Raw genomic sequence first — 56580 nt, 5'->3', positions numbered from 1 at the left:
GGGTGCAGCCAACGTGGTGCTTTACCGGGGCAGCCGCTGCGCTGCCCTAGCCTTGAATAGGGGTTACTTAGGCATCGCTGGATGCGCCCTGTCTCCCACCGATCACCGTCTCGCCTCTAACAACGCTCACGATCAGCTTTCTCGAACACTGCAGCGTCTTTTGAATATCCGAGTAGGACAAACCGCCTTCAATCATCTTGGCAATGCGAGCACGCTTCTCCATGTCAGGCTTGCGTCCTCGGTACTTACCCTTCTCCTTAGCTCGGTCAATACCCACCCGCTGCCTACGGCGGCGATCATCGTAATCTTTGCGTGCGACCGCAGCCAGCATATCCAACAGCATGGCATTGACGGCACGCAGTATGGAGTCAGTAAATTCTGGGTTAGCTTTCTGCTGTAGTGCCATATAAGACGTCGGGATCTCCTTCGACACCACAGAGAGCTGTTTCTCTGCCAGCTTGGCCTTTAGCGTGTCCCAATCTCTCGGCTCCAAGCGCGCCAACCGGTCGATCTGTTCAACCAATATGACATCACCCGGCTGAGAGTCTCGAATGAGCTTCATTAACTCGGGACGACGCAAGGTCGCACCAGATTCATTCTCAGCATACCAAGCAGCGATCGTCTGGTTATGTTCACTGGCAAATTCTTCCAGCTCAGCGCGGGCACGCTCAGCATCTTGTTCTTTTGTCGAAGCACGTAGATAGGCTCGAATAAACATGTAAACCGCCTTGGGCAATATAGATGGTTTCTTAATTAGCCGGTAATTTAAATGGTTTCCCAATAGGTTTCAAAGGCTTTCTAGACTAAAGAGGGTGGTTCCTTTGAGGTATACTCTAATTTACATGTGCAGGAAAAAGCTGGCTTCTATAATCACACCCTTGTTGCTGCGGGTTTAAGGATTGAACCGCTCGATCAATTGGTCAAGCTTATCCCACGGCAAACGGCTACCAGCCTGCCGCATCAGATCACGTGCAGCCTCAGCCTGCTGAACCGTGATGAGGCGGTGATCCAGCATCTGCTCAAGTAGCCATATTGTCCCCCGCTTTTCGACTTGCTCTTGATCCGCTGCTTTGCGCAGCCGCTTGTCGCCAGTTACCAGTGGGCACGCCTCTTGCCTAGCCAGCGCCAAGGCCAAGCAGTCGTTGGCGCTAGGCCCGCCATAGCGCCGGACCAATTGCTGGGCATACGTCATGCTATCGGACGTTAACTCCCTGAGCTGCAACCCGAGCTCCAACAAGTGTCCGTGGTGCAGCTCAAGCTCATCTATGAAAAGAATATCGGGAACGGTGAGAACATAAGGCAGCCGAAATAGCTCAACGGTTAGCCCACCCTCTTCAAGATCAATAAGCACGTTCGCATCACTGATTAACAGCAGCTGCATCAACGCCCCCTAGCTTCCGTTCCTTCCGCAGTGCAGCTGTTGCCATTCCCATCAACTCAGCGGCTTTAGATTCCCCGATATAGTCTTCCGCTAACGCACGGTAAACTAGCTGCCGGTATAGGTAGGTGACTTCGGGCGGGTATGGGTCCCCGGGCTCTTTGGTTCGCCATCCCTGCTTGGAAAACTGCCGAAAAACCCTATCCTTCAGCGCATCGCTGATAATCGCACATTGGCTTGCGCGCATCAGAGCACCCATCATGCTGATACCGAACTCATGCTTAAGCATGTAAAGCTCGCGCATTTCCAATCGACTACGGTTCAGCCCTAGAAGATCAACAATTGCTTTCGAAGGAAGGAGGAACGCACCCGCGAACCGGTTGCATGCCTTCTCTTCGTCGATCGCATCATCCAGTCGTCCCTCCAGCAACAGATGTCCAAGCTCGTGCGCCAAGGTGAAACGTTGACGGTCTCCCGGCCAGTTTTCTGATACAACAATCACAGGATTGCCGTTCACTGAGGCCGCTAGACCATCAAACTTATCCGACGCGTCGACAGCGGTCATGATCACCAACACGCCCATTGATTCCAGCACGTCGATCATGTCGGGGATAGGGTTTAAGCCAAGTGCCCAAGCACTACGCACGGTGTCAGCCAACTGATCTAGCTGCGATAGATCAGTTACCACGTTAGGCAAGCCTTGCGGCACTACAAAAGGGCGCACCGGGCTTTTCGGGTAAAGCGATAGCAAGGCAATCCAACGCTCAGCCTGATCAAGCACATCGCCTTCAATCTGCCGCAACAGCCGTTTAGGGGTTGTGGAACGTTTCCGGTACTCAACACCGGTAAGCTCCACCTCGATTGAGCGGAGAAAATACTCAGTCCGCACCCCAAGCGCCTTGGCTATCTTCACAAGGTGGCCGGAAGGCGGCATGGCACCGTCAATATCTTTTTCGTACTTATTGATAGTGGTGTGCGATACCCCAACTTGGTCTGCCAAGTCACGGAGCGACAACCCTGCCGCTCTACGCGCTCGGTGTAACCGCTTACCAATCATGACGAGCACCTATAGGTTTACAAATGACATATAAAACACCTTAATTGTAAACCTAGATAATCCCTCTGTCATCGCACGGCTCGGAAAACGATTCCAATTACGCCAACCAGAGGCACCGGAGCCGAGCCTTTTGCCCTACAGCACAGTTATTTTCATTACTCCCGGAGGGCTTCCTTTGCGGTCTGCATGCGCAACCCTTCCAGATTCTGCAAACCTATTCCTCTCTCGTACAGGCTCGTCCATAGTTCGTTTTTACCTTTAAGAGCTCCGTCGAGACCGTGTAAGTTTTTCTGCTGGAACTAGTTTGAACTTGCATACCTTAGGTTTCATTCAACACGGCGCAGCCAGCGCTTCCACGCAAATGATGCGCAGCCTGCTCTCGTGCAGGCATCTTTGGCCATAAGCACAACCCGCAAGACACATGCTGGTAGATAGTCGACCAAAACAATAATAGGGGGTACCCCTTCTCCGTCCTTGATAACCCCGCGTAGCGATGAAAACAGCTATCACCCCCACTACTGCAATCCGTTATGGCTACGTTGACGGTCGGTGCAACATTCGTCTGTAACTGCAATCGACGCTTACCTGAACCATCACCTTCGTTGTACAACGGCGGGGCATTGAGATTACGTTGTACAACGGCTTTGCCCGCCATGCAGAATGCTATCTATTCTGGTGGCAGGCGGCTCTCTGTGCTGCCTAGGCGGACCTCGGATGCCATCCGACGCGACTATGTGCCGTTTACGACTACGCGGCTCAGCTTTATGCGGCACATCATGTGCCTCTCTGTCTCTCGTGTTGCTGACACACTGAGTCGGCAACTTCGCTATATCAGCGGGCGCACTAACAGCCTCGCCTTCCTGTTGACTATGGCCCTGCGCGTTAACGCCACTTGCTTTAACGTGTGCTATAGATCCAATGTGCCGACGCTCTTCGGCATCCTGTTTTGAAGATGGCTGGCAGTTCCCAACGGTATCCGCTTTCGCTTTCAAGTGGCTGCTGCCAAAGTCTTTAGCCTTTTTTTCCCGCGCCCCTTTGCCACGTTCCTTAGCGCTGTATGAGATACGCTTGAGGCAGACCCCATATAGCTCCTCGTCGTTCCTCTTTACTCGGCCGCTTTGGCTGCATAGGGAAATTTTCAACCCCAGCCTATCCGCCGCTGGCTTCAGATATTCCTGCAAAATGTACTTGGGGTGCTGCACCTGCTTGCCATCCAACATGAGCGCGACATGGTAGTGCTGTGCGGCGGCGTGCTCCTGCTCACGCGCCCAGACAAAGCCTACACGGCTGAACTGGTAGCGTTTTTTGGATTGACGCGATGCATGCTTAGCGGGTTTGGACTCAAGCCGTTTCCGCAGCGACCGTGTGAGCTGCGATATCGGCGTGTTGTCAGCGGTGTAGGTGGGTAGCTGAACGATGAAGTACATCACGAAAACATCACCGTGATAGCTGAGCATCGCGTCGAGCTGCCGCTTGGCTGCTTGCACGATCTCCAAGTAGCACCCAGAGCCGTTCGCAACGTTTAGCGGAACTGTGACGTCGTCGATCGTAACCTGATGCTTTCTCACGGTGGTTTTCATGTGGCGTTCCCCTAGCTGTACGCGAGCTCTGCAGCCCGTGTACTGTGGGAGACTCTTTTATATACCCCTGCTCGGATTCTCTGGATACTGACCCTGTACCGCTCAACCACGCGGCTTATAGCCGATACATTATCAACTTTCACGGGCACATTACCGAAAGCTTTCTCATCGTTACGTCCTGATGCACAGGAATCGTTCCGGTCGATTGTGAACGGTAAATCCTTAGACGTGCGACGCTCAATGGCGCTTCTAAGCACACGGTTCTGGCCCGGTACAGCGCTAACCTTCTCTCCAAACAACAGGCCACGGACTTGGCCGTAGAGGTGACACCCCATTTCCGTCGCTGCTTTCAGCGCCCCGTTCAAGCGGTGTCTGCTGTGCTGTCTTACGAGGCCGCGCACTTGAATGCAGCGCCGGAACGCTCGCTCAGCAATCGGCTCAGATATTATGGCTTGCCTGCACCACCTGACTGCATCGGCACCTATGTCGTAAAAAGTGTTGATGATCAAACTAGCAAGGGTATCCAAGTGCTCCTTGCTAGGCCTGTGGGTCATATCGGTCACATAGCCACAGCGTTCGAACGTTAAGGCGTGGCGGGCTACAGGCGCACCATTGCTGCATATAACGAGGCTAGAATTGGACAGCTCAAGCTGCACCGTCTGGCCAGCTAGGCGATGGGGAACCGAGTACAAGGCATCACGAAACTGCACGTGGTTATCGTATGAGTGAACCTTGGCCTGTTTCAGTGGTGTGAACCGAGCCTTTGGCATCGGCTTTAGGTGCTGGGCATCGAGTTGCAGGAACGCATTAGCGGTGAACTCACCGCTATGCTCAAGGCAATTATTGCCGTTCCAGATGTTGTTGAGCTGAATTAGCGTCTCTTCGGCATCACCTAGGATCACCTGCGCATCAATATGATCACGCCAGCCCGATACCCAGTTAAGGCATTTTTGACGCACGTTTTCGCCTGTCGGCGTGCGAACGAGTGGTGGTTTCTTGCGCACTGTCACGTCAACATCATAATGCCCACAGAAAGCATCGTACGTCTGACGCACACCGACAGGACTGGTTATGTCGAGCTGGGCAGGAACTCCGCCGAAATAGGCAAAAGCTGCTACAAGGCACTTGAGCCAGCCCAGCTCGCAGCCCGACGGATACAGAGCAAAGTAGCTGTACTCGGATACGGGCAGGCTGGCTACCAGAATGTCGTATGTTTCATACTGCCCGTTGCCAACGGACAAGCGTAGCTGAGTGCTTACCGAGCCTACGACGCACAATGCTCCAGCTGGCAATCGCCGCAAGTCCTTCTTAGGCAGCGACTTCATCCACTTGGTGTACTGCTGGGCACCCCACGAGTAGCGTGGCACATCCCCTAATTCTAACCAGCTCGAAATGCCGAACGCCTGCTGCCGAGTTAGCCCGCCACGCACCGCATCATGGAGAAGGTCACTGTTGAAACGGGGCGTGTCGCGCTGGGCTTCGGTTTGTCCGTACAGCAGGGTTTCCAGTTGTTGGTCTGTCAGCTCATCGCCAATTTCTTTGGCGGCCAAGTGAGAGGCCAATAGGCATCGGCGTATCTTTGTTACGCTGCCAGCCGACGCAGGAAAAGGTCTTCGCGCTGGGCTTTCATTGCAGCACAGAATGTCCAGTACGGTTCTTACCACGGTCATGGGCAAACGAGGTTTGGGCATCGGACAGTAACTCCCACTTTATGAGCATAAGCTCATATTGAGTCCAGCCCCACCGTCTGACAGGTACTCTTGTGGACGAGCGATGCATAGCGGGCTATGGAGGCAACCGCCCCCAGTAAGCTCCTCTCAAATCTCATCTCACAGCGGCACAACCACCTCGATTGTGCTAAGCTCCCGGCCAACGATGTGGGCCATAAAGTGGGTTCTAAGTGGTACACATTTGTAAAAAACCAAGTGCACCACTAGGCACAAGCCATTGAATTTTAAGGTGTTTAGCGAGTCGGGATTGAGATCCTGCTATTCCGACCAAGAACACCATTAAAAACGGCCACTTAGCTAACACAGCAGGTGGCCGTTTTTGTTGTGCCTGGCGCTGGGTGACATATAGATAGCACGCGCCGCTCATTACCATTAAAAGCACCACTCAAAAAAAACATAGCCTGCTAATAGATATGCTACGCTTGGCGTTTTTACTCTCTCCCCCTTCTTTTGATATGGAAAAAGACCATTCGCCAGTTAACGCATATTAAGGCTGTACTCCTTTTCGCCAGCACCATGACCGTGATGTCGGGGGCGATTATTGCGCCTGCGCTACCGGGCATTAGCCGCCATTTTCCTGACCAGCCCCAGGTAGTGATCCAGCTGATTCTGACCCTGCCTGCGCTGATGATTACGCTGTTCAGCCCGCTGATGGGTTATCTGGCTGACCGGTTTGGGCGCAAGAAACTGCTGTTGATGATGCTGGGCATCTACGGTTTTGCGGGCGTTGCAGGCTTTTTCATCGATCGCGTGGATCTACTATTAAGCTCCCGTGCGCTCATGGGGATTGCGGTAGCTGGCATTCTCAGCATCAGCACCACGCTGGTCGGCGATTATTTCGATAGCACCGAACGTGCCCGCTTTTTAGGTCTGCAAAGCAGTTGCATGGCCTTGGGCGGGGTTGTTTTTATAAACCTTGGTGGGATACTTTCCGACTGGAGTTGGCGCGGCCCGTTTCTCCTCTACCTAACCGGGGTGCTTTTACTGCCCTATGCCTGGGCGATTCTTCAAGAACCCAAAGCAAGCAGTAGCGTAAGCGCTGACGCACACGATGCGCCGGTGAAGGTGGACTACGGGCGCACGGGTCTTGCCTACCTGATCGCCATGATCAGCATGGCGATGTTTTATATGTTTCCCGCCCAACTGCCCTATTTACTCTCTCAGCAGGGCCAGATCAGTGGCATGGCGATCGGTATCGCGCTTTCAATGGCAGCCCTAACGGCCAGCATCGTGGCGTTTTGCTACGGCTACTACAAACCGTTTCTTTCGGTGATGACGATCTATGTCTTGGGATTCTTGCTGGCGGCCGCTGGCTTTTTGATCGTTGGGTTCACCCAGAGTTACGCGATGGCCATTGTGGGCGCGGCGATTTCCGGTTTAGGCCTGGGCGCCTTCATGCCCAATACCACCACCTGGCTGATGCGGATCACTCCTCAACGAGTGCGGGGCCGCGTATTTGGTGGCTTTACCTCAACCTTCTTTTTTGGCCAGTTTATCTCTCCGTTGATCGTCGCCCCGGCGTTGATATGGCTGGAATCGCTACGCAATGTGTTTACCGGCATGGCGGTCGTTTGCTGCCTGCTGGCCGTTGTCTTGATTATTCTGGGTAAAACGACGCTAAAGGCAGACAGCAAGCTTTAGCAAGCGGCACGTCTGATCAAGCAGGCGGGTGAATCAACCCCACCACGCTAACTAAAATCAGCACCGCGCCCAACACACGAAAAAACAGCCCAGTATCCGCTTTGAGCATATAGCGGTGGGCTTTCTCGCCCACCAAATGGCCGATAAAGGCACACGGCAGCAACCACAGCTGGTGGATTAACTGCAGATCCACCCCCGCGATTAAGAACGAGACCATCTTGATCACCACCAGGATAAACCACAGCACAAACATGGTATCGCGCAGTTGCTCTTTGGCCACGTGAGTGGCGAACACCGCCACAATCAACGGCGCGCCAATCAGCGATGTACCACTGACATAGCCCCCAAGCGCTAGCAGAACGTAGTCCACGTACTTATTCTTGCTCTTGAACGGCTTGTTCAGCACATAGCCAATGGCATAGATGATCACAATGCCGAAAATGATGCTGGTCATGACCTGCGCGGGTAGCGTTAACAGCCCCACCACCCCAATCAGCTTGGGGATAATCATGATTTTCAAGGCTTTGGTTAAATACCCCCAGTCAATATTACTCTCTGGCGATGTGGTGCCCACGCCCGCTTCCTGCAACTGACGATGCCCGCGCCAGGCGATCCAACTGGAAAAAATCAGTAGGTGGATGGCAATAATCGGCAAGAACACCAGGGGCTCGTTAACGACCAAAAGTAGGAAAGGCAGCGCCAACACGGCCCCGCCAAAGCCCAGGCTCGTGCGCACAAAACCGCTCCAGGCAAAAATCAAACCGATTAGCGCATACTGGTACCAGAGTAGATCTGTCATGACTCGCAAAGGGTCCTAATTAGGAGTTGGGATTTCCCAGCGACCACCAGCGTGGCAGCAGCGCGCGCACGCTGGCCTGGGCAAAACGATCATCCATTAATACCACAACCCCTTGATCTTCTGGACTACGAATAACGCGACCGGCGGCCTGCACTACCTTGATCATGCCAGGAATCCGGTAGGTGTAGTCGTCACCCTGGCCAAAGCGAGCGGTTAGTCGTGCTTTAAGCGCTTCGTTAAAGTCGTTAAACGGCGGTAGCCCCAGGGTGGCGATAAAAGCGCCGATTAATCGGTCGCCGGGCAGGTCGATGCCTTCTGCAAAGGCACCGCCCAACACTGCAAAGCCAATACCTTCTCCGCCGGGAGCAAAGCGGGCCAGAAACGCCTCGCGCTGCGCTTCTGGCATCCCGCGGGTTTGGCTGAACACAGGCACTTCCGGGTGCGCCTCGCGAAACCGCGCCAGCGCTGCCTCCAGGTAGGCAAAGCTGCTGAAAAACGCTAAATAGTGGCCGGGCTTACGCTGATACTGCTGCGCCATGGTCGCGACGATAGGATCGATAGAGGCGTCCCGATCCCGAAAACGCGTGGAGATATCCGTGCGTATACGCACCTCTAACTGACACGCGGTAAAGGGCGACGCCACTTCCCGCCGTACCGTGTTTTCCGGCAGGCCGAGGAGATCCCGGTAGTAGTGAGCAGGGTTTAACGTTGCTGAAAACAGCACGCTCGAATGGGCCGTTTTAAACCGTGTGGCCAGAAAATCGGCGGGTATCAGATTGCGTAACCCAAGCACTGCACGACCGCGCCCGTAGCGGGTAAGATCACACAGCGAGTGTTCGCCAAAGCGCTCCGCCAGGCGGCAGAATGCCAGCGCTTCAAATAACAACTCCTGTAGTTCCAAGCTGGCACCTTCGGGGTGCTCACCCAGGTGATCCGTGATGGCAGCGCCCACCTGTTGGGCGGCGGTGACTAACTTGTCAGGCAGTGCCGTAAGCAGCCGATAGGCTGGTTTCCTGGGTTCGCCCTCCTCTTCCAGCCCTGCTTCTTTCATCACCGCCTGCCACTGACGGGCCAAACGACCCAAGGGCCGGGAGAGTGCTTTGGGCGCAGCACGGCGCGCTCGGTTGAAGCGCTGCTGATCGAGCTCGGCGCTGTACATGCCGCGAGCGCGCTCAACCAGATTATGCGCTTCATCGACTAATACCCCCGTTCGCCAATCGTTGGCTTGGGCTAGGCCGTGCAGAAGGGCGTGACTGTCGAACCAGTGATTGACGTCGCCAACGATCACATCCGTCCAGCGCGCCAACTCCTGGCCCAGGTAATACGGACATACATCGTGGGCCAATGCCACTTCGCGCAACGCGTCGCGATCCAGCCACCCTTGATCCACCGCCGTTTGGCGAGCCACAGGCAGGCGATCGTAAAAGCCGGCGGCCAATGGGCACGACTCGCCGTGGCAGGCGCGATCAGGGTATTCGCAGGCCTTCTCCCGCGCTACCAGTTCCAGCACCCGCAGAGGAAGTGTTTCATCACTCGTGCGCAGTGTCACCAGGGCATCCAGCGCCAAACGGCGGCCGGGGGTCTTCATGGTGAGGAAGGCGATCCGATCGAGCTGCTGGCGGGGCATGGCCGAAAGCATGGGGAATAGCGTGCCCATGGTTTTACCAATACCGGTGGGCGCCTGGGCGAGCAGGCAGCGCCCGGTGCTCGCGGCTTTATAAACATCCTCGGCGAGTTCGCGCTGGCCGGGGCGAAACGCGGCATGGGGAAAGCGTAGGGTTTGCAGGCCGCTATCGCGATCCTGGCGGTGAACGGCCTCCTGTTCTGCCCAGGCAAGAAAGCGTTGGCACTGCGCGAAAAAGAATGTCTGGAGTTCGTCGGCAGTGGCTTCCTGGCTGATCAGGGTCTCTTTGCCGCTGGCAATATCCAGATACACCAACGTCAAGGTAATCTGTTCCAGGCCACGCTCGGCACACAACAGCGCGCCGTAGACTTTCACCTGGGCCCAGTGGAGGGCACGCTGATTATCCGCCATGCGCTCCAGACTGCCACGGTGGGTCTTGACCTCTTCCAAGCGGTTAGCCACCGGGTCAAAACCATCGGCGCGGCCGGTGACGAGTAGCCCTTCAAAGGCGCCGGTCAGCGGCAATTCGGCGATATAGTCTGCCCCGCGTCGGCTAGCAACAAGCGTGTGCCCTTCGATGCCTTCTCGCGCGCTGGGGGCCGGGGTAAAACGGTGATCGAGATCACCCTCCCGGGCAGTGAAGTCGCACAGCGCTCGCACCGCCACGCGATACTTCGCGCTCATAACGCAGGCTCATCGCTGACGACCCAGCGTACGTAACATACCGCGACGGGCATCCCTTGGCGGTGAAAGAACTTAAGCCAGCGGCGTTGGTTATCCTGTAGCCGATCGCCGGGGCCTTTGACCTCAATCATCCGATAGCGCGGCTCGCCAACGGGCGCATCGGGCATAAATTGAATTAAATCCGGCAGTCCGGCCCGGTTGGCTTTCAAATCCCCCAGCAGCCGCTCAAAGCAAACGCGTAGGTGTGCGGCGGGAATGCACGTCAACGCCAGCTCGACCAGCGGTTCATCGACAATCGCCCAGTGCACAAAAGGAGACGCCAGGCCGTGTTTCTCCCGCCAGGTCGATCGAATCACTTCGCGATAACTGCCGTCTTCCAGGTGCGCGAGGCAGGCATCGAAGGCGTCCCGTCGCCGCGTCACAAAATCGTCGCGGTATAAATCCGCCGGGCCATTGTGGAAAGGATGGAAGAAGGCCCCTGGCAATGGGGCGAAAATCGCTGGCCAGCAGAGCAAACCAAACAGCCCGGTTATCAGCGCGTTTTCTACGTAGTAGACCGGCGCCCCAGGCTCGCTGAGTGCCTCAACCACGGCGCGTTCGACCCACTGCGGCCCAGGCAATGATAAGTCCCAGCGCTCATGGGCGGGTTCGGGGTCGCTCGGCTCAGCAGGCAATTTGAGCCGCCGCCGCAAGCGGGGCAGAATCCGCGCCAGCGCCTGGTGCTCGGTTTCGTTGGGGCGGCTATTAAGCGCTTGGGTCGCCAGCTCAAAGGCCGTGGGGTGTTCGCCCTGGCGCTCCAACACACGTAACTGCCGAATGCGCGCCTCGCTACTGGCGGATTCGCTATACAGCGTCAGCGCTAGCGCTGCGTCTCCGCTACGCTCTGCCTCACGGCCCAACTGAAGCAACAGCCTTGCGCGCCGTGTGGCCAGCCAGCGGTTATCCGCAGGCGGGGGCATTTCAGGGAATAGATCGGCGGGCAGCTCGCCGTCGTCCAGACGTTGGCGCAGACGATGGAGCGCTAAGTAAGTGTCCACTTCCTGGCGCGACTGGAACGCGCGTGACTTCGGGGTAAAAGGCACCAACTCGAAACGCTGAAGGCCAAGCTCGGTCAACACAAACTCGGCCCAGTCCTGGCGTAGGTTGCCAAAGAACATCAACCGCAGTCGGTCGCAGGTTTCCATGACCGTTAGCCGCAGAACTGGATCGTTTGCCTCAGGCCACCACTGGCATAACCGCTTGGGCTCATTAAGCTGACTCGCCAGCGTGTCGTAGAGCACGGTTTTAGCGCTAGAGGCACTCAGCCCGGCTGCGCGTAACTCCGCTGCCAATGCCTGGCGCAGCTCAACCAAACGTAGCTGGCTAAATAGCTCATCGACGCTAAGCGCCGGGTCACTATCGGCCCAGCCGAGCGCTACCAAGGGCGCCATGGCGCTGACACTGTCGCCCACCTCGGCATAGCTTAATTTGCTGAGCCGAAACAGCTCGCCCTTGCGCATCACCATGCGCACCAGCAGCGCTTGGGAGGCCTGGGGCAAGCGTTCAAACCGTTCAAGAAAAGCGAGCTCGTCTGTCGCGAGCAGGTCAGCGTGGCGCTGGCCCACCCACGCCAATACAAAGCGAAAGTTCGCTAAATAATAGAAGGGGTCATCAAGGGAGGCGGTAACCGGCGAGTCAGAGGCACTGTTCATGCATCCATTATATCAGCGCGACGGTTTCGCCGTCATGAAGATTAAACAGCACTATGTCAGTTGGCCGTCTGCAAACTCTGACTACTCAAGCTTAATAACTCGTTAATATCATTCCTTCGGCACAAGGTCAGCCGTGTTCTGCTGGTACTGGCGTGGCGTCATGCCCTTTAGCTCACGAAAGTGACGGTTGAAATTGGAGAGGTTGTTGTAACCAACCTCGAAGCATATATCGGAGATGGACTGCCTACCTTCAAGCAATAGGCGGCAAGCGTGCCCGATGCGGATCCGCCTAAGGAAGGCAACGAAGGTGTCGCCAGTAGCGTGCTTAAAAAACCGCGAAAAGGTGGAAGGCGTCATGCCGTTATTCTCGGCCAGTGTCGACATGCGCAGCTCTTCATAGAAGTGGTCGTGAATATAGCGCAGTACTGCATCGACCTGTTCGGTGGAGGCGCCCTTGGCATCTAGACCGTACCCACGACCGGCCAGGGTATGGTACTCGCACTGCGAAAGGCTGCGCAGAATGGTCAACATGGTCAGTAGCCTACCGGCATTGTCCTGCTCGCCCATCCTGACCAGCAACTCGGCACAGCTTGCCGCTTCTTCCCCCTTGAACTCCACTCCCAAGGCCGAGTCCTCGATGAGCGTCGACAGGCAATTGAGCTCCGGGCAAAGCGCCATCATGTGCTCCAGCCACTCGCCCTTGAACTGGAGGACGACGTCACGCCCCTTAATCACTGGTTGCGCGTCATTGAACTCGCTAAACCAGGCGTGCGGAATATTCGGCCCCACCAGTACTAAATTACCGGGTCCGAAGCGGCCAATATAATCCCCTACGAAATAATGCCCTGCCGAATAACGGATGAGATGTAACTCGTATTCGGGATGGTAATTCCAGCGGGCAATAGGGGCGGGGAAATCATGGCAGTGCCAGTAGAAACTGAATTTCGGATCCTGACTGATGCACTCGAAAACAGGCGCCCCAAGAGGCGTATCGTTGAGATGCGAAGTAATCATAGTTTATCAGTGCCTCTTTCAGCTTTCAGCGATGCCTGGATAAGACGCTCATGCCTGATCTCTTACTATCCTGAATTAAAGTGAGCCGTTGGCCTTTTATACTTTGGTCACAAAAAGTCTTTCATCTTTCCAAAAGCACTACCCAAGCATTATGGAAAGTGCCATTTAAAACAGACCATTACCTACCACGCTGAGAAAGTCTGCAAAAAAGTATCATTACCAAGAAAATTATAGCCTAGCGGTTTTTTCCACATGGCGCGTAGATTTGTTTTAAGCCTGAAGCGAGGTTAACTAGACCAAAAAGGCCGGTTCTCGCCCCTTTTAAATACAATTAGAGAATAGCGTCATGAAAGCAAAAGCTCTGGTGCTGGAGAAGAAGCGCGAACTGTCGTTACGAGAGATCGAGCTTCCCGATCAGCTCGGCCCGGATGACGTTCGCGTGCGCATCCATACCGTCGGCATCTGCGGTAGCGACGTGCATTACTATACCCACGGCCAAATCGGCCCCTTTGTTGTCCGCGAACCAATGGTACTCGGCCATGAAGCATCCGGTGTAGTGACTGACGTCGGCCATAACGTAAGCCATCTTCATGTGGGCGAGCGGGTGTGCATGGAACCCGGCATCCCCGATCCCACCTCGCGCGCCGCCAAGCTGGGCGTCTACAACGTCGACCCAAGCGTCCGGTTTTGGGCCACGCCACCCGTGCACGGTTGTCTGACGCCCGAAGTCATCCACCCAGCAGCATTCACCTTCGCACTTCCCGATTCAGTGTCCTTTGCCGAAGGCGCCATGATTGAGCCGTTCGCGATCGGCATGCAAGCGGTCGTTAAGGCGCGCATGCAACCGGGTGACGTCTGCGTCGTGACCGGCGCAGGTCCGATCGGCCTGATGGTCGCCCTGGCTGCGCTTGCGGGCGGCGCCAGCGAGGTGTTGGTCTCCGATTTGGTTGAGGAAAAGCTAGCGATCGCGGCCCGCTACAATGGCATCACGCCGGTCAACGTTTCGCGAGAATCCCTGCGAGAAGCCGTCGACAAACGTTGTGGCCACAACTGGGGCGCCGATGTGGTGTTCGAGGCCAGCGGCAGCCCTAAAGTCTACGACGACGTTCTGGCCTGCGCCCGGCCTGCCGGTGCGATTGTGCTGGTCGGCATGCCCGTCGAGCCGGTCACCTTCGACATCGTTTCGGCGCAAGCCAAGGAGCTGCGCATCGAGACGGTGTTCCGCTACGCCAATGTCTACGACCGGGCGATCGACCTGATCGCTTCGGGCAAGGTAGACCTCAATCCACTGATTACGGAGACCTTTGATTTCGAACACAGTATCGATGCGTTCGAGCGTGCTGCAAGCGCACGAGCCAATGATGTCAAGCTACAGATCACGCTTGATACCTAACCCCGCCAGACCTGAACCAAAGAGAGGAAAACAACAATGACCCAGTTCAAGCGTCGCGACATATTAAAAGGAATGGGTGGACTCGCCGGCTTATCGTTGATGGGCGCAGGCCCACTGCGCACGGCCCTGGCCCAAGGCATGGCCAGCGATGAGGCCTGGAAGCAGGCCAGTGGCACCACCATCCAATTCATCTCCGAGAACACGCCGCCGACCACCGCCATCGCCGCCAACCTGGCGTCTTTCCAGGAACTCACCGGCATCACCGTCAACATCACCGAAATGCAGTTGGGTGCCCTGGTACAGAAAGTTGCGCTGGACTTCGGCGCTGGGCGCAGCGCCTTCGATGTAATCTATGCCGATCCTTACCAGGTACTCGCGCCATATCACCGCGGCCTGGTCGATCTCAACACCTTCATCAACGACGACAAACAGCCGGTTGTGCCTAAGGGCATCGAGGACTTCATCCCCACGCAACTGGCTGCCGCGGGCCGTTTCAAAGACAGGGAAAGTTTGTATACCCTGCCCTACGATTGCCCGACGATGATTTGGATCTACCGGCGTGACCTGTTCGAAAAGTACCACGACCAGATGCAGCAGGATCTCGGCTTCGACCCAACCCCCTCGGACAGCACCACCTGGGAGCAGTACTACCAGATCGCCGAGTGGTTCAGTAAAGGCAACGCCAGCGAGGTTCAGTACGGCACCGGTCATCAGGCTCAGCAGTACGATTCGCTGATGTGCGACTTTTCCAACGTGCTGTTCGCCTATGGCGGCGATTACTTTGCCAACGGCCAGCAGGTCGGCCTACTCGGCAACGACTCCCCTGGCGCCTGCCAACTGACCAGCGAGCCCGCGCTAGAAGCCGCGCGCTTCTACCAGAAGTTGCTCAAGGTCGCCCACCCCGGCAGCACCAGTTGGGATTGGACCGGCGTCGCCAACGCCTTCCAGAACGGCGAGTTCGCGATGATGCCAGAGTGGCATGAGTTCGCCGGCTCGCTAGAAAGCTCTCAGCTACAAGGCAAAATCGGCTACGCCCCGCTGCCTAGGGGGCCAGCGCGCAGCGCCAACCTGTGGGGCGGCACCGGGATCGGCATCAACGCCAACGCCTCGGCCGAAAAGCAGAAAGCAGCCTGGCTATTCCTGGTCTGGGCGACCTCACCACAGACCCAACTGATGGGGCTGAAGAGCGAGGTCGGCGGGGGCACGCCGACGCGCCAATCGGTTTACGCCATGCCCGAGGTCAAGGCCGCCAGCAACCCGCCCACCGACATGCCCAACATGCTCACGGCGGACACCATGCTGACCGCCTGGCAGGACGGGCACATCGGTTTAAGGCCTAAGATCGCCCAATGGAACGAGGTAGACACGGTCATCTTCACCGAGCTTTCCAAGATGTTGGCGGGGCAGATGTCCCCCGAGGAAACCATGCAGAGCGCCAAGCAGCGCATCGATCGCATCGTTGGGGCGTAACCCATGGCGCTGACGACCGGAAAACCCTCGGCGCGGCGACAGGGATTCGAGCTGGCGATGATGTCGCCAGCGCTTTTTCTGCTCGCCCTGATCACCCTGGTCCCGTTCTTCTCGATCATCTGGATGAGCTTCAATGATGTCAGCCTGATGGGCGGTCTGGCCTTCGAGTTCTCGGGCCTCGACAACTGGCAGCGGGTGTTCACGGATCCGGACATCCGCTCCAGTTGGCTGATCAGCCTGATCTACTTCCTGGCCACGGTGGGCCTGGAGATGGCCATCGGCACCGTGATGGCGCTGCTGGTTTATAGCCTAACGCGGGGCAGCAACATCATCATCTCGCTGCTGTTGATCCCGATGTTCATCGCCCCGGTGATCGTCGGGCTACTGGGGCGTTTCATGCTCGACCCCAGCCATGGCCTGTATGCCTGGCTACTCAATGAAAGCGGTCTGTTCGACGGCAACATCCTGGGTAGTGTCGGTTCCGCGATGGTCGCGGTCATCCTCATGGACGTCTGGGAATGGACGCCGCTGGTCGCGCTGATTGTCCTGGCGGGGCTTGCTTCAGTACCTGAAGACACCCTGGAAGCGGCCGAGATGGACGGTGCCAAGTACGGCCAGAAACTGCTCTACATCATCCTACCGTCGATCTCCAACATCCTACTGGTGGCGCTGCTGATCCGCGCCATGGACGCGATTCGCTTCTTCGCGATCATATTCATCACCACCAACGGCGGGCCCGCAGATTCCACCAAGATCATCCCCATTAGGCTCTACGACATCGCCTTCCGGTTCTTTGATTTGGGCTATGCCGCCGCTGTGGGCATCACCATGCTGGTGTTCTCGATCATGGTCGCTACGGCGTTCACGAAACTGCTCAAACGCCAGGAGACTAGTTCATGAAAACCTCCAAACGCTGGCTGCCCCTCACGTTCAAAATCGCTCTGCTAACGTTCCTGCTGTTATGGACGCTGATACCGATCACCTGGATGGTGCTGTCTTCTTTCAAGCCAAACGACATCATCACCGCCGGTACGCCACGTGTCTTCTTTACCCCAACCCTGGAGCATTACACCTCCCTGTTCAGCAGCGGCAACAGCCTCTGGCCTTACCTGCTCAACAGCCTGTTCATCGCCGGGGTCTCGACGCTGATCGCCGTGGTGCTCGGCTGCATGGCCGGCTTCGGGCTGTCGCGGATAAGAATCAAGGGCAAGCAGCACCTGGCCTTCTGGATCATCAGCACCCGTATGGCGCCGATCGCCGCGGTCATCGTGCCGCTGTACCTGCTGTTCCGTTACCTCTACCTACTCGACACCCACGCCGGCCTGATCGTCGCCTACCTGAGTTTCAACCTGCCCTTCGCCATCTGGTTGATGACCGCGTTCTTCGACGACCTGCCTCTCGACCTGGAGGAGGCAGCGATGATCGACGGTGCCACCAAGCTCCAGGCGTTCCGCTACGTCGTGCTGCCACTGATGACCCCCGGGCTGGTGACCACCGCTATCCTGTGCTTCATCTTCGCCTGGAACGATTACGCCTTCGCCCAAACGTTTTCCGGGCCCAGCACGCAGACCATTCCCATTGCCGCGGCGCAGTTGCTGACCCAGACCGGAATCGACTGGGGCAAGCTGCTGGCGATCGGCACCATCGTGGTCTGCCCAATGGCGATTGCCGGGCTGCTGGTCAAGCGCTGGCTGGTCCAAGGACTGACCCTAGGCGCGGTGAAATGACTAGCCCTATGACAACGGATCTACGGTAACGGACCCGACAATAACAGCTCTACAATAAACAGGGAGAAAACCATGAACGTGATGTCACAGTTCGATCTGACTGGCAAGGTCGCCGTCGTCACCGGCGGCAACGGCGGGCTCGGCGAGGCATTCGCCCATGCGCTGGCCGAGGCCGGTGCCCAGGTCGCCATCGCAGCCCGTGGGCACGCGCGCAGCCTGGAAGTGGTCAAGGCCTTACAGGACACCGGGCACCGCGCCATGGCGGTGGAAGTCGACATTACCCAACCCGAAGCGGCTGACACCCTGCTCGACGAAGTCGAGGCCACCCTCGGCCCGGTCGATATCTTCATCAACAACGCCGGCGCCTGCCAGCACGCGCCAGCGCTGGATGTCACCCCGGAAGGATGGCAGGACATCTTCAATATCAACGTCCACGGACTCTGGTACTGCGCCCAGGCCGCCGGACGGCGGATGCAGTCGCGCGGCGGCGTGATCATCAACATTGGCTCGATCTCGGCGATGATCGTCAACCGCCCACAGATGCAGCCCGCCTACAACGCCTCCAAGGCCGCGGTGCATCAATTGACCAAGTCGCTAGCCGCGGAATGGGCCCCCTACGGCATTCGCGTCAACGCGCTGGCTCCCGGCTACGTCAAGACCAGCATGGCGCCGGTCGACGACCCCAAGTTCAAGCCACGCTGGATCGACGACGCACCCATGCAGCGCGCCGCCACTCCCGAAGAGCTCGGCCCCACCATCGTCTACATGGCCAGTAATGCATCGAGTTTCATGACCGGCTCCATCGTCGTGGTGGATGGCGGCTACACCCTCTGGTAACCACAATTCGAGTAACCGCCCGACCCGCAAGGAACCCGACATGGCAACGCTAAAACTCAACAACATCGTCAAAGACTTCGGCGGCACCCAAGTCATCAAGGGGGTCGATCTAGAGGTCAAAGACCGCGAATTCGTGGTCTTCGTCGGGCCCTCGGGCTGCGGCAAGTCGACCTTGATGCGCATGATCGCCGGGCTCGAGAGCGCCACCAGCGGCGACATCTCGATCGACGGTGAGCGCATCAATGACGTTGGCCCGGCAGACCGCGGCCTAGCAATGGTCTTCCAGAGCTACGCGCTTTACCCGCATATGACTGTCGAGGACAACATGGGCTTTAGCCTGCGTCTGGCCAAGGTGTCCAAAGCAGAGCGCCGGGAGAAGGTTCTCGCCGCCGCCCGCATCCTGCAGCTCGAAGAGCTTCTCGACCGCAAGCCCCGCGCTCTGTCCGGCGGCCAGCGCCAGCGCGTGGCTATCGGCCGGGCAATCGTACGCAACCCGAGCATCTTCCTATTCGACGAGCCGCTATCAAATCTCGACGCAGCGCTGCGTGTACAGATGCGCATTGAACTGGCGCGGTTGCACGAGGAACTAGACGCGACAATGATCTACGTTACCCACGACCAGATTGAGGCTATGACCATGGCCGACAAAATCGTCGTGCTGCAGGGCGGCGTGGTCGAGCAGATCGGTTCGCCAATGGCGCTCTACCACCACCCTGCCAACCGCTTCGTGGCCGGCTTCATTGGTTCTCCAAAAATGAACTTTCTGGATGTCGAAATCCGCGGGGCTAACGCTGAGGGAGTCGACGTGGTGCTGCCCGGCGGCGATTGCCGAATACCGGTGGAGAGCAACGGTATCAGCACAGGCGATACGCTGACGTTGGGGATCCGTCCAGAGCACCTCACGCTTGATGATCAGGGGCCGTTGACGGGTAACATTTTGGTCATCGAGCGCCTTGGCGGAGCGACCACACTGTATCTAGAGAACGCTGACAGCCAATGGACATTGGTAGCCGACGGCAATGTCGCTCACCGGGTGCACGATCAAGTACGCTTTTCCTTCGATCCGGCCTGCGCGCACCTTTTCAATGGCAGCGGCGAGGCACTGCCCCACCGACACCGCCATCCACTGGTCGCCATTGACCGCAATGAAAACCGTGCGCCGTCAGCCTGAAGGTTACTGCTGGCTTTAGCCCACCCGATGCTGCTTTAGCAGAGTAAGGCTTCTTTCTTCTTCGTTTTGCGGCATTGAGGGCGCTTGGCGGGTGCCTACCAGCACATACCACTCTGCCTCGGAAAGGTAGGTTTGGCACCAGTGGCCAAGGTCGTCGGCACAGTCTTCGCGGGTAAGCTGACCGCTACGGTAGTCGTGCGCCAGGAGGAGTAAATTTTGGCGGGCGGTGCGTGCACGGGCATTGCCACCGTGCACTTTTGCCAGCGGGCAGCGTCGGTCATAGGCGGCGTTGGTTAACGCATTAAGCCAACGTTCTAATTCATGCGCTTGAATTCCACCATACACTGCCACGCTTGAGCTCCCTGCCCCATTGAAAGGGCATTAGCCTGCCCGAATTAAGGGCCGCTGTCACTGGTTAAACTTTGTCCGTGTAAAGATACTACTTTTAAACTTGCTCAGTGCCATTTTTGCTCCCTTCAAATCCATGTAACACGTTGGCTACATTGACACCAATTTCATCCACCGCATAGCCACCTTCCATCAGCAACACACTGGGCAGGCCTGTTCGGGCTAGACGTTGGCCTAAGGTGATGAAGTCTTCACTGGCAAAGGTGAATGCACTAATGGGGTCATTTTCATAGATATCGACACCCAGCGATACAATCAGCAGTTCGCACCCAGCCGCTTGAATTTTTGCCAACGCCTGTTCAAGTGTCGCCATCCAGGTGGCCACGCTGGTACCCGGCGGCAACGGGTAATTGACGTTAAAGCCCTTGCCTTGCCCTTCGCCATCTTCATCAGCGTAGCCCAAATAGTAAGGAAAGGTGACCTCAGGGTCGCCGTGCAACGAGATAAACAGCACATCGTCACGCTTGTAGAAAATCTGCTGGGTGCCGTTGCCGTGGTGGAAATCGACGTCAAGAATGGCGACCCGGCGTTTGCCTGCATCCAGCGCTCTTTGTGCAGCAATCGCCGCATTATTGAAAAAGCAGTAACCACCAAACTGATCAAAAGCGGCATGGTGCCCAGGCGGGCGGCAAAGGCCAAAACTGGGTTCGCCGGTTTGTAGCGTATGCTCTAGCGCGCCTAACGCCACGTCTTTGCTCGCCATAGCGGCTTCAAAGGTGCCTGCCGAGATCGACGTTTCCGCCGCCAGCGCGTAGTAGCCTAGCCGGCCGCTAACAGCGCTCGGAATGCGGTCACCCCGCATGGTTCGGGCGGGCCAAATATTGGGAATCGCCTCGCCCTCATGCCCAGCCGCTTGCCACGCTTGCCAACAGTTGGCTAAGAACGTTACATAGTCTTTATCGTGCACCGCCAGTACCGGCGCTAACCCATAGGCATTGGGCGCGTGGATCTCACCAAGACCTGACTGGCGAAGCTGCTTAAGCACCAATTCGACGCGCTCAGGGCACTCGAAGGGCGCGACCAGTGTGCCATCATGTAGCTCAGTGCGCGCTTGGCGTAAACGGCTATCCTCTGAGTAAAATATCAACATCCGGGTTCCTTAATCGGCGTCTAATTGAACAGGCCACTGCTTGGCCCAGCGGCGTTTATAGCTCGGTGTTTGCTGCTTTAACTGGTACTCAGCCCGGCTGGCGGCGGCGCGGTCTGTAAACGGCTGGGCACCCAGCAGCGCAACGGGCGGGTTGGCACGGGTATAGCGCGCGCCTTTGCCCGCACAGTGCGCTTGATAACGCTTTGCCAGATTATTGGTAATGCCTGCATAGGTACCGCGCTGGCACTCTAGCAAATAGAGATACCATTGAGGGTCGGTTTCCTGAGGCTGAACGATGCCACTATTCACCGCAGCAAGCCTTTAATTTGCGCCCGCTACCGCACAAGCACGGGTCGTTTCGGCGCGGCTTTAAGCGGCTAAGCGTAGGTGTGCCATCCACGTACCACCAGCGCTGCTGCTCGTTAACGAAGCGGGAGACCTCTTCTAATACGTGCCAGCCTTTTTGCGCTCGCCCTTTTTCATAAAAACAGGCACGAAAATGCACATAACCGACAGCATCGAGTGGCGGCTCCGCAGAGACGATAGATAGCGACTTCCACTCAGCATCAGGATCAAGCGCAAGCTCCTCAGGCCGTGTGGTGGAGTGCCAGGTAGCCAGCAAATAATGGCTTAGGCCCAATGAAAAGGCACTATACCGGGACCGCATCAAGGCCTCGGGTGTAGGGGCAGGCTCGCCTTGATGATAACGGCCACAGCAGTTTTCTAGCGTTTTATCGTGGCCACAGGGGCAACTTAAACGTGCAGTAGGGGTCATAGAAAAGTGTCTCTAGCAGCATAGACGGTAGCCTAACCGATTCGTACGACGTGCGTCGTGCGATGTGTTGCCGTTTTGTTTCAGCATTCTTACTGTGTTAGGTGCTGTGTTAGGTATATAGTGGCTGAGCAACATATTCAAACGATGGGGTACAAATCACGATTGATCATTCTTTCCAAAATTTTTGGAGGTTCTCCTATGAAGGTCTTTAAACCGGAATGGCAGTGCACGTTTAGCGTAAACGAAGGCGCGGAAGAATCAGCAACTTGGAAAGAGAAAATCGCGTGGCGGCTCAGGGGAGTTGCGGATCGGCTAGAAGGCGGCGGGCGCACGGTAAAAATCGATTACCGAGTGACGCCAGCGGTTAGCCAGCAAGAAGTCGATACTTGCTTAGGTAAGGGCTTCGAAGTAACTCAGCGTCTGCTGACACAGTTAGCCCAACAGCAGGCGTGCGAAGATGTGATGCGCCATGCCAAAGCTGAGCTGTTTGAACAACATCCTCAGCACTAAAGCGGCACGGTATAAAAGCAGTATGAAAAAATCCCACTCCTTCAACAGGGTGGGATTTTTCTTGGTAGGTCTTTAATTGGCTTCAACCGGCTTTTCGAGCGCACTCCCCATTTTGGTTAGAAAGTCCTCGCACGCTTCGAGCTGTTCAATATCGATATATTCATCGGGCTGATGCGCTTGGGCGATGCTGCCGGGGCCAAGAATAATAGTCTGTAATCCTTGCCCCTGGAACTGCCCCGCTTCCGTTGCGTAAGCCACCGCGTGGTTGCAGCAAGCAGCGGGCAAATGGTCTTTGGCTAAGCGCAGCACCTGGTCGTTTTCCCGGTCGGCCAGCCCCGGCACTGTAACATTAAGCGGCTCGGTGGTGATCTCAACGTGCTTGCCATTGGCTGTTAGCTCGGCGCTTAGCTGTTCGCAAAACGCCTCATATCGCGCGTATATTTCGTCGAAAGTGTCCGTGGGCAAATGGCGAATTTCCCACTCAAACTGACACTCTCGCGCCATTATATTGATCGCCGTACCGCCTTTTATTTTGCCTACGTGTAAGCTCGTATGAGGCACGTTAAAGGCCTCATCGACGCGCCCCTCTTCCACCAACGCCGCCATGGTGTCCTCAATAAAGGTCACCAACCTGGCCGCTACGTGAATGGCCGAGGTGCCCTGGTTAACCTGACTGCTATGGGCTTCGCGTCCTATCACCGTGGTGCGCAGATTGGTCGCCCCTTTCTGCGCCACCACCGGCTGCATACTGGTCGGCTCGCCGACGATCACATGAGCGGTAGTGGAGTAGTGTTCGTAAAAGCGCTTAATGAGGCTTGGCGCGCCCACGCAGCCGATTTCTTCATCGTAGGAAAACCCCAAATAGATCGGCTGCTGCAATGGCGCCTTGGCCCACTCGGGCACTCTCGCCAGCACGCAAGCGATAAAGCCTTTCATATCGCAGCTGCCGCGACCATACAAACGCCCATCGCCGCCGTCACGCAGAGTGAACGGATCACTCGACCACGGCTGACCCGCCACGGGCACCACATCGGTATGCCCGGAAAGCATCACGCCGCCCGGCGCCTCGGGGCCGATTCTTGCGACCAAATTGGCTTTTTTCCCGCAGGGGCTCATTACCCGCTCGGCGCTAACGCCGTACTCTGCCAAATAGCCTTCAACGTACTCAATCAGCGCCAAATTGGATTCGCGGGAGGTGGTGTCAAAAGCGACCAGTTTTTCGAGCAGCGCAATGGCGTTAGGCATGAGATTTTCTTTCCTAGCGTGTCAAAATAGCGTTGCCTTAACCCTAACACCCTCCCGACCCTTCGCCTACTCCTCCCTCTAGCGTTGGATGTCATCGCGTGTTCATCTCACGTTCATCTAAACGACATCTACATTGCTTAGTGTTCAATGCAGCTAAAAACTTCAACAACCGCATTATCACGAGCTTATCAACACCGCTGATCGAGCTCAGGCCCACAAGGAGCTGTTATGTCTCGTTTTACACTGCACGCGCTTGCTGTCGGGGTAGCCACTGCCAGCCTCAGCCTCTCTGCCCACGCCACAACCGAAGTCAGCTGGTGGCACGCCATGGGTGGCCAGTTAGGCGAAATTCTCGAAGGCATCACCACCGATTTCAACGCTTCCCAAGACGATTACCGGGTCGTTCCCAGCTATCGCGGCACCTATACCGAAACCATGACGGGCGCGATTGCCGCCTTCCGCGCCGATGAACAGCCGCACATTCTTCAGGTCTTTGAAGTCGGCACCGGCACCATGATGAACGCCGAAGGCGCCATCTACCCAGTGTACGAACTGATGGAAGACCACGGCCGTCCGTTTGACCTCGACGCGTTCTTGCCCGCCGTTGTGGGTTATTACACCGACACCAACGGCAACATGCTGTCTTTCCCGTTCAACTCCTCTACGCCCATCATGTACTACAACCGGGACATGTTTGAAGAAGCTGGGCTGGATCCCGAGCAGCCGCCCGAGACGTGGTCAGAAGTCGCCGAGTTCTCCCGTCAGCTGGTTGATTCCGGTGCGGCCAGCTGCGGTTTTACCACCTCATGGCCAAGCTGGGTGATGCTGGAGAATTTCTCTGCCATGCATAACTCGCCGTTAGGTACGCTGGAAAACGGCTTTGGCGGTTTGGAAACCGAGCTGAACTTCAACAACGAGCTGGTCGCACGCCACTGGGATAACTTGCACGATTGGCAGGAAGAGAACGTCTTCCGCTGGGCTGGCCCCGGTACCGGCCCCGATTCCGAACCGATGTTCTATTCACAGGATTGCGCGATTTTCTTCGGTTCCTCTGCTTCCCGCGCCGATGTCGCCGCTAATTCAGAATTTGAAGTCGGCTTCGGCATGCAGCCCTACTACGAAGACGTAGAGGACGCTCCGCAGAATTCCATTATCGGTGGCGCTACCTTGTGGGCAATGCAAGGGCACAGCGATGACGAGTACGCAGCCGTTGCCGCGTTCTTCGAGTACCTTTCGCAGCCCGAAGTACAGGCTGATTGGCACCAGCAAACGGGCTATCTGCCCATTACTCAAGCCGCTTGGGACCTAAGCGAAGAACAGGGCTACTACGAGGAAAATCCCGGTGCGGATATTGCGCTGGAACAGATGACGCTGAACGAGCCGACCGAAAACTCCAAAGGCCTGCGCTTTGGCAACTTCGTGCAGATTCGCGACATCATCTCAGAAGAAATGGAAGCGGTGATGACCGGTGACAAATCCGGCCAGGAAGCGGCTGACGATGCGGTGGAACGCGGCAATAATCTGCTGCGTGACTTTGAAGCTGCCAACCAGTAACTAAGCACTCACTTCGCCGCCTGCCCAAATGGGCAGGCGGCGAAGTCGTTTAATGCGAGCTACCCATGCAAACCAAACGCATGACCTTTCCGGGTCGCTGGCTGCCTTTCGCACTGCTAGCGCCACAGGTGATCATCACTCTGATCTTTTTTATCTGGCCAGCGGGCCAGGCGCTGTATCAATCCGTTCTACGCGAAGATGCCTTTGGGCTGAAAACCACCTTTGTGGGTCTGGAGAACTTTGCCCGGCTATTTCGCGACGGCAGCTATGTGAACTCGCTGTCGGTGACGGTGGTATTCGCCGTGGGCACCACGCTGCTATCCATGTCGGTTGCTCTGCTCTTGGCTAGCACCGTCAACCGGATGATTCGCTCGGGCAGCACCTACACGACGCTACTGGTATGGCCCTATGCTATCGCCCCTGCCCTTGCTGGGGTGTTGTGGTGGTTTATCTTCAATCCCTCCATTGGCATTGTGCCTTACATGCTTGAGATGGTGGGCTACCGCTGGAACCACCGCAATTCAGGCAGCGACGCCATGCTGCTGGTCATTTTAGCCGCCGCTTGGAAGCAAATTTCCTACAATTTTCTATTTTTCTTGGCGGGCATGCAGTCCATTCCGCAATCGCTAATTGAAGCGGCCTCGATTGACGGTGCCAGCCCCATCAAGCGTTTCTGGACGATTATTTTCCCCCTGCTCACGCCCACCACCTTCTTTTTGATGGTAGTCAACGTGGTATACGCCATGTTTGACACCTTTGGCATTATCCACGCCACAACCCAAGGCGGCCCGGCTCAGGCAACTAACATACTGGTTTACAAGGTATATGCCGACGGCTTCATAGGGCTCAACCTGGGCTCTTCGGCGGCCCAATCGGTGATTTTAATGGTCATTGTGGTGGCGCTGACGGTGATCCAGTTCCGCTTTATCGAGCGGCGAGTTAACTATTAATAAGCCCTTTTTAACGACTATCAAGCCCTTGTCATCAGTCCCTATGGACCCGTCTTTTGGAGAGAGCGTGCAATATGGTTGAGAACCGACCCTGGGCCAACTTTTTTGCCCATGCCGTGTTGATCGTGGGCGTAGCGCTAGTGGTTTTTCCCGTTTACGTCGCCATTGTGGCGTCGACTCAGCCACCTGACGAGTTGATGCGCGGCACGATACCGTTGCTGCCCGGCAGCCATGGGATCGAAAACTATACCCAAATGTGGCAATCCGGCGTGTCGTCGGCGAACTCCCCACCCGCCGCACTGATGCTCTGGAACAGCTTTGTGATGGCCATGGCGATCACCGTGGGTAAGCTATTCATCTCACTGCTGTCCGCCTTTGCGATTGTCTATTTCCGCTTCCGTTTTCGAATGTTCTTTTTCTGGTTGATCTTCATCACCCTGATGCTGCCGGTGGAAGTGCGCATTATTCCTACCTTTCAAGTGGTCGCCGACCTGAATATGCTCAATAGCTTTGCCGGGCTGTCGATTCCCTTGATTGCCTCCGCCACCGCGACTTTTTTGTTCCGCCAGTTCTTCATGACCGTACCGGAGGAAATGCTCGAAGCCGCCCGAGTGGACGGCGCCGGGCCGATGAAATTTTTTAAAGACATTCTGCTGCCACTTTCAGTGACTAATATCGCAGCGCTGTTTGTGATCATGTTTATTTACGGCTGGAACCAGTACCTCTGGCCGCTACTGATCACCACTGACCCCGACTACACCACGATCGTGATGGGCATTCAGCGCATGACCTCGGAAGAGAACCCCCAGTGGCACTTGGTCATGGCCGCCGTGGTCATGGCGGCATTACCGCCTGTTTTAGTGATTTTGTTTATGCAACGCCTGTTTGTGAAAGGCCTGACCGAGACGGAGAAATAACATGGCCAGTATTACCTTGGAAGGGCTAAAGAAAACCTATAGCGGCGATGTTCACGCCGTCAAAGGCATCGACTTACACATTGAAGATGGCGAGTTCGTAGTGCTGGTCGGGCCTTCCGGCTGCGGCAAATCTACCCTGCTGCGCATGGTGGCGGGGCTGGAAACCATTACCGAAGGTACGCTCAAAATCGGTGAGCGAGTGGTCAATAAGCTCGAACCCGCCGAGCGTGATATCGCCATGGTGTTCCAGAACTATGCGCTTTACCCGCATATGACGGTGTACAACAACCTTGCTTACGGCCTTAAGAATCGCGGGTTTAAAAAAGACGAGATTGAAAAGCGCGTGCAGGTCGCCGCCAAAATGCTCGAGATCGAAGATTTTCTAGAGCGCAAGCCGCGTAAGCTCTCCGGCGGCCAGCGCCAGCGGGTCGCCATGGGCCGCGCCCTGGTACGCGAACCGGCGGCGTTTCTATTCGACGAGCCGCTCTCCAACCTGGATGCCAAGCTGCGCGTGCAAATGCGTGTGGAGATCAAACAGCTGCAGCGGCGGCTAAAAACCACCAGCCTGTACGTGACCCACGACCAGCTGGAAGCCATGACCCTGGGTGACCGTTTAGTGGTGCTTAACGCCGGGCAGATTGAGCAAGTGGGCACACCCATGGAGATCTATGCCCGCCCTGCGAGCATGTTTGTCGCCGGGTTTATCGGCTCCCCCGCCATGAACATGCTGCCGGTTGATTACTTGAACGAACAAGGCGCCAACGGTCTACTGGATCACCTGCCCGACGGCACCGATATCGTCGGCATTCGTCCGGATGATATGCACTTAGCCCCGCCGTCCGCGCCTCACCTAATAGTCGACTCTACGCTTGCGCTGTTTGAAGCCGCCGGTGCCGAAAGCCACCTGTACGTGACCCTCGCCCACAGCGACCAGCCCACCGTCATCCGCGTATCCGGCCAGCCGCCGGTTGCCGAAGGCGAAACCCTGCGCTTTTATGTGACCCGCGACGCGCTACACCCTTTCAACAGCGCTACGGGAAAACGCACGGAGGATTAAGCTATTCGCTTTGCGCCAGCCAGGTCGACGGCAGCGCCGCGTACCGTATGGCCGTCGCCACCAACAGCGGTAAAATTATTGGTGGCAATGGCCACGTCGAGCAGCGTCAGGCGGTTACCAGGGGAGGGAATCCCCATTGCTATGCCAAAAACCGCCGGTATTATCTAGCGTTAGCGCTTCAATCCGGGCGGCAATGCCCAACGCGGCCTCTTGCGGGCTGATCAAGCCACCAAAATTAACCATCCGCGTTTGCACATACCCCGGATGCAGCTGAGCCACGGCAATCCCGCGGGGCTTTGAATCCATCGCCAACGATTTACCAAACGCATTAAGGGCCGCTTTAGAGGCACGGTAACCATAGCGACCACCGGAATCGTTATCCGCTATCGAGCCCATACGGCTAGTGATATTAGCGATTTTGCTCCCTTTTTTGAGGTTAGGCAGCAGCGCCTCTGCTACTCGCAGGGGCGCATAGGCGTTGATTTCCATCTGCTCGCGGATCGTATCGAAATCAAGACGCCCCAGAGACTCATCGTGCAGCCATCCTGCATTGTTAATTAACAGATCAATCGTTTGGCCATTAAGCACTTCGACGAGTCGAGCGACATCGTCGGGCTGGGTGACGTCAATGCCGTCGATTACCTGCTCAGCCAAACGGTCTAGCTCTTCCGACGTCTGGCGACAGACGCCTAACACTCGCCAACCTGCATCAACGTAATGCATTGCTAACGCTAAACCGACACCACGGTTGGCCCCTGTAATTACAACGGTCGATTGCATTGTTAACTCCCGGCTGGTTTTTTGAAATCAGTACAAGGGTAGCCCATCTGTACGCTTATCAGTGTCATCGTCTCTCAACACATCCAGGGATAAAACGAGCACCCAGGCCCGTGCCGAGCATGTCATCGCTTATTCATCTGCTTGACTCCGCAGTGTCACTATTCTCATCCAGGATGATGACAAACGTGATAAACGGATGAATCGCTCATGCGGCTCTGTATTGTTAGTGAAACATGGTCTCCAGACATCAATGGCGTTGCCCATACGCTGAGCCGGTTAAACGGCGAACTCAATCGGCAAGGAGTGCTGGTTGATGTTATTCGTCCGCGCCCACGGGTAGCGGATAGCGCCACTGGCATTAACTGTGAGCGCCAGGTGCAGCGCTTTGCGTTGCCGGGCTATACCGATGTACAAGTTGGCTTGGTAACACCGGCGACCCTACGTCGCTTTTGGCGTCAGCATCGTCCTGATGTTATCTATGTGGCTACCCAAGGCCCTCTGGGCTGGGCGGCCCGGCAGGCGGCGCGGCGTCTCAATATTCCCCTGGTAGCGGGTTGGCACACTAATTTTGACCACTACTGCAAAGACTATGGCGTTACGTGGCTAACCTCTGCCACCCAGCGCTACCTGCGCTATTTTCATAACGGCTGTGTATTGACGCTGGTGCCAACTCACCTTCAGGCCGCATCGCTAAAACGTCAAGGCATTCGTGGCGTCCGGGTAATGTCGCGCGGATTGGATGGTGAGCGCTTTTCACCCGCCCACCGCGATAGTTCATTACGCCAATCCTGGGGGGTTAGCGAGCATCAACCGGTAGCGCTTTACGTAGGCCGGCTAGCAGCGGAAAAAAACCTGACCTTGCTACAAGAAAGCTTTCTCGCCATGCGTGAAGTGCGCCCCGATATTGCCCAAGTGATCGTCGGCGACGGCCCCGCGCGGGCACAGCTGCAGAAAGCGCTGCCTGATGTGCACTTCACCGGTTTTGTGGGGCAAGAATCGCTTGCCCGCCACTACGCCAGCGCCGATCTGTTTATCTTCCCTTCGCTTTCCGAAACCTGGGGCAATGTAGTAGCGGAAGCCATGGCCAGCGGTTTGGCCGTCGTCGCCTATCACCACGCTGCCAGCGCCGAACTCATTAACAGTGGCCATAACGGCATCACCGTTCCCGCTGGCGATAGCGCTGCCTTTCAACAGGCAGCGGTAGAGCTCTGCCAACACCCGGCTGATTACGCAAGGTTAGGCCGTGTGGCACGCTTGCGCGCGCTTGAGCAAAGCTGGTCAGGGATTGCCGAGCAGTTTGTCAGTTATTTACACCAAGCCCAGGAGGCCCACCATGCGCCCGCGTCCGCTTGTCGTATTTGATCGTCTTGACCTGCTGGAGTGGCAATTCTGCCAACGCATAGCGCGGCTATCGTTCTATCGGCCCTGGCGCCTGACCTTGCAGGCCGCCAGCCGCTTAGGCGATTGGCCTGTATGGGTGCTCCTCATTATTGCCCAGCCATGGCTTCAGCCCAATGGCACTTGGCGGCTAATGCAGTACAGCGGGGTCGCGTTGTTTGCCGTGGTGGTTTATCGGCTGGTGAAAACACGCTTATGCCGCGAACGGCCCTTCATTACTTACGGTAAAGGCATTGAGTGCTGCGAACCGGCCCGCGACCGTTACAGCTTTCCCAGCGGCCACACCATGCACGCGGTGATGTTTAGCGTCTTAGTGGCCGCCCACACTCCGTGGTTGCTACCGGTGATTCTGCCATTAACAGTGCTGATTGCCATTTCCCGGGTGGGGCTGGGCCTGCACTATGTCAGCGATGTGTTGGCAGGTGCCGCAATGGGTTACGCCTTTGCCTTAGCCAGCTTGTATTGGATGGGGTGAAAAGCCGAGGTAAAAACGCCCGCATTAGCGGGCGTTTTTATTTCATAATATCAAATGGTTAGACATCAGGTGGTCTGTCGTTGCTTTCATCCAGGCTAGCCATGAAGGATGTCTTAACCATCATGTACACGCCTAACCCCGAAAAACCTAAGAACAAAATAAACATGCATAACATCAATGCCATCGCCATAATCTTGTCCCTGAGAGTCTGCGGCTGCCACGTTAACGTTTTCTAACCGCTACTTTTTGATTTCCTCAAAGGATAGACTAAATCGCGATTTTAGTCGGCATCAACGCGACGCAAAAAAACCACCTCGCTTTCACGAGATGGTCATTTTGCATCGTATCCAGTCCCTGGTTTCGATGAGTAACGCATCCTGCGTTACCACCAGTGAGTGGGCTGAGTGTCCTTTAACATCCTGTTTGTTTATCGGCGTCCTGCCTTCCTTCTGCCTGTCAGCCCACTCACTTAGTTTCTATCGCTGACTGTTAACTAACCTATGGCTGTCAATGCGCTTACTGCTGATTACTTTTACTTAACTGGCTTTTACTTTTACTCCCCTAACTTGCTGCAGCTTCTGGGCCAAATAACGCGAATAAAAAATAAATCCTTTAAAAACATGGTTTTATAAAATAACGCCGTGCCAAAAACCCACATTCCGGCAGCCTATTACATGTGCAAAACTGACACATGCGACAGAAACACACGGTATTGGGGCGATTTCCTCTTGGTAGGCATAGCGGAACGCCCCAGCAAGGATTATTTTACCAGCAGCTGTTTAACCGCTGCTCTCAATAGAGCGATACTCAACGTATAAAGCACGCAAAAGCATGCTTACAAGGAGAACGACAATGAAACGCGCTGTTGCCCTGGTTTTATTAATGTTGATGACTCTGCTGCTGGTAAGCGGCTGTAATACTATTCACGGTGCCGGTGAAGACCTCGAACAAGGTGGCCGAGCTATCCAACGATCAGCGAGCTAACCATTATGATGACGGTTTATCTATCCCACGGCTTAGAGAGCGGGCCTGGCGCATTGAAAATGCAGGCCCTGAAAGGCATTGCCGAAAAAATCGACGACTGCGAGCCCGTCGTGATGGACTATCGAGGCATGCCAGAACCTCAGCAGCGCTTGGAACACCTATTAACGGTCCTAGCCGAACGGGGTGACCCACCCGCCCGCTGCGTAATGGCAGGCTCAAGCTTGGGCGGCTGGTTAAGTGCAGCGGTAAGTGCTCAGCAGCCCGTACTGGGCTGTTTTTTGCTGGCGCCTGCGCTTGGCTTAGCCGACTACCCAGAAACCTCTCCGGTCATTCAGGCGCGTTATACCCATATCATTCACGGTTGGCGAGATGATGTCGTTGCGCCTGAGCCGGTGATTGAACGCGCCCGCCTACAGCGGTTATCGCTGCGAATGGTCGATGACGACCATCGCCTGTATGCCAGCCTCGATACCCTACTGCACGATTTTGAGCGCTTTTTGGGCCAATGCCGCTTGGCTAGCTAGCCACATACAGCCATCGTCATAAAACAAACATTCGACAACAGCCATCAAAACCTATACAAATGGTATACATCAAAAAGGAGATGGCTTATGTTAGGCATGTTTAAGCGCGACCCCAAAAAGAAACTTCAGCAAGAGTATGAACGTAAACTGCAAGCCGCGATGGAAGCCTCGCGCAATGGCGATATGCGCGCCAACGCCACGCTTACCGAAGAAGCGGAAGCGTTACTTGCCGAGATTAGACGTGTTGAAGCGCAACAATAGCTTGATCAGAAAAAGCCGCCGCCTTGGCGCTCTTACGGCTTTCACGTTGGCTAGCCTGTTGCCCAGCGTGGCCCTGGCGGCCTGCCCAGCCCCAAGTCAATGGTGGCAGGCTGAGCAGTCGCTCACTAATGCTGAACTGCTGCCTACAGCGGCTCAGCAGCAAGTGGTGTTACTCGGCGAACAGCACGATGACATAACCCACCACCGCTGGCAGTTGCACACTCTTGCGGGGCTGCACGCCCTGCGCGACGAAATGGTAATTGGCTTGGAAATGTTGCCGCGCAGCGCCCAGCCAGCCCTTGACGCCTGGATCGCTGGCGGCATAGATACCGACACTCTACTAGCGGAAACCCGCTGGGAAGAGGTATGGGGGTTTGAGGTAAGTCTGTATATGCCCATCCTAGAGTTTGCCCGAATGGCGCAAATTCCACTCATCGCTCTCAATATCGACCCCGCCCTACGCCAGCGGCTAGTCAATGAAGGCTGGGATAGCGTGAGCACTGAAGAGCGCCATGGAATATCGCCACCCCAACCGGCCAGTGAAGGCTACCAAGCGCGGCTCGCTGAGGTGTTCAACCAGCACGCCATGGGCAGTGCCTCTGACGCGCTTGAGCGCTTTGTACAGGCCCAGCTAGCCTGGGATGTCGCCATGGCCCAGCGCTTGGCCGAAGCCACCCAGGGCGGCGCCCTGGCTGTGGGTTTAATGGGGCTAGGCCATGTGGCCTACAACGAAGGCGTTGCCTACCAGCTAGACGCCTTGGGCATTAACGACACGCTAAGCCTGCTCCCCTGGCAGCGCCGTCACTGCGAGCTGCCTGACAGCACACTTGCCGATGCGCTATATATACTCAGAGACGACTAGCTTACTCGCTGACCAGGCACAGTTATTCGTCTGCTAAAGCGGGCAGCAGTGTTTTCAGTTTACGAGTGAGCGTATTACGCCCCCAGCCTAGCAACTCTGCGGCCTCACCCTTGCGCCCGCCGGTATGTTTAAGCGCCGTTTCAATCAGGATACGCTCGAAATCAGGCACCGCTTCTTCCAGAAGATGCGTATGGCCCTCTGCCAATGCATGATCAGCCCAGTCCCGAAACGCGGTGCGCCAATCGCCATGGGCACTGCTCTCGGAAGCGCTTGTTGAACGCAGCTCAGGCGGCAAATCTTCGACCAGAATTTCCCGCCCTGACGCCATCACGGTTAGCCAGCGGCAGATATTCTCTAACTGGCGCACGTTACCCGGCCACGGTAGGCGGGTTAGGTGGGCTTCCGCGTCGCTGGTGAGTACTTTGATATCGGTAGACAGCTCTTTCGCTGCCTCGGCTAAAAAGTGCCGGGTCAACCGTGGGATATCTTCGCGCCGTTCGGCCAACTTCGGCAGATGAATGCGGATAACATTTAAACGATGGAACAAATCTTCCCTAAAACGCCCGTCTTCAACCAACTCTTCTAAATTTTGGTGGGTGGCGGCAATAATACGCACGTCCACTTTTATCGGCATATGACCGCCCACCCGGTAGAATTCACCGTCGGCCAATACACGCAACAAGCGTGTTTGCGTTTCAGACGGCATATCGCCTATTTCATCTAAAAACAGCGTACCGCCGTTGGCTTGCTCAAAACGCCCTTGGCGCTGCTGAGAGGCGCCGGTAAAGGCCCCCTTCTCATGGCCAAACAGCTCCGATTCGATCAAATCGCGGGGAATCGCCGCCATGTTTAAGGCGATAAACGGCTTCCCTTCCCGTGGGCTGTGCTGGTGAAGCGCCAAGGCAACGCGCTCTTTACCGGTTCCCGATTCACCGTTGATCAACACTGTGATATGCGAATGGGAGAGACGGCCAATCGCGCGAAACACCTCCTGCATCGCTGGCGCTTCGCCGATAATTTCCGCGTTTAACCCTTCCGGCACGGTTACCGGGCGCTGGCGTTCGCGGGCATGCGCCACGGCGCGGCGCACCAGTGCCAAGGCTTCGTCAACGTCAAACGGTTTGGGCAGGTACTCAAACGCGCCGCCCTGATAAGAGGCCACCGCGCTGTCCAGATCTGAGTGCGCAGTCATCACAATGACCGGCAGATCAGGGTGCGCTTCGCGCAAGCGGGCCATTAAATCCAAACCGTCGATACCGGGCATACGGATGTCGGTGACCAACACGTCTGGGGGGCTTTCCAGCAAGCGCTCAAGCGCCGTATCGGCACGCTCAATACATTCCACGTCTAGGTCGGGCTGTGCTAGCGCGCGCTCTAGCACCCAGCGGATAGCCCGATCATCATCGACAATGACCACCCGCGCAACATCATTACGTGCAGCCTCAGTCATGACGCTTCTCCGGTGAAAGTAATATCATGGGAATCAATAAACGAAATTCGGTATGTCCAGGACGTGATTCGCATTCGATCAATCCTTGATGTTGTTGCAAAATCGACTGGGCAATAGAGAGCCCCAGGCCGCTGCCTTCAGAGCGCCCCGACACCATGGGGTAAAACAGCGTTTCCTGAAGCGTATCGGGAACGCCAGGGCCATTATCGATGACGGCGACTTCGCTAACTAAGCGGTGGCGCTCGGCGCCCAGGGTAAACTGGCGACGGGAGCGGGTGCGCAATATCAGGGTCGGCTCCGGCGTTTGCGCATCGTTCATCGCCTGCACAGCGTTGCGCGCCACATTGAGCACCGCCTGAATCATTTGCGACTCATCACCGGAAAGGTCGGGCAGGCTAGGGTCATAATCGCGGCTAATCAACACGCTGGGATGCTCGGCTATCAGCAACGCTCTCACCCGCTCAAGCACTTTGTGAATATTCAGCGGTTCGTGCTTGACGATGTAATTGGGGCCCAGCATGGAATCGACCAGGTCGCGCAATCGATCCACCTCTTCGACGATGATATAGGTGTATTCGCGCAACGCCGGATCGTCTAAATCCCGTTCCAACAGCTGCGCGGCGCCACGAATACCACCGAGCGGGTTTTTCACTTCATGCGCAAGGCCGCGGGCCAGTACCTTGATGGTCTCTTGACGAGTGGTCAGCGCCTCTTCGCGGGAAATTTGCATTAACCGATCGCGGGGCTCTACTTCCAAGAGCAGCTCGTCGTCTGATAACGGCGTTACCGTGTAGTCAACGGTAAGTGGTTCACTATTAATTAGCGGCGTAATCCGCGCTTCCCGCTGGGTGTAAGGGTGAAACGCATCGCGCGCTTTCGCCAACACCTCATCAATACTGTCGTCACCGAGCAGCGTATCTAAGCTAATGCCCTTCACACGGCTGAGGCTGACCGCCAATAACGCTTCGGCCGCTGGGTTCATCCAACGCACGCGTAGCTTACCGTCGAGCAGCAATACAGCCGTCGTAAGATGTTCAAGTAAGCGCTGATGCATGGTGGTGTCCTGATAAATCGCGTCTTCCATCGCCGTTACAGACCTACAAGTGGATGATCAATGCGGAAGCTGCAAGAAGCGCGCCAATTAGCCATTAGCGGTGATTTGCACGGCTTACGCGCATAACCATCGCGCAAGCTGATCCTTTTTAGGGCGCTAACGGAAACGAACCGACCGATTAATGCACTATTTTAGTGCATTGAGTTTTTTGAGAAACCGCTTTAAGGCGTCCCTTTTTAAGGGACTATAACCATCACTGGCGCGGAGCGGTGTTGCAGCCGTTGACTGCTATCCAATAACTCAGCTTGAAGCTCGTGACGGCCCGCCGCCAGCCCCGTTAGCCAGAACACATCGCTGTGCAACGCTGACTGGCTAACGTTACCATTCACCAACAGCCGCACCTGGTGGTCCTCGCGCAGCGGTGGGGCAATCGCGATTTCCACTGACGTCATTGCCTTATCCAAACGTGCGCCTTGCTGGGGCAAGGCAATTGAAAAGTGGTCGTAGGGCATAAAAGGCTGCCCCGGTTTGCCACGCGGGCGCACATCGGCTGTTGTGGTCCTTAGTGCAAGCGGCAAGCCCGGCAATGGGGCTAACTCTAGCGCCTCTCCCCCTTGGCCTGGCTTATCGGTAAAAGTGACGTTGCCATGCTCATCGATGACGCGGTAAACCGTTTGCCCAAACGTCGCCTCGCTGATGCCCAATAGGCTAACCACGAAACCGAACGCGGCCACCCTGGTCATTATTTTGTTAACCATACCGCCCCTGATAATAAAAAACCCCGCCGGAGCGGGGTTTGAGCACTATTCGTTATCAATAGCGCTGATTAGCAGCTGTAGTACATATCAAACTCAATCGGGTGAGTCGTCATGCGGATACGCTCAACGTCTTCCATTTTGAGTTCGATGTAAGCGTCGATCATTTCGTCGGTAAACACGCCACCTTCGGTCAAGAACGTACGGTCAGCGTCGAGGGCTTCCAGCGCTTGGTCCAGGCTGTGCGCCACGGTCGGCACCAACTTACCTTCTTCCGGCGGTAGGTCGTAAAGGTTTTTATCCATCGCATCGCCAGGATGGATCTTGTTTTTGATGCCGTCGATACCGGCCATCAACATGGCGGAGAATGCCAAGTACGGGTTGGCGGTCGGATCGGGGAAACGCGCCTCGACACGCTTACCTTTCGGGCTTGCGGTGTAAGGGATACGGATAGAAGCGGAGCGGTTACGCGCGCTGTAAGCCAGCATAACCGGCGCTTCAAAACCTGGCACCAAGCGCTTGTACGAGTTAGTAGAAGCGTTGGTAAAGGCGTTCAACGCACGAGCGTGCTTGATGATGCCGCCAATGTAATAAAGCGCCATTTCAGACAGGCCAGCGTACTCGTCACCGGCGAACTGGTTGTTGCCATCTTTCCAGAACGACTGGTGAACGTGCATGCCCGAACCGTTATCGCCAACCAGCGGCTTCGGCATGAAGGTCGCGGTTTTGCCGTAGGCGTGAGCCACGTTATGGATCACGTACTTCATTTCCTGCACTTCGTCAGCTTTCTTCACCAGCGTATTAAATTTAACGCCGATTTCGTTCTGACCCGCGTTGGAAACCTCGTGGTGGTGAACTTCCACGGTCTGACCAATCGCTTCCAAGGTGTTACACATAGCGCCACGGATGTCGTGGAAGCTATCCACCGGGGGAACCGGGAAGTAGCCGCCTTTGACACGCGGGCGGTGGCCCAGGTTGCCGCCTTCAACTTGACTGTCGCTAGCCCAAGCGCCTTCGTCAGAGGTGATTTTGTACATGGAGCCCTGAATGTCAGACTTCCAATGCACTTCGTCAAAGATAAAGAACTCTGGCTCAGGGCCGAAGAAAGCTGTGTCGCCTAGACCGGTTGACTGCAGGTAAGCCTCTGCACGCTTAGCAATGGAACGCGGGTCCCGATCGTAGCCCTGCATGGTGGCCGGCTCGATAATGTCGCAGCGCAGCACCAAGGTCGCGTCTTCGGTGAAGGGGTCGAGGTAGGCTGAGCCATCCTCAGGACGCAGAATCATGTCGGATTCGTTAATGCCCTTCCAGCCATCAATGGAAGAACCATCGAACATTTGGCCGTTTTCAAAAAATTCTTCGTCAACATCGCGGGCTGGCACTGTGACGTGCTGTTCTTTACCGCGTGTGTCGGTGAAACGCAGGTCTACCCACTTAACATCATGTTCTTCAATTAGCGCGATGGTCTTGGCTGACATTGTGTCCTCCGGTATGAGCGTGGCTTAAAGCTAACGACAGTAAGCTACCGATAAATGTGTTGTTCGACAAACTACGTGCTAAACCACACGTTTGTCATTCTTGTTCGCTCAACGCTTGCTGGCATTGGTGCACAAATCGCTCAGCGAATATTTCCAACCGGCTATCGTTTTAGCACGCCGCAGGGCTTGTGCCTACGACCCGCTAGCCGCTAAAAATCTTAATGCAGAGATTATGCCAACACTGCACCAATATGGCATAAAAAAACCTCAACCACCTGTTTTATAAGCTTTTAAAAACACCCGGCAATGCTTCTTCATGACGCATAAAGCCGCTGCGAGGTATTAAACAGCGATTCAAATCCCTTCTTTGCACCAAAATAAATCAAAAATAAACGCTACTGCCTCAAAATGGTGCACGGAAAGGCGGCATACTTTCTTGTTTGCAAACTTTTCTCTTGCTACTTAAATAAACCGGCTACTACAATAAGTTACAAATTGACATACTTGATCACAGCTGGAGTCAGCAAAATGGGATCGGTTTGCTTTATCGTTGACGCTGTCGTTACGGGGTCAATGTTACCACGGCATTTACAGTCCATTCGTGACTCTGGCGTGGCTGACCATTTATTGCCTATTTTTGTGACCGGTGCTTATACACAGGAGCGCTTGGCCGCTATTGAGCAGCGTTACCATACTCACTTCCTCATCACGCCGCATCTGCCGCTCGGGGCTCGGCTTAACAAAGCCGCGTTTGCCAGCCAAGCTGAATGGCTAATCATTGCGCTGCAAAAACAGCCGCCCTCAGCCACACTATGGCACTCGTTGTATCCCCAACTGACCGCCTCAACACTTGATGCCTTAATCATTGGACTTAAACAGCCTTCGATTCCAGAACGTCTTCTGCGACGTTTAACGGCAAGTGCGCTGTTATTACCACCCTACATGGCGGTTAGGCGGGTTTGGCTAGAACGCTTAGGCGGGTTTGACCCTGAGCTGGACGGAAAAATCGCTATCGACGATTTTATTCAGCGTTTACGCGCCTGCCCCACTCGGCTAAAAAATTACGATGGTCAACAGCTTAGCCAAATAAATGAACCCGAAAACGATACCCTAGCTAACACACCTTATCTTGCTCCTGAATTGCCAGATTGAGAGGGCACGCGCCCCGTGACTGGGTTTCGTGCGGCAACTCACAACCACCCCGCCCGAAGCACCTTTTTTAACGACCTGATTGATAGCCCATGAGGAAGAAGCGACCTACCGAGTAGGACAAGAGCGCCACCTACGTGTCGTGGCATCCCTCTCAGCCGGTAGCGAAGGCGCCCTTAATTTCGTTTTAGAACGGCCCGAGCGGGTTGCCACAATCGCCACGTGAAGCCACGCAAGTACCCCCTTCCGCTGCGCAAACCTTCACCTGGCGCCACCTAGCCTTTCGCAATGATCAAGGTCAATTTGCTAGCGGTGGGAGTCTCTCAACTACATCGCACATCTGGAAGAGTATCGCCTGCGGGTAACCGGCGGTGGATGAACAGCATACATAAGCCCGTTGAAGGCACTACACTAAAGCAATACACATCAAACCATTCATCACGACATTCATCACAGCAAGGAAGACAGCGATGCATCAGCATATCGAATGGGACGAACCCGGCAGCGCCAGTGTTATGCAGTACTTTAAAAAACAACCCGATCAAAGCGGCCAACCCGACCCGGGTGATATTATTTCCGTGCGCTACAACGGCGCCATGGTGCGCGTCAAAGTAGACGCCTACCGAGAAGATGACGCCGTCAGCATCGGCGAAGTCGCCGCGATTATCGACAACAACGGCGGCCGCCACCAAAGCTTCAACAAGCTGGAAGTCGGTCACATCGTCCGGGTACCCGACGACAAACGCGCGCTGGAAACACCACCGCAAGAAGATTAAAGCGCTAGCATTGATCGAAATTCAGCATAAAAGCCACCTATGCGGTGGTTTTTTTGCGGTTCCTCATGGCTCAGTGTGAAAGTATCTCTGCCAGCCTGATAGTTACATAGGTGGGGGTAGCTTTAGCTCGCGACCGTTTGGGCTGCCTGGGCGGCAGCGCACATGGCCGATCATGACGATGTCGTCGACATAGCTTTCTGAGCTTTCTGGGCGGCAGCGCACGGTATGCTAGCGGCTACATTGGACAAGCTGAGTTTCTGAGCTGCCTGGGCGGCAGCACACATGCTTTTATCTACTGCTTGGATAATCATTTTTTTCTGAGCTGCCTGGGCGGCAGCGCACTTGTTGGCAGTAATCTCGGCGGTTCGGTATTTTTTCTGAGCTGCCTGGGCGGCAGCGAACTGGGTGAGCGCTTTTAGTTCTTCCTGCACGTTTTTCTGAGCTGCCTGGGCGGCAGCGAACAAAGAGCGTTTGATCTATGCGCCGAAGTAGCGTTTCTGAGCTGCCTGGGCGGCAGCGAACCCAATGTCACCGCCGACCTGGGCGACGACGTATTTCTGAGCTGCCTGGGCGGCAGCGCACTACGTGCGCCGCGTCATCCTAGACCCGCCTGATTTCTGAGCTGCCTGGGCGGCAGCGCACTGCACTGGAGGCTTTTCTTGAGGAGGCTGATATTTCTGAGCTGCCTGGGCGGCAGCGCACGTAGCTGTTCATTCGGGCGCCCCAGGCTTCGGTTTCTGAGCTGCCTGGGCGGCAGCGCACGAGAGGTTCTAAAAATGAATAAAGGTTTAATATTTCTGAGCTGCCTGGGCGGCAGCGCACTTTGAGCGATGAGCATAGAAGTTCTACTCGAATTTCTGAGCTGCCTGGGCGGCAGCGCACCAAGAGCGATCCGCTACGTACGATAAGCCACATTTCTGAGCTGCCTGGGCGGCAGCGCACTCATCCGCTTCATTGCATAGCCTACTGTTGGTTTTCTGAGCTGCCTGGGCGGCAGCGCACTAGCACGCCGCGAATTGAACCGGGGGCAAAATTTTCTGAGCTGCCTGGGCGGCAGCGCACGTTAGGCCCAGCGCATCCGCTTCCGCCCGCATTTTCTGAGCTGCCTGGGCGGCAGCGCACGACAAGTAGGTAATTTCCCAGGAGGCGCTGGATTTCTGAGCTGCCTGGGCGGCAGCGCACCTCTTGTTTTTCGTGTGTATCCGTTCGTCCCATTTCTGAGCTGCCTGGGCGGCAGCGCACGGTGAGCGGCTGGCCTTTCCAGCCGATGGCCAGTTTCTGAGCTGCCTGGGCGGCAGCGCACGGGCAAGCTGGGCTTTTAGCTCCGCTGGTGAATTTCTGAGCTGCCTGGGCGGCAGCGCACAACAAGTACACCGATGGTGGGAACAGATGACATTTCTGAGCTGCCTGGGCGGCAGCGCACGGGTAGCTGTTTATTCTGACTGATGTAGTAATTTTCTGAGCTGCCTGGGCGGCAGCGCACTTACCCGACGAAGGTGCTTGTACGGACATTCTTTTCTGAGCTGCCTGGGCGGCAGCGCACTCAAATACAAGCAAAAGATGGCCGCTGAGCAATTTCTGAGCTGCCTGGGCGGCAGCGCACATATCAAGATATTACTTCCTGAGTAATGCTAGTTTCTGAGCTGCCTGGGCGGCAGCGCACGTTGAAGTGGGCCGTTTCCCCGTTACCGGAAATTTCTGAGCTGCCTGGGCGGCAGCGCACTTTAACGCCACCGACACACTAACGGCCCATCATTTCTGAGCTGCCTGGGCGGCAGCGCACCCATTCTGGAGGAAACAGCAAGCATTGTTTACTTTCTGAGCTGCCTGGGCGGCAGCGCACTCTGGTACTAACCGTAAATGGTCGATACCGATTTTCTGAGCTGCCTGGGCGGCAGCGCACTTGACGATCTGTAAACACTTATTGGACACGCTTTTCTGAGCTGCCTGGGCGGCAGCGCACACTATCCGCTGCCCTCGCTACCTGATGGAATGTTTCTGAGCTGCCTGGGCGGCAGCGCACAGATAAGCGTGTGTGGTGCTGGCGCAGATTGTTTTCTGAGCTGCCTGGGCGGCAGCGCACCACGACATAGCGCATCACACCTTTGGCGATACTTTCTGAGCTGCCTGGGCGGCAGCGCACAAGCTGGGCGAGGAAATGAGCGATGGTGTCATTTTCTGAGCTGCCTGGGCGGCAGCGCACGCGGTCGAGCATTACCCGGGCTGCGTCGTTATTTTCTGAGCTGCCTGGGCGGCAGCGCACCTACTGTCTTGGCATTACGAAGGGTTTGTTCTTTTCTGAGCTGCCTGGGCGGCAGCGCACTCGTAAGCTGCTTAAAGCGCCACGGCTACCAGTTTCTGAGCTGCCTGGGCGGCAGCGCACCGATTTAATAAGCGCGACTCGCTGGTAATTGTTTTCTGAGCTGCCTGGGCGGCAGCGCACAGTACATGGCGCAGCCGCCCACAGAGGTGGTATTTCTGAGCTGCCTGGGCGGCAGCGCACTCAACCACGCCAGATCACGCCATGCTGCTGGATTTCTGAGCTGCCTGGGCGGCAGCGCACGAGTGATATGCAGAGCTGGCGGGGCGTCTAGCTTTCTGAGCTGCCTGGGCGGCAGCGCACGTCGGGGCGGGTAGACCTGCCTACGTTTGAATTTTCTGAGCTGCCTGGGCGGCAGCGCACTGCGTGATGACGGTACCAACGACACGCCTACTTTTCTGAGCTGCCTGGGCGGCAGCGCACTCCATCAACGCGAGCATCATGCTATCGAGGTATTTCTGAGCTGCCTGGGCGGCAGCGCACACCCACAGCGAAAGCGGTGGGCGCTTTGGCCATTTCTGAGCTGCCTGGGCGGCAGCGCACGAAAAGCGCCAGAGCGGTGAGTTCAGCGCCATTTTCTGAGCTGCCTGGGCGGCAGCGCACCCGATGAGTAAAATCGAGCGCGAAGTGCTTGATTTCTGAGCTGCCTGGGCGGCAGCGCACAGCTCGGGCAAGCGACGCTGTTTGCGCTCTTTTTTCTGAGCTGCCTGGGCGGCAGCGCACCAGCCCAAGCTCGGCCAATTCGGCCAGCGTATTTTCTGAGCTGCCTGGGCGGCAGCGCACTTACTCTTTTCCGTTTGGCCTTAAACGCCTTTTTTCTGAGCTGCCTGGGCGGCAGCGCACCACATTCAAGAAGCCAACAAAGACGAGAGCATTTTCTGAGCTGCCTGGGCGGCAGCGCACTAGAGCATATCAAAATTAATGTGCTGATTGTTAAAGAGCTTTAGCCAAAAAAAGCGATATCACCCTTTTGGGAGCGATACCGCTAAGTGATTGATTATTAGTCGCCTATTTTCATGCTAGAAAAAAGGGTCAAAACCATGGCACTGTGGCGCTGGGGCTTAAACCGTAGTGGTTAAACGAACCCGCCACCGGTTTTTCTTTCGGCTCACCCTGTTCGATAAACAGGCTAAAACGCTGCTGAGTCGAACGGCTATTTATTTGCACGAAGGGTAGCTCAATACGTCGCGCCGCTAGCTTGGCGTAAATTTGCTGTGCTGCGTCTTCTGAAATGTCATGCCGCTTGGCATATCGTTTGGCTCGGCTTGGGCTGCCGGTGTTGAACTGCTTGCGCGCCACATTGATATGCTTGGTACTTTCGGGCACGGCAAGCAGCTCGCTGATTTGGGTATGATCGCGCATGCCAGTCAGCCAGTCAGCGCCCATCAATTGCCCCAGCCGTGCCTGAGTGCCATGCAAACGCAGGTGATCGCCTAATGTACGAGCACGGACTCCATGCTTATGGGCTGGGAAGCTAACGCCTATATCCGTTGCCTGTAGGTCAAATAGCACTCGATGCAGCTTGTTGTAGAGCGCGCCCATCAGCATCGGCGGAGCGAAATCGGGGTCGGGCCTTAGCCGAATATCAATATAGTGATCCATGGTTTACCCCGCTTCGCCGAATACACCGCCGCGAATCAGGGTCGCCATAACAAAGTGCTGATCTTCTTTCGTGGGCACTTGATCCTTGATCATCCAGTTATCTAGCAGAGAGTAGAAATCAGCCTTCTGCTTGGGCTGGCGGTACGCTTTGCCCTGCGTGGTCACTGAGCCATAAGGCTCAACAGCAATAGGGCCTAGGTCTTCATCGTTTTCATTGGGGTACCAGGTGTCGATGGTGCGAATGGCATTACCCAGTTTCTGCGAGTGAATACCGGCAATCTTGCTAACGTGATAAAGCGTTTTACTCTTATCCCCCCGGCCCCGATCAAGAATCAACTCTTGGGACGGGAACACTTCTTGGCCACTGCCCACACGCACATAGGCCACTACCTCAAGCAGTAAGTGCTGCTCACCCGCCAACGCGGAGGCGATAACACCGGCGAGTTCTTTAAGCTCGGCGGTGTCCTCGAAAGCTCGTAACGAAAGCGACAGTGCATCAAACGTCCACTCTTTGGCGGTGTTACCCTGGGCCAATTGGCGAATACTGACTTCTACCTGCTCTGCGCCCATGCGGTTACGCCACAGAAAGCGGCCATTAGCGAGGTTATTGGCATAACGATGCGCCAGCTCGCCGAAGCCTTGCGCTTGTTTATACTCAGCAACTGCCTGTTCCAGCTTGGCTTGGTACTCGGCGTTATTACAGGCCGAAGGCGTTCCGGCACCCGCCAATACGCGCAGCGTAAATCGAGCAACTAAGGTGTCTGCATCGTGGGGCAGCGTGGCGACATCGACAGTTTGCAGGTTGGGATTTTCAATCGCCGCGTCTAGCTTAGCGGGGTCTTGGTCTTTGGCTTTCAGGCGGTTGGAAATGGTGCCGCGCACCGACTTTTCACGCACTTCTACCGGCTGCCACTGCTGATTATCTTGGCGCTTTTCCCAGCTGCTGGCGTAAAGCAGGGCATCGGAAGGATCAAGCTTGCGTTCAAAGGCGAGGACGGAAGCGGTTTTGAGGGTATCGTTTTTAGCCATGGTGAAACTCCTAATTACTGGGCAGTAGCGCGAAGGTGGTAATCGTTGTTGAGTCGGTAAAGTCCCGCTTCTTCGTCGTTATCAACGTACCAAAGCAGGTCTTCGGGTTGCTTCATGCGGTGCGGGCTAACCCATTCACCCATTGAGTACAGGCTTTCGACGAAGCGAAAAGGGGTCTGGGCATCGCGGGCATTGGCGACTTCTCCGGGCTGGAAAAGATCGGAAATCGCGCCGTAGCCCACTGGAATCGGCACCAACCAGCCGCGATAGGGGCGCTGCGCTTGCCAAACGGGCTTCTCGTTGGGTTCGCCCTCATTTTCTAACGTGCAAAGATGGTTAAGACGAGAGAGGTCTAACCACGCATCCAGCAAGCTGGCCTCAGGGTTGTGTTGTTGCAGCGTTTGCAGGTGTTCGGTGAGATAGTCGTCGCGCAGGGTTAGCGCAAAGCCCGGCAGCCAGCGACGCTTCAGACGAGCAAACTGCTTTTGCCGCTCGTCTTCATTGTCATCCAGCGCGACCCATTGAGGCCGCTGCTTATGATCGGGTACGGCATGATTGGGAATGACGCTGCCCCCGGCGATGCGCATTCCCGCCACCATCTCACCGATTTGTTCGGCGATATGCCCACGCTCGCTTTCATCGGCGGCCGTATCAATGGTGAAGATCAGCGTGATATCCAGGTGGACGCGCCCTTCTTCTACAATCGCCGCTGTGCCGCCTGTTTTGTCTACTGGATTACGAGTCAGGTGAAAGCCGCGGATGTAGCCGCCTTCTGTGGCCTGGGCTTCAAAGTCGTGGCAAATAACACCGACTTTTTCGAGGGCAACGTTAATGCCTGCAGCGCACAGCTTGCGTTCCAAGGCGTGCATCAAACCCACAAAGGCGCTCATGGAAGGAAAGCCCCAGGTCATCGGGCTGGAAATCGCATTGGCGTTTTGGACCCGTAGGCGCGGCAGCACCAGGAGGTTGTTAACTTCACTCATCGTCATCAGCTCCCGGTAGATTGTTTAAGTCCTCCATTAAGTTCTCCATCCAACGGCGGTCACGGTCAAGCAAACGCTGATGGGTGGCGCCGTTTGAGAGCGTTTTCTGCCAATGGCGGAATTCCACATCGCCAAAGGGGAGCTTTTCGCCTAACGCGGCGTTGAGCCAGTTAGCAAAGCGATGACGAATATCGTCGGCCCAATCCGTCGCGTTTCGCGCTTCACGAAAAGCGCTATCTTCCTCGGCGCGACCTGGGTCTAACCAGTAAGCTTCCTCTGCTGATAAGTCACATGTTTCATCGGCACTCCATCCTGCTGGCAAGCTATGCATCTGCATGGCAAAGAGCGCCAGCTCATCCATCAGCATGGCGGTGTAATCATCGCGCAGGTCGCGGGTATGCATATCGGTGGCGGGTTTAGTTTCGAGAAACTGCTTTAGGTCTTTAACCAACCCTTTCACGCCACCTGTGTAGTAGAAAACACCAAACGATTTAAATACTGAATCCACCCTTAGCGGCGGGCGAATATCGCGTGCATTCCAGCTTGGTGGCATTGAGGCTAATAAATAGTTGTTCCCGCCCCGCTCGCTATTCAGCTGCGAGATATTCTGCGGCTTAGTGCCGCCCATTTTTTGAACGGCCAGATTGGGATAGCTGTGTACCGGCTGTTCCGCGTATTTGCCTTCCCGCTTGGCTTTACGTGTCTCTTTGGCCTCTTCGCTAAAGCGATCATGGTTGATGGTTTGAAAGACCCGATGGGCTAGTGAAGTCGCATAGAGCGGCGCCAGCAGGTGGAAACTATCTTCATCCAAAGCGTCCTCGCCGACTAGCCAGTAAAGCTGTTTGCCCCGAGTGTGAGAGGCATGTTCACCGCGCGGCTCGGTAATCGCCGCAAAGGCGCTGATCCATGTCTGGGCTTGTTCGGGGTTATCGCTTAACGCGTTGGCAAACTCGCTATCGGTTTCCAAGGCACGGTCAAGCAGCGACTTGCCTTCAAACTCGAGCTTCAAGAACTTATAAACATCCAAAGCGGCGGCGTTACCTACCACATCGCCCGCAAAATCAGGGGGTAACGTGTGGCTACCGACAAGATGATTGTTGTTTAGCGATTCTGGCGGGGCGTAAAGGCTGGAGCCTTTAGCGTCTGGGTGGATCGGTTTTAGTGAGTGAGTAACAACTTGCAGCTGGCTAACGCGCTTGGCGGCACTCTCTATCCAATTATCGAACTGAAACTGCTCGACCAACGCTTGGTATTTTGGGTCATCGGGAGCTAGCTTCTCCGCTCTAGTATCGAAGCGCTCTTTTAAAAACTGCTCAATGGTGCTTCGAACACCCTTCTGCTGAGTATTTTCCATAGATCATCCTTAAGGGACTCACTTAATTAAAATGAAGCTGTATTCACACTAAGCCAAGCCTCATCTTTTTGCAAACCAAGTAATGCGCAGCATTAAAATTTCTGTGCTATCATTTTATTTCTGTTGGACATACAGCTCAGTAAAAGTAATGCGCTGCAATTTTTAGCTGCCGAACAGGCAGTTTTCAGCGTGACACCCACTTAATTCAGTACTATTATTGGTACTACTATTTGAGAGCGCTTATGGCAAAGCTTGATAAGCTTCTGGATAAGGCTCGTCGGCAGCCCAAAAGCATGAGCTTCGACGAGTTAGCGTATTTATGCGATCACTACTTTGGCCCTCCTCGTCAGCAAAAAACCAGCCATCGGGTGTACAAAACACCTTGGCCCGGCGATCCACGCGTTAATATTCAACGTGGCAAGAATGGAGAAGCCAAGCCTTATCAAGTACGCCAAGTGCTCGCTGCCATTGATAAATTATCGTCATCAAAGTGACGATGGGAGTAGTACCATGGTCAACCATACCCATTACACTTACCGCATTCGCTGGTCTGAAGAAGATGAACAATTTGTTGGTTTATGCACTGAGCTACCCAGCCTCTCTTGGCTTGCAGATACTCACCAAGAAGCGCTGGAAGGGATTCTTTCCCTTGTTGCCGATGTAGTGGCCGACATGCAAGTGGAAGGCGAAACGCCTCCTACTCCTCTTTCGGAGCGACATTACTCTGGTCGCTTTAATGTGCGTATCCCCCCAGAAAAACACCGCGAGCTAGCGATTAAAGCAGCAGAGGAAAATATCAGCCTCAACCGCTTGATCAGTGATCGCTTAGCTAATGTATAGCGTCATTTCCTTTTGGAAAATCCCAGCACTGGGTGGTACCACCAACCATTGGTGTTTTCTGAAACCGTGACGATGCCGAAGGTACGCGCGGCCCTTTCCAGCGAGATATCCAAATCTTCCGCTAGGTCAGCAAGAGTCGTTAGATAATCGCTCGCACCCCAGGGCTGAATCCGCTCGCCTTGTTCGTTTGTTAAGTCGATACGCTTGAGTAGGCTCTCTTCGACTTGCACGTACAACTTTTCACCACGTCTTTCACCATCCTCCACGCGGTGCAGCGTCCAGGTTTCGCCACTTTCATCGGGCAGCAGCGCCAGGGCTACCTCCTTTTGCGTTTGCTGACGAAACGGCTGGCGCTGAATCATCACGCCGGTTAAGTGCAGCTGCGGTGCGACGTACCAGCTGTAAGCACCCAACGGCGGTGACTTGGGCTGCTTGCCTAGCCTGATCTCTTTTGTGGTTAATGGCTCGGCGGGCTGTTCGATCATCAGTTGATGTAGCCGCTCATGTTCAAGGTCGACGAGGCTGTCTTTGGCGCGCAGGGTTTCCCGCGCCAGCACGCGGGGGCGAGCGTCGATCACCTGGTAATCGTCAGCAGCAAGTAGCTTGGTTAACGAATGGCTGCTGAGCCGCCATTGTTCACTGGTTTCAAAGCCGGGCTTATGAAATGCAGGATCACTCGGGCGCTCCAGGTGCTTTAAGTTGGCATCTAGCAACAGAATATTCGCCACGTCGCAGGCCTGCTCGCGGTGGCGGCGCACGCGGCCCGCGAGCTGAATAATCGAGCGCATAGAGGAAGGCTCGACAATGGCCCAATCGTAATCGTGATCGCGGCCCACTTCGGTGACCGGCGAGCCTAAAACGATAAACAGGTGATCGTACTCTTCGCTGCTATCCAGCAGGCGGCGGATATCCGGCTGCTGGAAAACGCGATCTGGCTCAGCCCGTTGCAGCGTTCTGTCTAACCGGCGCTCAATTTCAGAGCGCATGACCAACGGGTGTCGGGAGTGGTAGACGCACAGGTGAAGTTGCACGCCTTCTGGAGCGCCCTGTTGAAACAGCGCTCTGGCGACATCCACCAATGGGTCTATATTGGCCATGCGAATCAAACCGAAACTGACGCGTTTACTGGTGTGGGGATCAACGGAGTGGTGCTGCTGGTGAAGCGCCAGTGCATGCTCGCGTAACAGCTCTGCAACCGCGGGCCTGATCTCTTCCGGGCGTTTACCCATTGCAGGTAACGATAAAATATTCCCACGGCGGCGTACCGGGCTAGTCGATAGGCGTTCTAACCGACGCTTGGCAAAAGCATGATGCGCGGTCCTGAAGGTCTCGCCGCTGGCGCAATCGTGGTGCTGGCGGTCGTGTTCGTCGAACCAGGCACAGCAAATATCTGTCGCCAAACCCGGCTCGCCGCGATGGCGTTGAAAAGCTTCACGACCGCTGCGATAGGCTTCATACAACCCTTCCACCAGCGCAGGCGGCAAGGTGGCCGATGAAAGCAGTACCCGTGATCCTAGCAGCCCGGCCCAATTGACAAGCCGGGTAAGCGCAGGCAGGTCGTTGATATCAAAATCGTCGATCTCATCCAGCACTAAGTCGCTGCTCATTAGGCGCAGCATGGGCACGATTTGACGCCCGCCCCGGGTGCTCTCCGTGGCAGGCACAAGATGATCAACGGTACATACCAAAATGGGGGCGGCGATCAGCGCGCGGGTGCCCGGCTCATCGTTCAAGCGGCGCAGTACCGGGTGGCTATCAAAATTGCCGTCAAACACCACATGGGCGTCTTCTTCGATTAACGCCTGTTTGGAGGCCGAGCCGCTGGCTTCGGCTTCTTGCTCGTAGTGCGCAAACAGGGCTTTATTGGCGCTGCCACCCACCCGCACGGCGAGTTCATCTTCACCCAGATTCAGACGTTCGCGAAGGGCTTGACCCGTTTGCAGAGTCAGCGTGCGTAGCCCCAACGCAATGCTAAAGCGCGCGCCCTTATCGGGGTCGGCAAGGGCATACATAATGCGCCCGTTCGCCAGGGTTTTGCCGCAGCCAGTGGATGCCATATTGATGCCAAAAAAGCCCTGGCGCTGACTGCGCTCTCTAAGCGATTGGGCCAGATCAAAGGCTTTATCCTGCCAGCGAAAGCGCGGGTGGCTGCTACGTTTACGAAAACCTTTATGACGCGCCAAGCGGGGTAAGTGGCTGTCTACGCTGGGCAACGCACGGGCGACCGCGGCGGCATGTTTCTCAACTCCTAGAATATGCTCATCCAATGGCTGATTCGGCTTGCCGGTTTTGCGTAAGGTATTGGCAATCAGCGGATAGTTGGGCTCGCCGCGTACACGGTGCAGCGGGTCTTCCAGACTGGAATAGTGATGATCGGCCAGCATGAGACTAAGCCGCGCTAAGTGCATGACGTAGTGGCTCTCGAGCCAGTGCACGCTATTTTTCAGCCGTGCCTGTAACCGCGTGGCAAGCTTCGTTGCGCGCTCACGCCAGCGTTGCGTGCTAACGGGTAATCCGCTCTTGAATAGCCAGTAGGGGGCGATGCGCTTTGGGTCTTGCGTCTCAGGTATTTCGTTCCACTCGGCGCTAATGGACTCAAACAACTGGGGCAGCTGTTCAGCTTGCAGGTTGGTCTTTCCACCCCAGCGCTGGAGCGTATCATCATCAGTTGGCGGCGGTTTCAATGGCAGTCGGTGGTGGCTAAGCACCAGCCAACCAAGTGCTGCAGCCAGCGGCGGCAAACGACTAAACACCGCTGAATTAGCCTCATCCAGCCCATCACGCTCTAACCCCTCCAACCAGTCCTGCTCTTGGTAGTCACCTTCGGCCAAGCGCGCCAGCCAAGTGGCGTCGTCGTCACTCCCAACAAATGCTTGAAACAGACGCAGCGATATCCATTCGTGACGGTATAAGTTGCGGCCTTCCAGCTTGCCTTTTAGCCGCTGCTGAAAGGCATCGCAGGCTTTACCCAGGTCGTGAAGTAGCGCGGCCAGGGCGGTGAGCAGGAGAATATCTTCACCGTTGTGCCAATCGTTTTCATCGTGGCGGCGCAGGATATCTCGGGCGGTGGTGTTGGTCGGCACTGCGCCCTGGATATTAAACCGCGAAGCATCCCCCACCACCCACATCAGTTCGCTGTGGTCGTGGCCACGAATCCAGTGGCAGGCAACGGCGGTATTCTTACGCGCTTTCTTACGTAGCAGTTTGCGCAACGTATCCAGCCCGGCCTGGGTGATCGGCGTTTGCCAGGTGCGGTCGCCACGGCGTTCGGCAAACTGGTCGAGGATGCGGCGCGTCTCTTTCAGGGCGTTTTTGTTGCACTGGGAAATCAGCAGCACGTTCATGCTTCGCCACTCCCCAGCTCCTGGGCGACTTCCTTGAGGGTATCAATCATAAAGTCGAGGGATTCGGTGCGAGTGAGGCGCTCAATGCAGGCTTGGCGAAACTCCTGCTCTTCATCGCCGCGCATGGCAGAGATAAACGCCTGGGGCAGAATCACCGCGTCTTTAACCAAATCCGCTACATCGAAAACCAGTCCACCTCGGCGAGTTTTGCCGTGGAGTACCGCCAAGCCGTGAGGGATGCCTAACACCCAGGTGGCGGTCGCCGCTAAACCATAGGCGAGGTAGTTGCCGTGATCTAGAAAGCGGTTGGCGGGGTCGGTGCCCGAACCGCGCTTGGCACGGGTGAAGTCGCCATAGTCGACAGCGTTCACCGCCAGCTTAAACAGCGTTTTGGTTAAACGTGCTTCTAGGGTCAGCAAGTCGATGGTACTGGGGGCTTGCTTGATCGCTTCGCGATGGTGGCTCAGTGCGCTATGCAGATGATCGGTGGAAATACTAAAGCCTGCGTCTTTCATCACTCGGCTTGTCCACAGCGCTTCGATACGGGTAAGGCGGGCTTGCTGAAACGCCCGGGCAGCGTCCAGGCGTTTTACATCGTCAAACCAGAAGCGCACCCAATATTGAAGATACTCCGTGGGCCGGTATTCGCTTTGCGGCGTTAGCCAGGCAACATCGACATCAATTTCATTGGCCGCGAACAGAGGCGTGCCACCGCCACCGCAAAATCCTACCAATACACCGGCCTTGGCAAGTTCGCGCATAGCCGCTTGGGTGATCGAGGTGCCGGTGCCCAATAGTATTGATGTGGTATTGGCAATGGGAATATTCCAATAGCGCGATTTGCTGCCTTCATCGGTGACGTACTCGACGCGGCCACCGTTCACCAACACTCGGCAATGCTGGAGGTAATAGAGGTTAGCGCGCTTGGAATGGAGAATGGTTTTTAGGTCATTGGGCGAAAAATCATCCATGCGGCGCTCCTGGTTATCGTCTTCCTTCATCTAACCATTCTTTATCCCAACACGCCATTGACCTTAGTCATACTTCGCCACCCTTGAATCCGCCCTCGTCTCCTTTGATTTGCATGCTACGCTTAGCGCAATTGCTCCTCTTACATAGGCACTTCTGTATGCATGCTTTTCGTCTTTTTGCCGCGCTGGTTATCACCTTGGTGATCACCCTGCCTGCCTCTTTACACGCCCAGGCACAAGCCCAGACTCAAACCGGTGCGCAATGGAATGAGTATGATGAAGTATTTGAGGCAGGCGCGCGCCAGGCCAATATTTGGCAAGTAAGCTGGACCGGGATTTATGGTACCAGCCTGGCGGTGAACGCTTACCAGTCGAGCGAGGCGAGCAACGCCGATGACCGCTTTGATGCGCGGGTGGGCGTGGTGAAATCAGCGCTGGCGTTGGGCGGCATGCTGACCGACCGCCAGCCGCACCCGGCGGCGCTGGCTGAATATGAGCGCTTGAAAGCCAGCGGCGACTTAACTGGCGTTCAGGCACTGGGATTGCAGCTCGCCCAGGCTGAGCGCGCGCGGCGCGGCTGGGGTGCCCGTGTCAGTTCGCTAGTGGTGAATGGCGTGGCGGGGGCGGTGATTGCTGCCGATGGCCGGGAAAGCGATGGCGCGATTAACTTTGCCACCGGCATGCTGGTCAACGAGCTACAAATCTGGACGCAGCCGAATCAGGCGTCTTCTGCGATTAACCGCTTCCAACCCGCGGATCTGACGCTCGGGCCGCTGACAATCCCCGGTGAATACGCGCTGCATGTGGGGCCGCAACAGCTGGGTGCTACTTGGCGCTATTGATACTACCCTGCTGTTATTCCCTTAAAGCGCTGGCGGCGGCTTGTCTCCAGCGCTTTATCGTTGCCAGCGCGGCCTGAACGAGTAAAATATTCAGCAATTTTTTGGCTTTGCCAAACGTTATGTTATAACCTATTCACTATTACATGAGGTCGCTTGATGAGTGAGCATACGCACCGCCATAACAAGGAAGGACCTTGTCACTTTTCCTTGATGTCCCTGTCGGCGATTAAACGCCTGATGTTGGTGGCCGTGCCACTGCTGGCGCTTTGGGGGTTGGTCGTTTGGGCTGGCGGGTGGTTAGGATGAGTCAGCGCTCTTTATCACGCTTGCAACTGCATAATCTGCATTTAGCTCAGGCCCGCCGCACGGTGCTGGAACATATCGAAGGCGACTTTAAGCCGAGTGCGATTACTGCGTTGATTGGCGCTAACGGCGCCGGTAAAAGCACGCTGATTCAAGCCATTATGGGTGAACTTCGGCCTATTAGCGGTGAGGTCGTGTGCACGGTGGCTAAAGAGCGCCGGGCGTGGCTGCCACAGCAGTTGGCGCTGGATCTAACCTTCCCGATGAGTGTGGAAGAGCTGGTAATGACCGGCAGTTGGCCCAGCCACGGCGCACTAACCGGCTACTGTGCGGCGCACTACCGCAAGGGCCGCGAAATCATGGCCCGGCTGGGCATTTCGCACTTGGCCCACCGCCCCCTGGGCGAGCTTTCCGGCGGCCAGCGCCAGCGCGCTCTGTTTGGCCGCACGCTAATGCAGGAAGCCGAGCTGTTACTGCTGGATGAGCCGTTTGCCAATGTGGATAGCGAAACCGTGGATGTTTTGATCCGCATTCTGCGCCAGATGGCAGACGACGGCGCGACGATTATTGTCGTACTCCACGACATGGACCACCTGCAACGCCTGGCCGATGAAGTGCTGATGCTTAACGGCGGCCACGGCCGCTGGGTAGCGCCCAGTGCGCTCACTCACCAACATGCCCCCGCCCAAGTAGTGCCGTTTAGCCTGGGAGGACGTCATGTGGGAACTGCTTAATACCTGGTTTATCAGCCCGTTTGATTACGGTTTTATGCGCCGGGCGGTGGTGGGTGGCCTAGCGCTTTCGCTGGCCGCGCCGCCGCTGGGGGTTTTTTTGGTGCTGCGTGGCATGAGCCTGATTGGCGATGCCATGGCCCACGCGATTCTGCCCGGCGTGGCATTGGGCTTTCTGCTGGCGGGGTTTTCACTGCCGATCATGAGCATTGGCGGGGTGCTGTTTGGGTTAATGGTCGCGCTGCTGGCGGGGGCGGTCTCAAAAATGGGCGGCCAGCGTGAAGATGCCGCCATGGCGAGCTTTTTTATTATCTCGCTGGCCGCAGGCGTGATGCTGATTTCGATTGGTGGTAGCAGCGTTGATCTTACCCATGTGCTGTTTGGCTCGATTCTGGCGATCAACCCCACCGCGCTGCTGCTGATCGCGGGCATCAGTACGCTGATTGTGGTGACGCTCGCAGTGGTCTTTCGTGCGTTGGTAGTGGAGTGCTTGGATCCGCTGTTTTTGCGTGGGCAGAGTCGCCGCAGCGGCTGGGTACACAGCGTGTTTTTGGGGCTGCTGGTACTAAACCTAACCGCTGGCTTTCAAACCCTGGGCACGCTAATGGCCGTCGGCTTAATGATGCTGCCCGCCACCTCGGCGCGCTTCTGGAGCAAACGCTTAGAGGGCTTGATCGGTATCGCGATCGTGTTGGCCATGGTAGCGAGTACCGGCGGCCTGCTGCTCTCTTTTCATCTGGATATCCCCTCAGGTCCGAGCATTATTCTGCTGGCTGGGTTCGGTTATCTGTTTTCGGCCCTGTTTGGTCGCTACCACAGCTTGGCAGCCAAGCTGCGGCGTAAAACTACGCCACTGGCAGTGGAGCAAGGGTCTTAATTGTCAGTTTTCATGCTTTTTGTAAGGAGTGTTGTATGTCGCTTGCCTATTTATCATCTCGGCCGTCGCGCTGGTTAGTCGGTGTTTCCGCTATGCTGGCGCTGCCTGCTGCCATGGCTAATGAACGCGTTCAGGTGGTGACCAGTTTCTCTATCCTTGCGGATATGGTGGAAAACGTAGGCGGCGAGCATGTCGAGGTGACACCACTGGTCGCTGCCGATGGCGATGCTCACGTTTATTCGCCCAGCCCTGGCGATGCCCGCTCTTTGGCCAATGCTGACCTGGTAGTGTTTAACGGTCTGCGTTTCGAGGGCTGGATGGAGCGTTTGATTAGTGCCAGCGACTATTCGGGCCCACTGGTCACCGCCACCGATGGCATTGACCCACTCTCTTTCGCTGGGCACGAAGACCATGACGAACAAGGTCATGAGGATCATGGACATGACGAGCATGCTCACGACGAGCACGAGCATGAAGCACATGGGCATGAAGAAAATGGGCATGACGACCACGCCGGCCACGAACACGGCAACCAAGACCCGCATGCCTGGCAGGATATGCACCAAGCCGAGGTGTACGTTGCCAATATCCGTGATGGGCTAATCGCCGCCGATGCCGATAACGCCGATGCCTACCGCGCCAATGCGGAGCAGTACTTACAGGAAATGGCGGAAGTCGACGCTGAGATTCGTGCGCTGATTGACGAGATCCCGGCTTCTACCAGCGTGATTACCGGCCACGACTCCTTTGGCTACTTCTCAAGCGCTTACGGTGTGAACTTCCTCTCTCCGGTAGGGCTTTCCACGGAAGCCGACCCCAGTGGCGCCAGCATGGCGGCGCTAGTGGATGTGATTGAGCAGGAGAACGTTAAGGCGCTGTTCCATGAGAACATGACCAACCAGTCGATCATCACACAGCTCGCCGAAGAGACCGGCCTGCCGATTGCCGGCACGCTTTACGCGGACGCGCTGTCAGCGGAGGGTGAAGCGAGTACTTACCTGGGTATGATGCGCCACAACGCGCAGGTGCTACACGATGCGCTAGCCCAGCCGGGTCATGACGACCACGACCACGACCACGACCACGACCACGACCACGACCACGACCACGACCACGACCACGACCACGACCACGAC

General features: G+C 56.1%; 53 protein-coding genes and 1 CRISPR repeat array. Of the genes, 27 read left to right on the top strand and 26 right to left on the bottom strand.

What is annotated here, in order from left to right; all coding sequences use genetic code 11:
• Positions 1 to 67 precede the first annotated feature (67 nt).
• The 5 genes from RZA33_RS14965 to RZA33_RS14945 form a co-directional block, all read right to left on the bottom strand.
• On the bottom strand, positions 68 to 718 hold the full coding sequence (locus RZA33_RS14965) for a recombinase family protein (RefSeq protein ID WP_317508510.1): 651 nt from the start codon (positions 716 to 718) through the stop codon (positions 68 to 70).
• Positions 719 to 892: 174 nt separating this feature from the next.
• Entirely contained in the window at positions 893 to 1381 is a 489-nt protein-coding gene (locus RZA33_RS14960; protein WP_317508509.1) for a PIN domain-containing protein, read from the bottom strand.
• The gene (locus RZA33_RS14955; protein ID WP_317508508.1) at positions 1359 to 2435 is read right to left on the bottom strand and encodes an XRE family transcriptional regulator; all 1077 of its coding nucleotides are present in this window, start codon (positions 2433 to 2435) and stop codon (positions 1359 to 1361) included. The genes RZA33_RS14960 and RZA33_RS14955 overlap by 23 nt, the downstream gene beginning before the upstream one ends.
• 626 nt (positions 2436 to 3061) lie before the next feature.
• On the bottom strand, positions 3062 to 4015 hold the full coding sequence (locus RZA33_RS14950; protein ID WP_317508507.1) for a YagK/YfjJ domain-containing protein: 954 nt from the start codon (positions 4013 to 4015) through the stop codon (positions 3062 to 3064).
• Between the two features lie 11 nt (positions 4016 to 4026).
• A complete protein-coding gene (locus tag RZA33_RS14945; protein ID WP_317508506.1) occupies positions 4027 to 5565 on the bottom strand; it encodes a Mu transposase domain-containing protein in 1539 nt (512 codons plus the stop codon).
• Between the two features lie 696 nt (positions 5566 to 6261).
• On the opposite strand from RZA33_RS14945, the gene RZA33_RS14940 reads away from it, so the two are divergent.
• Positions 6262 to 7386 (top strand): MFS transporter, encoded by a 1125-nt coding sequence (locus tag RZA33_RS14940; RefSeq protein WP_317508505.1) that lies wholly within the window; start codon positions 6262 to 6264, stop codon positions 7384 to 7386.
• 16 nt (positions 7387 to 7402) lie between these two features.
• Here RZA33_RS14940 and RZA33_RS14935 read toward each other — a convergent pair whose 3' ends face one another.
• From RZA33_RS14935 to RZA33_RS14920, 4 genes are all read right to left on the bottom strand, one after another.
• Positions 7403 to 8185: a sulfite exporter TauE/SafE family protein gene (locus tag RZA33_RS14935; protein WP_317508504.1), complete on the bottom strand. Its 783-nt coding sequence runs from the start codon at positions 8183 to 8185 to the stop codon at positions 7403 to 7405.
• 19 nt (positions 8186 to 8204) lie between these two features.
• Complete coding sequence (locus RZA33_RS14930; protein WP_317508503.1) at positions 8205 to 10493, bottom strand: ATP-dependent DNA helicase; 2289 nt, start codon at positions 10491 to 10493, stop codon at positions 8205 to 8207.
• A complete protein-coding gene (locus tag RZA33_RS14925; RefSeq protein ID WP_317508502.1) occupies positions 10490 to 12184 on the bottom strand; it encodes a VRR-NUC domain-containing protein in 1695 nt (564 codons plus the stop codon). The genes RZA33_RS14930 and RZA33_RS14925 overlap by 4 nt, the downstream gene beginning before the upstream one ends.
• A gap of 108 nt (positions 12185 to 12292) precedes the next feature.
• Complete coding sequence (locus tag RZA33_RS14920; RefSeq protein ID WP_317508501.1) at positions 12293 to 13198, bottom strand: AraC family transcriptional regulator; 906 nt, start codon at positions 13196 to 13198, stop codon at positions 12293 to 12295.
• Positions 13199 to 13544: 346 nt separating this feature from the next.
• Between RZA33_RS14920 and RZA33_RS14915 the strand changes: the two genes are divergently transcribed.
• The 6 genes from RZA33_RS14915 to RZA33_RS14890 all read left to right on the top strand — a co-directional run bounded on the left by RZA33_RS14915 (position 13545) and on the right by RZA33_RS14890 (position 19796).
• Positions 13545 to 14591 (top strand): NAD(P)-dependent alcohol dehydrogenase, encoded by a 1047-nt coding sequence (locus tag RZA33_RS14915; protein ID WP_317508500.1) that lies wholly within the window; start codon positions 13545 to 13547, stop codon positions 14589 to 14591.
• A 36-nt stretch (positions 14592 to 14627) separates the two neighbouring features.
• Complete coding sequence (locus tag RZA33_RS14910; protein WP_317508499.1) at positions 14628 to 16061, top strand: sugar ABC transporter substrate-binding protein; 1434 nt, start codon at positions 14628 to 14630, stop codon at positions 16059 to 16061.
• A 3-nt stretch (positions 16062 to 16064) separates the two neighbouring features.
• Positions 16065 to 16961 (top strand): sugar ABC transporter permease, encoded by an 897-nt coding sequence (locus RZA33_RS14905; protein ID WP_317508498.1) that lies wholly within the window; start codon positions 16065 to 16067, stop codon positions 16959 to 16961.
• Positions 16958 to 17788 carry a carbohydrate ABC transporter permease gene (locus RZA33_RS14900; protein WP_317508497.1) on the top strand — a complete coding sequence of 277 codons (831 nt, stop codon included), beginning with the start codon at positions 16958 to 16960 and terminating at the stop codon, positions 17786 to 17788. Before RZA33_RS14905 ends, RZA33_RS14900 begins: the two co-directional genes overlap by 4 nt.
• A gap of 72 nt (positions 17789 to 17860) precedes the next feature.
• Positions 17861 to 18625, top strand: coding sequence for an SDR family oxidoreductase (locus RZA33_RS14895; protein WP_317508496.1), 765 nt, complete (start codon positions 17861 to 17863; stop codon positions 18623 to 18625).
• Between the two features lie 40 nt (positions 18626 to 18665).
• Positions 18666 to 19796, top strand: a complete 1131-nt coding sequence (locus RZA33_RS14890; protein WP_317508495.1) for a sn-glycerol-3-phosphate ABC transporter ATP-binding protein UgpC — start codon at positions 18666 to 18668, stop codon at positions 19794 to 19796.
• Between the two features lie 15 nt (positions 19797 to 19811).
• Here RZA33_RS14890 and RZA33_RS14885 read toward each other — a convergent pair whose 3' ends face one another.
• From RZA33_RS14885 to RZA33_RS14870, 4 genes are all read right to left on the bottom strand, one after another.
• The gene (locus RZA33_RS14885; RefSeq protein ID WP_317508494.1) at positions 19812 to 20147 is read right to left on the bottom strand and encodes a hypothetical protein; all 336 of its coding nucleotides are present in this window, start codon (positions 20145 to 20147) and stop codon (positions 19812 to 19814) included.
• A 94-nt stretch (positions 20148 to 20241) separates the two neighbouring features.
• Positions 20242 to 21294 carry a histone deacetylase family protein gene (locus RZA33_RS14880; protein WP_317508493.1) on the bottom strand — a complete coding sequence of 351 codons (1053 nt, stop codon included), beginning with the start codon at positions 21292 to 21294 and terminating at the stop codon, positions 20242 to 20244.
• Positions 21295 to 21303: 9 nt separating this feature from the next.
• Complete coding sequence (locus RZA33_RS14875) at positions 21304 to 21603, bottom strand: GIY-YIG nuclease family protein (protein ID WP_317508492.1); 300 nt, start codon at positions 21601 to 21603, stop codon at positions 21304 to 21306.
• Positions 21596 to 22069: a YchJ family protein gene (locus RZA33_RS14870; RefSeq protein WP_317508491.1), complete on the bottom strand. Its 474-nt coding sequence runs from the start codon at positions 22067 to 22069 to the stop codon at positions 21596 to 21598. The genes RZA33_RS14875 and RZA33_RS14870 overlap by 8 nt, the downstream gene beginning before the upstream one ends.
• A 198-nt stretch (positions 22070 to 22267) precedes the next feature.
• Here RZA33_RS14870 and RZA33_RS14865 point away from each other — a divergent pair, with 198 nt between their 5' ends.
• Positions 22268 to 22579 carry a hypothetical protein gene (locus RZA33_RS14865; RefSeq protein ID WP_022520780.1) on the top strand — a complete coding sequence of 104 codons (312 nt, stop codon included), beginning with the start codon at positions 22268 to 22270 and terminating at the stop codon, positions 22577 to 22579.
• 72 nt (positions 22580 to 22651) lie between these two features.
• Here RZA33_RS14865 and argE read toward each other — a convergent pair whose 3' ends face one another.
• Positions 22652 to 23824, bottom strand: coding sequence for an acetylornithine deacetylase (gene argE / locus RZA33_RS14860; protein ID WP_317508490.1), 1173 nt, complete (start codon positions 23822 to 23824; stop codon positions 22652 to 22654).
• Positions 23825 to 24052: 228 nt separating this feature from the next.
• Here argE and ugpB point away from each other — a divergent pair, with 228 nt between their 5' ends.
• From ugpB to RZA33_RS14840, 4 genes are all read left to right on the top strand, one after another.
• A complete protein-coding gene (ugpB, locus tag RZA33_RS14855; protein WP_317508489.1) occupies positions 24053 to 25378 on the top strand; it encodes a sn-glycerol-3-phosphate ABC transporter substrate-binding protein UgpB in 1326 nt (441 codons plus the stop codon).
• Between the two features lie 65 nt (positions 25379 to 25443).
• Positions 25444 to 26328, top strand: a complete 885-nt coding sequence (ugpA, locus tag RZA33_RS14850) for a sn-glycerol-3-phosphate ABC transporter permease UgpA (RefSeq protein WP_317508488.1) — start codon at positions 25444 to 25446, stop codon at positions 26326 to 26328.
• 74 nt (positions 26329 to 26402) lie between these two features.
• On the top strand, positions 26403 to 27245 hold the full coding sequence (gene ugpE, locus RZA33_RS14845) for a sn-glycerol-3-phosphate ABC transporter permease UgpE (protein ID WP_317508487.1): 843 nt from the start codon (positions 26403 to 26405) through the stop codon (positions 27243 to 27245).
• A 1-nt stretch (position 27246) separates the two neighbouring features.
• On the top strand, positions 27247 to 28302 hold the full coding sequence (locus RZA33_RS14840) for a sn-glycerol-3-phosphate import ATP-binding protein UgpC (protein WP_317508486.1): 1056 nt from the start codon (positions 27247 to 27249) through the stop codon (positions 28300 to 28302).
• Here the strand turns inward: RZA33_RS14840 and RZA33_RS14835 are convergent.
• Both RZA33_RS14835 and RZA33_RS14830 read right to left on the bottom strand, forming a co-directional pair.
• A complete protein-coding gene (locus tag RZA33_RS14835; RefSeq protein WP_322976217.1) occupies positions 28299 to 28439 on the bottom strand; it encodes a hypothetical protein in 141 nt (46 codons plus the stop codon). The genes RZA33_RS14840 and RZA33_RS14835 overlap by 4 nt on opposite strands.
• On the bottom strand, positions 28417 to 29082 hold the full coding sequence (locus tag RZA33_RS14830; RefSeq protein ID WP_317508485.1) for an SDR family oxidoreductase: 666 nt from the start codon (positions 29080 to 29082) through the stop codon (positions 28417 to 28419). The genes RZA33_RS14835 and RZA33_RS14830 overlap by 23 nt, the downstream gene beginning before the upstream one ends.
• A gap of 207 nt (positions 29083 to 29289) precedes the next feature.
• On the opposite strand from RZA33_RS14830, the gene RZA33_RS14825 reads away from it, so the two are divergent.
• The 6 genes from RZA33_RS14825 (at position 29290) to RZA33_RS14800 (ending at position 33586) form a co-directional block, all read left to right on the top strand.
• Positions 29290 to 30444 carry a glycosyltransferase family 1 protein gene (locus tag RZA33_RS14825; protein WP_317508484.1) on the top strand — a complete coding sequence of 385 codons (1155 nt, stop codon included), beginning with the start codon at positions 29290 to 29292 and terminating at the stop codon, positions 30442 to 30444.
• Positions 30416 to 30955: a phosphatase PAP2 family protein gene (locus RZA33_RS14820; RefSeq protein ID WP_317508483.1), complete on the top strand. Its 540-nt coding sequence runs from the start codon at positions 30416 to 30418 to the stop codon at positions 30953 to 30955. The genes RZA33_RS14825 and RZA33_RS14820 overlap by 29 nt, the downstream gene beginning before the upstream one ends.
• A gap of 852 nt (positions 30956 to 31807) precedes the next feature.
• Positions 31808 to 31939: an entericidin A/B family lipoprotein gene (locus tag RZA33_RS14815; RefSeq protein ID WP_317508482.1), complete on the top strand. Its 132-nt coding sequence runs from the start codon at positions 31808 to 31810 to the stop codon at positions 31937 to 31939.
• 5 nt (positions 31940 to 31944) lie between these two features.
• Positions 31945 to 32463 (top strand): YqiA/YcfP family alpha/beta fold hydrolase, encoded by a 519-nt coding sequence (locus RZA33_RS14810; protein WP_317508481.1) that lies wholly within the window; start codon positions 31945 to 31947, stop codon positions 32461 to 32463.
• Positions 32464 to 32550: 87 nt separating this feature from the next.
• The gene (locus RZA33_RS14805) at positions 32551 to 32724 is read left to right on the top strand and encodes a DUF6435 family protein (RefSeq protein ID WP_146874461.1); all 174 of its coding nucleotides are present in this window, start codon (positions 32551 to 32553) and stop codon (positions 32722 to 32724) included.
• A gap of 46 nt (positions 32725 to 32770) precedes the next feature.
• Positions 32771 to 33586 (top strand): ChaN family lipoprotein, encoded by an 816-nt coding sequence (locus tag RZA33_RS14800; protein WP_317508480.1) that lies wholly within the window; start codon positions 32771 to 32773, stop codon positions 33584 to 33586.
• 22 nt (positions 33587 to 33608) lie between these two features.
• Here the strand turns inward: RZA33_RS14800 and ntrC are convergent, their stop codons facing one another.
• From ntrC to glnA, 4 genes are all read right to left on the bottom strand, one after another.
• Positions 33609 to 35036, bottom strand: a complete 1428-nt coding sequence (gene ntrC, locus RZA33_RS14795) for a nitrogen regulation protein NR(I) (RefSeq protein WP_317508479.1) — start codon at positions 35034 to 35036, stop codon at positions 33609 to 33611.
• The gene (glnL, locus tag RZA33_RS14790; RefSeq protein ID WP_317508478.1) at positions 35029 to 36090 is read right to left on the bottom strand and encodes a nitrogen regulation protein NR(II); all 1062 of its coding nucleotides are present in this window, start codon (positions 36088 to 36090) and stop codon (positions 35029 to 35031) included. The genes ntrC and glnL overlap by 8 nt, the downstream gene beginning before the upstream one ends.
• 236 nt (positions 36091 to 36326) lie before the next feature.
• Positions 36327 to 36833 (bottom strand): DUF4124 domain-containing protein, encoded by a 507-nt coding sequence (locus RZA33_RS14785; protein ID WP_317508477.1) that lies wholly within the window; start codon positions 36831 to 36833, stop codon positions 36327 to 36329.
• 83 nt (positions 36834 to 36916) lie between these two features.
• Positions 36917 to 38323: a glutamate--ammonia ligase gene (gene glnA / locus RZA33_RS14780; protein ID WP_317508476.1), complete on the bottom strand. Its 1407-nt coding sequence runs from the start codon at positions 38321 to 38323 to the stop codon at positions 36917 to 36919.
• A 528-nt stretch (positions 38324 to 38851) separates the two neighbouring features.
• Between glnA and RZA33_RS14775 the strand changes: the two genes are divergently transcribed.
• Together RZA33_RS14775 and RZA33_RS14770 are read left to right on the top strand one after the other, a co-directional pair.
• On the top strand, positions 38852 to 39475 hold the full coding sequence (locus tag RZA33_RS14775; protein ID WP_317508475.1) for a hypothetical protein: 624 nt from the start codon (positions 38852 to 38854) through the stop codon (positions 39473 to 39475).
• Between the two features lie 467 nt (positions 39476 to 39942).
• A complete protein-coding gene (locus RZA33_RS14770) occupies positions 39943 to 40248 on the top strand; it encodes a hypothetical protein (protein WP_317508474.1) in 306 nt (101 codons plus the stop codon).
• Between the two features lie 134 nt (positions 40249 to 40382).
• Positions 40383 to 43471: a CRISPR direct-repeat array (repeat unit 28 nt; unit sequence TTTCTGAGCTGCCTGGGCGGCAGCGCAC).
• Positions 43472 to 43600: 129 nt separating this feature from the next.
• Here the strand turns inward: RZA33_RS14770 and cas6f are convergent.
• The 4 genes from cas6f to csy1 are packed head-to-tail and all read right to left on the bottom strand — an operon-like array spanning position 43601 to position 47536.
• The gene (gene cas6f, locus RZA33_RS14765; protein WP_317508473.1) at positions 43601 to 44170 is read right to left on the bottom strand and encodes a type I-F CRISPR-associated endoribonuclease Cas6/Csy4; all 570 of its coding nucleotides are present in this window, start codon (positions 44168 to 44170) and stop codon (positions 43601 to 43603) included.
• 3 nt (positions 44171 to 44173) lie between these two features.
• Positions 44174 to 45199 carry a type I-F CRISPR-associated protein Csy3 gene (gene csy3 / locus RZA33_RS14760; protein ID WP_317508472.1) on the bottom strand — a complete coding sequence of 342 codons (1026 nt, stop codon included), beginning with the start codon at positions 45197 to 45199 and terminating at the stop codon, positions 44174 to 44176.
• A 14-nt stretch (positions 45200 to 45213) separates the two neighbouring features.
• A complete protein-coding gene (csy2, locus tag RZA33_RS14755; protein WP_317508471.1) occupies positions 45214 to 46182 on the bottom strand; it encodes a type I-F CRISPR-associated protein Csy2 in 969 nt (322 codons plus the stop codon).
• Positions 46175 to 47536: a type I-F CRISPR-associated protein Csy1 gene (gene csy1 / locus RZA33_RS14750; RefSeq protein WP_317508470.1), complete on the bottom strand. Its 1362-nt coding sequence runs from the start codon at positions 47534 to 47536 to the stop codon at positions 46175 to 46177. Before csy1 ends, csy2 begins: the two co-directional genes overlap by 8 nt.
• A 242-nt stretch (positions 47537 to 47778) precedes the next feature.
• On the opposite strand from csy1, the gene RZA33_RS14745 reads away from it, so the two are divergent.
• Both RZA33_RS14745 and RZA33_RS14740 read left to right on the top strand, forming a co-directional pair.
• On the top strand, positions 47779 to 48030 hold the full coding sequence (locus RZA33_RS14745; protein ID WP_317508469.1) for a toxin HicA: 252 nt from the start codon (positions 47779 to 47781) through the stop codon (positions 48028 to 48030).
• A 16-nt stretch (positions 48031 to 48046) separates the two neighbouring features.
• On the top strand, positions 48047 to 48376 hold the full coding sequence (locus RZA33_RS14740) for a type II toxin-antitoxin system HicB family antitoxin (RefSeq protein ID WP_317508468.1): 330 nt from the start codon (positions 48047 to 48049) through the stop codon (positions 48374 to 48376).
• A 2-nt stretch (positions 48377 to 48378) separates the two neighbouring features.
• Here the strand turns inward: RZA33_RS14740 and cas3f are convergent, their stop codons facing one another.
• Positions 48379 to 51720 carry a type I-F CRISPR-associated helicase Cas3f gene (gene cas3f, locus RZA33_RS14735; RefSeq protein ID WP_317508467.1) on the bottom strand — a complete coding sequence of 1114 codons (3342 nt, stop codon included), beginning with the start codon at positions 51718 to 51720 and terminating at the stop codon, positions 48379 to 48381.
• Positions 51717 to 52691: a type I-F CRISPR-associated endonuclease Cas1f gene (cas1f, locus tag RZA33_RS14730; protein WP_317508541.1), complete on the bottom strand. Its 975-nt coding sequence runs from the start codon at positions 52689 to 52691 to the stop codon at positions 51717 to 51719. Before cas1f ends, cas3f begins: the two co-directional genes overlap by 4 nt.
• A gap of 158 nt (positions 52692 to 52849) precedes the next feature.
• Between cas1f and RZA33_RS14725 the strand changes: the two genes are divergently transcribed.
• From RZA33_RS14725 to RZA33_RS14705, 5 genes are all read left to right on the top strand, one after another.
• Positions 52850 to 53533, top strand: coding sequence for a hypothetical protein (locus RZA33_RS14725; RefSeq protein ID WP_317508466.1), 684 nt, complete (start codon positions 52850 to 52852; stop codon positions 53531 to 53533).
• A 156-nt stretch (positions 53534 to 53689) separates the two neighbouring features.
• Positions 53690 to 53839: a hypothetical protein gene (locus RZA33_RS14720; RefSeq protein ID WP_317508465.1), complete on the top strand. Its 150-nt coding sequence runs from the start codon at positions 53690 to 53692 to the stop codon at positions 53837 to 53839.
• Positions 53836 to 54570 carry an ABC transporter ATP-binding protein gene (locus RZA33_RS14715; protein ID WP_317508464.1) on the top strand — a complete coding sequence of 245 codons (735 nt, stop codon included), beginning with the start codon at positions 53836 to 53838 and terminating at the stop codon, positions 54568 to 54570. Before RZA33_RS14720 ends, RZA33_RS14715 begins: the two co-directional genes overlap by 4 nt.
• On the top strand, positions 54554 to 55444 hold the full coding sequence (locus RZA33_RS14710; protein ID WP_317508463.1) for a metal ABC transporter permease: 891 nt from the start codon (positions 54554 to 54556) through the stop codon (positions 55442 to 55444). Before RZA33_RS14715 ends, RZA33_RS14710 begins: the two co-directional genes overlap by 17 nt.
• Before the next feature lie 35 nt (positions 55445 to 55479).
• Positions 55480 to 56580: metal ABC transporter solute-binding protein, Zn/Mn family (locus tag RZA33_RS14705; protein WP_317508462.1), on the top strand; the 1101-nt coding region annotated here is incomplete at its 3' end.

This window comes from Halovibrio sp. HP20-59 (assembly GCF_033052795.2).
In the GTDB taxonomy this organism is placed as follows: Bacteria; Pseudomonadota; Gammaproteobacteria; order Pseudomonadales; family Halomonadaceae; genus Vreelandella.
Note: the sequence above shows the minus strand (reverse complement) of the source record. Positions and strands in the feature narration are given on the sequence as shown.

Bases quoted from the DNA above. Each gene is read 5' to 3' on its own strand.
- RZA33_RS14950 (WP_317508507.1), bottom strand. From the start codon at position 4,015: ATGAAAACCACCGTGAGAAAGCATCAGGTTACGATCGACGACGTCACA.
- ntrC (WP_317508479.1), bottom strand. From the start codon at position 35,036: ATGACTGAGGCTGCACGTAATGATGTTGCGCGGGTGGTCATTGTCGAT.
- RZA33_RS14835 (WP_322976217.1), bottom strand. From the start codon at position 28,439: ATGGGGATTCCCTCCCCTGGTAACCGCCTGACGCTGCTCGACGTGGCC.
- csy3 (WP_317508472.1), bottom strand. From the start codon at position 45,199: ATGGCTAAAAACGATACCCTCAAAACCGCTTCCGTCCTCGCCTTTGAA.
- RZA33_RS14830 (WP_317508485.1), bottom strand. From the start codon at position 29,082: ATGCAATCGACCGTTGTAATTACAGGGGCCAACCGTGGTGTCGGTTTA.
- RZA33_RS14905 (WP_317508498.1), top strand. From the start codon at position 16,065: ATGGCGCTGACGACCGGAAAACCCTCGGCGCGGCGACAGGGATTCGAG.
- RZA33_RS14840 (WP_317508486.1), top strand. From the start codon at position 27,247: ATGGCCAGTATTACCTTGGAAGGGCTAAAGAAAACCTATAGCGGCGAT.
- RZA33_RS14775 (WP_317508475.1), top strand. From the start codon at position 38,852: ATGGGATCGGTTTGCTTTATCGTTGACGCTGTCGTTACGGGGTCAATG.
- cas1f (WP_317508541.1), bottom strand. From the start codon at position 52,691: ATGGATGATTTTTCGCCCAATGACCTAAAAACCATTCTCCATTCCAAG.
- RZA33_RS14815 (WP_317508482.1), top strand. From the start codon at position 31,808: ATGAAACGCGCTGTTGCCCTGGTTTTATTAATGTTGATGACTCTGCTG.
- ugpB (WP_317508489.1), top strand. From the start codon at position 24,053: ATGTCTCGTTTTACACTGCACGCGCTTGCTGTCGGGGTAGCCACTGCC.
- cas6f (WP_317508473.1), bottom strand. From the start codon at position 44,170: ATGGATCACTATATTGATATTCGGCTAAGGCCCGACCCCGATTTCGCT.
- RZA33_RS14910 (WP_317508499.1), top strand. From the start codon at position 14,628: ATGACCCAGTTCAAGCGTCGCGACATATTAAAAGGAATGGGTGGACTC.
- RZA33_RS14925 (WP_317508502.1), bottom strand. From the start codon at position 12,184: ATGAACAGTGCCTCTGACTCGCCGGTTACCGCCTCCCTTGATGACCCC.
- RZA33_RS14955 (WP_317508508.1), bottom strand. From the start codon at position 2,435: ATGATTGGTAAGCGGTTACACCGAGCGCGTAGAGCGGCAGGGTTGTCG.
- RZA33_RS14720 (WP_317508465.1), top strand. From the start codon at position 53,690: ATGAGTGAGCATACGCACCGCCATAACAAGGAAGGACCTTGTCACTTT.
- RZA33_RS14740 (WP_317508468.1), top strand. From the start codon at position 48,047: ATGGTCAACCATACCCATTACACTTACCGCATTCGCTGGTCTGAAGAA.
- RZA33_RS14825 (WP_317508484.1), top strand. From the start codon at position 29,290: ATGCGGCTCTGTATTGTTAGTGAAACATGGTCTCCAGACATCAATGGC.
- ugpE (WP_317508487.1), top strand. From the start codon at position 26,403: ATGGTTGAGAACCGACCCTGGGCCAACTTTTTTGCCCATGCCGTGTTG.
- RZA33_RS14820 (WP_317508483.1), top strand. From the start codon at position 30,416: ATGCGCCCGCGTCCGCTTGTCGTATTTGATCGTCTTGACCTGCTGGAG.
- ugpA (WP_317508488.1), top strand. From the start codon at position 25,444: ATGCAAACCAAACGCATGACCTTTCCGGGTCGCTGGCTGCCTTTCGCA.
- RZA33_RS14725 (WP_317508466.1), top strand. From the start codon at position 52,850: ATGCATGCTTTTCGTCTTTTTGCCGCGCTGGTTATCACCTTGGTGATC.
- RZA33_RS14880 (WP_317508493.1), bottom strand. From the start codon at position 21,294: ATGTTGATATTTTACTCAGAGGATAGCCGTTTACGCCAAGCGCGCACT.
- RZA33_RS14810 (WP_317508481.1), top strand. From the start codon at position 31,945: ATGATGACGGTTTATCTATCCCACGGCTTAGAGAGCGGGCCTGGCGCA.
- RZA33_RS14745 (WP_317508469.1), top strand. From the start codon at position 47,779: ATGGCAAAGCTTGATAAGCTTCTGGATAAGGCTCGTCGGCAGCCCAAA.
- argE (WP_317508490.1), bottom strand. From the start codon at position 23,824: ATGCCTAACGCCATTGCGCTGCTCGAAAAACTGGTCGCTTTTGACACC.
- RZA33_RS14915 (WP_317508500.1), top strand. From the start codon at position 13,545: ATGAAAGCAAAAGCTCTGGTGCTGGAGAAGAAGCGCGAACTGTCGTTA.
- RZA33_RS14930 (WP_317508503.1), bottom strand. From the start codon at position 10,493: ATGAGCGCGAAGTATCGCGTGGCGGTGCGAGCGCTGTGCGACTTCACT.
- RZA33_RS14890 (WP_317508495.1), top strand. From the start codon at position 18,666: ATGGCAACGCTAAAACTCAACAACATCGTCAAAGACTTCGGCGGCACC.
- RZA33_RS14960 (WP_317508509.1), bottom strand. From the start codon at position 1,381: ATGCAGCTGCTGTTAATCAGTGATGCGAACGTGCTTATTGATCTTGAA.
- glnA (WP_317508476.1), bottom strand. From the start codon at position 38,323: ATGTCAGCCAAGACCATCGCGCTAATTGAAGAACATGATGTTAAGTGG.
- RZA33_RS14770 (WP_317508474.1), top strand. From the start codon at position 39,943: ATGCATCAGCATATCGAATGGGACGAACCCGGCAGCGCCAGTGTTATG.
- RZA33_RS14940 (WP_317508505.1), top strand. From the start codon at position 6,262: ATGACCGTGATGTCGGGGGCGATTATTGCGCCTGCGCTACCGGGCATT.
- RZA33_RS14865 (WP_022520780.1), top strand. From the start codon at position 22,268: ATGAAGGTCTTTAAACCGGAATGGCAGTGCACGTTTAGCGTAAACGAA.
- RZA33_RS14805 (WP_146874461.1), top strand. From the start codon at position 32,551: ATGTTAGGCATGTTTAAGCGCGACCCCAAAAAGAAACTTCAGCAAGAG.
- RZA33_RS14785 (WP_317508477.1), bottom strand. From the start codon at position 36,833: ATGACCAGGGTGGCCGCGTTCGGTTTCGTGGTTAGCCTATTGGGCATC.
- cas3f (WP_317508467.1), bottom strand. From the start codon at position 51,720: ATGAACGTGCTGCTGATTTCCCAGTGCAACAAAAACGCCCTGAAAGAG.
- csy2 (WP_317508471.1), bottom strand. From the start codon at position 46,182: ATGAGTGAAGTTAACAACCTCCTGGTGCTGCCGCGCCTACGGGTCCAA.
- RZA33_RS14965 (WP_317508510.1), bottom strand. From the start codon at position 718: ATGTTTATTCGAGCCTATCTACGTGCTTCGACAAAAGAACAAGATGCT.
- RZA33_RS14715 (WP_317508464.1), top strand. From the start codon at position 53,836: ATGAGTCAGCGCTCTTTATCACGCTTGCAACTGCATAATCTGCATTTA.
- RZA33_RS14935 (WP_317508504.1), bottom strand. From the start codon at position 8,185: ATGACAGATCTACTCTGGTACCAGTATGCGCTAATCGGTTTGATTTTT.
- RZA33_RS14710 (WP_317508463.1), top strand. From the start codon at position 54,554: ATGTGGGAACTGCTTAATACCTGGTTTATCAGCCCGTTTGATTACGGT.
- glnL (WP_317508478.1), bottom strand. From the start codon at position 36,090: ATGCATCAGCGCTTACTTGAACATCTTACGACGGCTGTATTGCTGCTC.
- RZA33_RS14895 (WP_317508496.1), top strand. From the start codon at position 17,861: ATGAACGTGATGTCACAGTTCGATCTGACTGGCAAGGTCGCCGTCGTC.
- RZA33_RS14900 (WP_317508497.1), top strand. From the start codon at position 16,958: ATGAAAACCTCCAAACGCTGGCTGCCCCTCACGTTCAAAATCGCTCTG.
- RZA33_RS14920 (WP_317508501.1), bottom strand. From the start codon at position 13,198: ATGATTACTTCGCATCTCAACGATACGCCTCTTGGGGCGCCTGTTTTC.
- csy1 (WP_317508470.1), bottom strand. From the start codon at position 47,536: ATGGAAAATACTCAGCAGAAGGGTGTTCGAAGCACCATTGAGCAGTTT.
- RZA33_RS14870 (WP_317508491.1), bottom strand. From the start codon at position 22,069: ATGACCCCTACTGCACGTTTAAGTTGCCCCTGTGGCCACGATAAAACG.